Raw genomic sequence first — 55,780 nt, forward strand, 5'->3', positions numbered from 1 at the left:
GGGCACGGGAGCGGGCAAGAGCGTGCTTGCCGAGCTGATCGCCGTCCAGGTACTCAACCGGGGCGGCCGAGTGGTCATCCTCGACCGCAAGGGGTCCCACCGTTGGGCCCTCGGGTTGGCGGGGGTGGACTACTGCACCAAACCGGCGCAGATGCACGACGCCCTGGTGCGCCTCGCTGCCCTGGCGGATGAGCGCAACCAGCTTGCCCTACATGAGGCCGAGGATTGGGACCCCGGTCCCCGGGTGCTGGTCATCGCCGAGGAGTTGAACGCGACCATCGGGCAGCTTGTCAACTTCTGGGCCGAGGTTCGGAGCAAGGGGGACCAGAAGCGGTCCCCTGCCGTGGCAGCCCTGGCTGATCTGCTGTTCATGGGCCGCAGTGCCAAGGTCAACGTGTTGGCTATCGCGCAGATGCTCACCGCACGGGCCATCGGTGGCCCGGAGGCGCGGGAGAACTTCGGGGTTCGGTGCCTCGCCAGGTACACGGCGAACAACTGGAAGATGCTGGTTCCTGAGGCTGCCATGCCCCGGGCGTCTCGGACGCTCGGACGGTGGCAGATCGTTGTTGGTGGTCAGACCACGGAGACGCAGGTGGCCTACCTGACCGATGCGGAGGCTCGGGAGCTTGCATGTCCCCGGCCCTCGGGGACTTCGCAGGTCAACGGCCTATCAAGCCCTGCCGGGGACTTCCTGACGCTGCGGCAGGCAGCCGAGGGGGGAGTCATCCCGTGGAAGCTGGACGCAGCCAAGAAGCGACTACAGAGGGGAGTCGGCGAAGTACCCACTCCAAGGGGCAAGGACGGGAATGCGGATCTTTACTCGAAAGACGATCTTCTACGGTGGGCGGGCGGTGGCCCGTGAGAGTCAAGTCGTAGCAGACCCAAGCGCCGGACTGGGTGGATCATCCGCCCCGTTCAAACCCACCCTGTCCAGGTCCCACCGCCCGAACCGCACTGCCTGCGAGACTTGCTGTCCTGTAGCCACCGTCACCGTGACCCTCAGGACAAGTTCCCTGCCGTCTTCCTTGAACGGCAGATGCCGACGCATAGAGGCTATAGAGCGGTCAACGTTGGGCATGGTGTATTCAACAGCTTCACCCGGTTCAAGCCAGCGGGGGAGGCGTGGCTCTTGGTGGAACCCGGTGCCCTGCGACCGTTGCTCCTTCGGAGGCAGCAGGGACGACGGCACGTCGTACCAAAGAGTGAGCTTCATCAGTTGAACCCTGCTCCGGCCGTGGTTCGTGATCTGACCACTGACTTGAAGGCTCCTTGTCCCCGTATCTCCGTTCATGTGGTGGCCGGGCACTGCCTCCACCTTCAGGACTGGCAGCGCCTCCCTCCGGTATACGACGAACTGCCAAGCAGCCACGCCACTTGCCATCAAGGCACCGTAGATCGCTACTCCATCAGAGACGTTCACGAGCAAAATTATGGCTGCTCCATGCAACCAGCGTCTGCACCGAAGCCGAGTGACCGGTGCCTCTGCGTTCCAGGGCTCAGGACTGAGCCCGCCTGCGGGCCGTCGGGAGTTGCGTCTTCACAGTGTGCGGGCTGATGCCGATGGCCTCGGCGAGGATCTGCACCGGGTTGGCTGCGCCGATCTCTGCAAGCCGATCCATCGCATCAAGCAGACCCATGCAGTACGCCGCCCCATCCACCCGGGGACTCGTCGGTGGCAGATCGTGATCGGCGGACAGGCGACCGAGGTACAGGTTGCCTACCTGTCGACGAGCGAGGCTCGGCAGGTGTCGCATGTCCCCGGTCCCCGGAGACATCCCAGGTCAGCAGCCCATCAATCCTTACCGGGACTTCCTGACGCTGCGGCAGGCGGTAGACGCCGGAGTGCTGCCCTGGTCGCACGACGCAGCTAAAAAGCGGCTACAGCGACGAGTGGGCCATGCACCTCAGGCAAAGTGCAAGCAGGGGAATGCTGACCTATACACGCGACACGATCTTGTTCGCTGGGCAGGTAGGTGAGGTATCCAGGGCCGGCGGTAGTGTGCGAGAAGGGCCCGACCGAAGCCGGGCCCTTCGCTGCACCGTTAGTTCTTGAGGAAGACAGCGACCAGGCTTCCCACGGAACCCAACAGTCCCGCTGCGGCTTGCAGGATAGGCAGCATCGCGCGCATGAACTCAAGCCGCCGCCTGTGTCGCTGATCATGCTCTTCCGCGTGACCCTCGTCATGCTCGGGGGATTTTTCGTCTCTGGTGTCCCCGCTTGCGTTGACGTTGTTCTTAGTTTTGGGTAGATTCAAGTCTGCTCCTATTTATTGCGTCGCATCCGAAAAAGACGACGGAGCTGCTGCAACGCCTGGGATTCCGCCCCAGGCGTTGCCTTTTGTAGGCCGAGTGCGCCTTACGTCGTCGATTCCAATGGTGGTCCATTGGTCGACCTTGAGTCAACTGGGCGTGCGGGGGGCATGCGGGGTGTGCGGCCCTATCGCTAGCGGCCCTGATTGACTCGCAGATTTTTCTCTTTGCCTCAGACATCGCAGGCCCATCGAAAAAAAAGAAAACCCGCCAGTGGACCTCAGGGACGCCGTCCCGCCCGCGTTTTGAGGGACGGTCGGACATCAGCCAGAGACACGACCCACCGCTTTGGGCGTTTTTCATATCTTGAAAAATAGGAACAACCTGGCCAGGTACTGTCCCATGGTGCAAAGTCTTGCCGAGTTGCCTGCTGCCATGCGTTCCATGCCGGGAACAAGGTCCACCGGGACAGGGCGAGGGGCTCTAACGCGGCTGAAGAAGTCCCAGAGGTCTCCTCAGCATCACACTGAGTCCCGGACGACAGCCAGTCCGCAGGTAGCCAGCACGCCCAAGGCGACGAGCCCGATACGGAGCCACGGCACATCCTCAGTCCGCTTGATGCCGACGGACAGAGAGACGCCCACGCAGCCGGCGACGACCAGACAGATGAACACCGACAGCACCCGGTACGCCGCGCCGTTCTCAGACCACCAAGCCCAGGTGCCGAACACCGCCGGCACGAACATCAGCAGGCTGAGGGCGAGCAGCGGAAAGGCGATCCTCCACCGCTTCCAAACGCTCATCGTGGTCGGCCCTCCTGAGGGTGGTTCGGGTCAGTCGTGCCGTCTGAGCCTGGAAACGCCAAGTCGCCAGCATCATGCAGCAGTCGAGCCTGCCGCTCGAACTCGGCTCGATCCTCAGGCGACATCGCATCACGACGGGCCATCGCCTCAGCGAACGCGGCATGCAAAGCCGTGCCGTGCCACGACATCGACGCAGTAGTACGGAGGTCCGCCTCACCGCTGAGGACGGTATGGGCCAACGAACCGAGAGGATCGTTCGGGCCCCGGGTGCGGGCCAGCTTGGCGAGCACCGCACGGGCGAGCGATAGAGCCGGCGATGCCCTTGAAGGTTGCTTCGGCGTTGCCGTAGAAGGTCGAAATCTCGTTGTACAAGTCGTACGCCTGCCAGGCGTAGTACGCAGCGACCCCATAGCCGAGCACGGGGCCAACCCCGGTCTCAATGGTGGCCGTACCCACCGCCGAGGCGGCGTTGACGATGATCAGCACATCGATCAGCTTGCTGATCAGACCCGTAACCACCGAGTAGAGCTGCTTCGCGGCCTCGGCTGCGCGGGTGTAAAGGTCGGCGTACTGGTCACAGACAGGATGCAGGGCCTGCGCGGCGACGCCGAGAGACAGTTGGTACTCCTGTTCGGCCTCCGCCGCGTTGCCGCGCCACACGGCGGGCACGTCAGCGGCACCACTGATCAGGTTGCGGCCGAGGTCGTCCATCGCGTCACCGATGATCCGCCACGCGGCGGCACACCGTACGTAGGCGTCCCAGTCACCGCTGAACGCCTGGCCCCACCCTTCGAACGGGTCTTCCCCGAACAGCCAGACGCTGACCTGTCTCAGCCACGCCGCCGGGCTGATCAGGTCTGCCAGCGGGTTGATCTGAAACATTTCAATGCCGGTGGCGTAGTTCGGGGCCACCAACCGCGCCGCTGGCTCGGCGACATCAGCGAACGACATGCGGGGGCTCGTCGGCCACAGATCCGGCCGGACGGGGCCGGCAAGGGTGCCGCGCAGCCGTGCAGGGTCACGGGCACCGGGATAGCCCTGGTCCAACCTGGCTGCCGCAGACGCATCGGAGGTGGCGTACTCCCGTTGCGCCAGGTTGACCTGAGTTGCTGCGCCAGCGGTCAGGGTCTTGAGCCGTTCTAAGCCCTCCGTCATGCGCCGATAGGCGGTGCGGTGCGGGCCTGCGAGCATCAGCAGCAAGCCCCGCTGATCGAACGTCAGATCACAGTGACGTGTCGTGTAGCCGTGGGCGTCCACAGCGTCCTCAGACGCCCGATGGAGCAGGTTGTACAACCCGTTGATACCAGGCGGGTCTACGTAGAAGTCGCCGCTCATGCAACCAGCCTGAACTGCACGCTTAGCCCTGGTGACTTCATGTGGCCTCCCCGCCATCAACCGCCAACATCACCGAAGGTCATCGAGCCGTCGCAGCTTACGGCAGGCCGTCAGCGTTCGCTGCCCCAAGGCCGGTGGGGTGTAGGCCAAGAGAATGCCCGTCGAATCGTGTGGCCTTCCAGCATGCGCGAGGGGCATGCTGGAAGGCCCCCACTAACGATGCTGGGCTGCGAGATCATGGGGCCATGGACGGGGCAGACGCAGTACGGGCGCAGCAGGTCCTACGCGACTTGGTCGAGAAGATCGACCAAGGGGAGCTGGAAGCACCACCGCTCTTGCTGGCCCGCCTTGCTGGGGCCCTGGACGCCCTCGATGCGCTTGACTGCACGACAGACCGACAAGGAGAGACACCGGATGATGAGCATCCCTCAGGCGGATAGAGATCACTTCCGCACCCTCGGCCGAAAGCATGGTGAGGAAGAGTTGCGAGCCGACCCGGAGGGAGTAGCTGAACGAAACCGAGCCGTGCGGCTCATCGTGACGCAGGCCCGAGAGGTGAGGGCGGCCAGCCGGGGCTGACTGAGGTATCAACCGACAGCCTCGCCATACACCAAACGGACGTTTGCTGTATGGTCAACGCATGGCCCGAGCGAAGAACGCCCCCGCAAACACCGTTGTTGCCTACGTCCGAGTCTCGACCGGGGAGCAGGTGGAGTCCGGGGCCGGACTTGCTGCGCAGCGGGCCGCCATCGAAGCGGAGGCGGACCGGCGGGGCTGGACCATCGTGGCCTGGAAAGAAGACAAAGCCGCTTCCGGGAAGTCGCTTGAGGGTCGCCCTGGCCTGGCTGAGGCGTTGGAGCTGATCGAGTCTCAGCAGGCTGCAACGCTGGTGGTCGCCAAGCTGGACCGACTGTCCCGGTCCCTGATCGACTTCGCCGCTCTGATGGAGCGGGCCCGCTCCAAGCGTTGGAACCTGATTGCGCTTGACCTCGGCATCGACCTTGCGACCCCTGCCGGTGAATTTCTCGCCTCGGTCATGGCCTCTGCCGCTCAGTGGGAGCGACGCATAATCGGTCAGCGGACCCGGGAAGGACTGGCGGCCAAGAAAGCCGCTGGTGTGCGCCTTGGCCGTCCAGCTTCCCTGCCGGTAGACATCCGTACTCGTATCGTTTCCGAGGCCCGCGATGGTGCGAGCCTCGCGGCTATCGCCCGTAGCCTGAACGCCGATGACGTCCCGACTGCTCAGGGTGGAAAGAAGTGGTACCCCTCCACCGTGAGGGCTGTGCTCGCATCGCAGGAGGCATCGCAATTCGCATGATGTCAGAAATCAATTCTGCAGCTAATTCTGCCCCGCGCCTATGGTGTGACGGTGCTCCGTCGCACTCCCCTATCTGCGTTGATCTGGTTAGCCAGCGCCTCCATCTGTGGATGCTTGTACAGCAAATCTAGTGCATGCTCAAGAAGCTTGACCCCATCAAGTACATCGCGCACAGTCAGCGTCGCCTCGTGAACACCTTGGTTTCCAAGCCACTTCACGGCTTGCAGTGTTATCGCCACGTCGGGCTTCGTTGCTTTGAGCTCGGAGATTCGCCGAGCCAGGGGACGCCTCGAAGTGTCACCCAATTCGGTCAAGAGTTGTTCGACTGCGAAGCGCAAGCGGCCTGCAGTTGCACCCGGGTCGGCCCACAGCAGGGCCGCCGCCTTGTCAACATGCTGCTGGATCGACTCCGGGCAATTGTCATGAAATTCAATCAGAGGCAAAGGTGGCTGCGCGAATCGAAGTAGATACGCCGAGTCGTAATCGATATTGCGCTGATGGTCGGCAACTTCGATTACTCGCATTTCACCCGTCACAAGGACATCTTCACCGCATCGCTTTGCATTGCAGTGCAAAACTCCGCGGAACTTGCCACTGATCCAATGTGGCTCCCACGATTCATGCGTCTGCTGAAGCACCGTTGATTCGGCTGTTGGGAGGTCTTCGATTGCCTGTAACGAGAGGGTTACACTCCGACAAAAAGGGCAGATAGTGTCAGGCCAGTCGTCGTCGACGATCCAGTCCCCTAGCTTAGCTAGATGCTGATTCACCACCGGAGGATAGCCCATAGCTTAGCCAGGTAATGGCCTGTAAATTGCCCGAATTCCCACCAACTTAGGGCAATACCGGAGGCGTGCATGCGCCTAAAGGCATGGGTCCGGGAGGTGGATCGGCCAAAGTTTCGACCCCCCCTCCGCCCTTAGAACTAGGCATCCGCTGCCACCGTCATGCACCCGCGATGCCACAGCCGGTACCTCGGCTGCCCATGCTGGTAGTCCACCATCACAGTGTCGTCTGCGAGAGTGGGTGCCCCTGCGAGACGGGGTGCCTGAGAGGGCTTGGTGCCGACAACCACGTACTCATCGCACCCGCCGCACACCCAGAAAAGCGTTCGCCCGCGTTCGTCAGTAACCGCCATGCCGGGCAACGTACCCGTCTGCCCCCGCAAGCAGGCCCGGACACGCTGGCGTGCCTACGTAGTTCTGAAAGGGCCGGTGCCCGGTTTTTCCCCGGCCGTAATTGCAGGGCCCGCAGGCGGGCCGCAGGTTCGCCAAGTCGTTAATGCCGCCCTTGCTGAGCGGCACAATGTGATCCGCCGTAGTTCCCGGTCTGCGGCGACGTAGAGAGCGCGCAGGGCCGACGGCTAGGATCAGGGCTCGGTCACTCGGCCCGACGACGGGCCGTGGCCCTCAGTTACCCCCGACTTACCGGCGGGGCCATTAGTGGCCCCTAGCTGGCTTACAGGGCCCTGCCGGGCCCGTGCCGTTGCGGTTGTTGCTAGCCTTCCCGACGCCAACGGAGGGGAGGATTAGCGGTTGGCTCGGTTGATCCTCGCCACGGCAAACAGAAAGGGCGGCCCCGCCAAGGGCCGCCCTTAGTCACTGTCGAGCGGGCCCCTCAAGGGCCCGGTAGCTGTCCCATCAGTAGCCGTTCGTCCCCATGTCTCGTTCCTCGCCACGGGACCTCACTGAGATAGAGAGGGAAACGGACATTGAGCGTGGATTGCTGGCCGATACTGTTGACAGGTGTCAACCAGGCTGGTTGACATGCTGCACCACCAGCGGTTTTGCGCTACGTCCTGACGACCTGGTGCACCCGGCAGAACCTCGTCCCACGGCCCTGCTGCTGATGGTCCGCGTATGGCATCACCAGACACAACGGGCCGGACGACGTGTCCACCAGCCCTTTGTCTACGGCCTGACGAATGGCGCGGCTCACAGCCGCTACGGTTGCACGGCAATGCCGATCCTGGTAGCCCAGGATTCCGGCTAGCTGCCCTTTGCTCATCTCAGCGTGCCCGATGCGGTTAGACCACCCCTCCGCCGCATACCGCACCCGCAACCACAGCGGAAACCCAGGATCACGCGCACGCTGCTTGCTCTGCTCGTGAGGGCTGGCCCACCATGAAGCACTGCCGCCGAAGTCGATTCGATTCGTCGGCTCACGGTCAACACCCCGAACGTAGCCCACCTCATCCGGAGTGAGCGTTCCCGACTCGTCGGGACTATCGAAATCCAGAAAAGCAGGCAGGGACACTCGACCCCCATTCTTTTTTGGGCAGGGGTTCACCCTTGCCCGTGTAAACGGTCTGCGGTTCGCCAAGATTGGCGGCGGCAATCACTAGGCACTCAAGGGGCGTGATCATTTCTTGCATCACGGTGCAGCCTCCGCCCTATTCTTACTGGGTGTTCCCGAACAGCCCTCTAAGTCGCGCCCACTGCTCCGGCGAAAAGGGCGGGGCCCCATCAACAATTCGCCGAATACACGCTTCCAACTCGGCATTTTTGGACATTCCTGATCTGCCGCGATTTGATGCGCGGCCCCTAGAAATGGACAGACTTACCCCCAGTCGAAAGAGAAGGTGTGTAAACGGCTTGCGACCGTAGAGACAAAGAACGGGTCCAATCGTTGGACCCGTTTAACGTGGCTGGTTCCCGTTTCCGGGGCTACTTGAGTAGCTTATCGGGCCCCAACAGGGCCGGTGCACGTCGGGCAGTCCCGGGCGGCCACGTTCCCCGCCCTACCGCCGGGGGTACAGCATCTCATGGCCGAACACCACGACTCAGCGACCAGCGCGGGGCCAACCCGTTTCAGGACTGCCACCACCCAAACACGAGGCACCACCTGTAGGCAGACAGGGAGAAAGCGGGGTTGCTGGAACGATCCGGCAACCCGCCTCCCGGCGTTTCCCGGGCTGGTCGACCTTGCAACAGTGGCCAAATACGGCACGCTCACCAGCAACGTAGCCCCCGGCCAAGGGGTCGGTACGGCGATCTCGACGACTCTGGAACCGTGGCAAGATCTCGACTGCTAAGACAAGGCGGTGCGGAAGTTCGGGCTCAAAGGGTCACACCCCCAGGGGCCGACTCACTCTTGCCGCCCACCTGCCGGATCGTCGGGCGACGCATCACCACGCCGCTTCCGGCCAGCATTTGCGATGTTCACGTGTAGCAGGGGCACCTCAAGCGAGCCATGCTCTTTGAGGAACCTCTTGATAAACAAGTCGACCGACTCTGAACTGAACTCTTGACGCACGCCAAGTTGCACTGCGTTTAGTTCATCCGCAGCGTGATCAAGCGCACTAGAAGTAGAGTGGGCCTTGCGCTCAAGGCTTCTGAGCCGCTCGCTATCTACCGTGGTTGCCGCCCTGGTTGATTCGAGTTCGGCTCGTAGTTCCGCATTCTCGCGCTTCGCCTCGGTCAACTCCTCCTGCACCCGAACGAGCTGATCGTTCAGACCCTCCGTCAGGGCGGTAGCCATCTGCACGAACTTCTCAGCGACATTGACTTTTCGCTCACGTCTGGAAAGCAAATGGCCGACAAGAACTGTTAGGGCACTTCCAACCCCAAGCGCAGCGATGACGGCGATGGCGGCGTTGATCTTCTCGGCGGTGGTCACTCTATCTGCCTCGGATCGATAGTGGGCTCAATAGCGGCAGGTTACCAAATCGGCCACAGTGGACGGGACGATCGGATCGAGAAGAGTCGCGCCCCACCCCTATCCACGCCCCTGACGGTGCTCGTCCTCTCCGTGCTGATCAACCATGTCCGCCCACACGTCCTCATCTACGGGTGGTGGGGTCGGAACAGGGTCATGCAGGTCGACGAGCGTTCGTCCTGCTGGCTGCCTCCTCCTGTACCTGATGATCTCTGCCCGGCTCACACGAACTTTGAGCTGCACACTCCCCACGGCGTCGCTTGCTCCGGCAAGGCTGGTACTGAACTCGCGCAGCCTTCGGCGGACATCGTCGCGTTGACGGACCTCCTGACCAACAGCGACGGCTTTCGCAAGCTCCACCCTCAGCTCATCGCTTTCTTGCCGGACGGTGGCAAGGGCTTGTTGAGCGCGCGTCAGCTCCGCTTCCATCCTCGTCATCAGGGTCTCAGCTATCTGCACCGACTTGTCAGCGATGTTGATCTTTCTCTCTCGCCGATGGAGGAGGTGCGTAACCCAGGCTTGCAGCAGGGCACCAACACCCAGTGCGGCGAGGAGGGCGATGCCAGCGGTGATCTTCTCGGCGGTGGTCACTCTGCCTACCTGGGGAGGGTGGACGTTTATCCGGGCGGCCAGGCTATCAACGCTTTTGACCGACAACGGACAGCGAGTGCGACCCACCGGCGGTAGCTTGCTCCGAATGCAGCCCGATCCGGAGACTGACGAGATCATCACCGCGTACGCCGCAGGGCAGGACGTTGACGCCATCGCGAAGCGGTACAGCCTGACACGCGAAGAAGTCTGGCATTTGGCCGAAGGTGGCGACCAGGTGCAGCCGGCGCGGCAGTCGTGGCGAGACAGCAAGGGCAACCGGGCGCTACTCGGTGTCGCCCTTGGCTGGGTCGCATGGTTCTTCGCTGACCTGCTCGGCGCAGAGACGGTGCCGAGCGTCGTCCTGCTGGCTGTCGTGGCCTCCCTCGTCTACGCCATCGCGGCACCCCGGCTGTAGCGCCACTCACCCCACATCCATCTACATGGTCAGCGTGTCCGGGGTTCTCCGACCAACCCGCGCTCTGCCCACGTCCGCGAGTCGCCACGCCACCGGGAGTTGCCGAGCCGGGCAGGATCAAGCGAGCGCGCTCCCCGGTATGTCTTGCCCACGCGCAACTCAAGCAGAAGCGACACCACCTGCCGTTGCTGGCCGACGGTCAGCCGTCCCCATCGCTGTTCTACGTCCGGGCCGACCAGGTCCCGAACCAGCGGAGGCACGTCGACATGCTGTGCCCTCTGGTCGGCATCCTCGATCTCGGCGAGCAACGTCCGCTCGATGACTGCGAGTCCGCCCGGGGTGATCTCGTTCCGTGCCGCTGCGGCGTACCACTCATCGAGCCGTGCCCGCTTCTCTGCGGCTTCCTGCTGGGCCTTCTCCACCTCGCCCAAGTCTTCCGGCGGGGCGAGCAGGTCGAGGGCATCCGGTCGGGACAGCCGAGCCATGAGCACGGCAACCACGAACCGATCAAGTACCTCGATCTTGACCGACACGCAGAACCCGACCATGCATATGTAGGCGTGGTGCGTCCTGTTCTTCTGGACCCTCGTACGCCCGCCGCACACATCGCAGACGGCGACGCCGGTCAGCAGGTGCCGCACCGCTGTATCCCGCTGGGTCCGCCGCTTCGGACTGGTCAGGATCGACTGACACAGCGCATACGTCTCGTCATCGATGATCGCCGGCCAGTCAGCATCACCAACGATCTTCCCGAGGTAGACCCGCTTCCCGATGTAACCAGGGTTGCGCAGCATGCGGCCGATCTGGCTCAGGCTCCACCCGTTGCTACCTCCCCGGGGAGTCGGGATACCTCGGGCGTTGAAGTCCTGGGCGATCGAGTAGCAGGTTTCGCCGCTGGCGACCCGGCGAGCGGCTTCCCGGATCACTGCGGCGTGCCCCTCGTGCGGCACCTGGGCGACGTACTGCCCGCCGTCCCCGTATTCCCGGCGGTAGCCGTAGAGCAGGCGGCCATGCGGCTTCCCAGCGGCAGCGTTGGCACGCACAGCCCGTAGCACCCGATCCCGGGTCAGATCAGCTTCCCGCTCGGCGAGCAGGGCATCAAGTCCGGTGGTGAAACGGTCATCCGTGCGGGTCAGGTCATACAGCCTGCCCGAGTAGCTGTAGCCGATGCCCTCCCGGGCGCACAGGTTGCGCAGTGAGAGGTACGCCTCAAGGTCTCGCTGTGCCCGGCTGCCCTCCCACATCACCAGCACGTCAGCCTTTCCGGCCTCAAGGTAGGCGCGCAGCGCCTTGTACTGCGGGCGCTCCTTCTTCGCGTAGCGGCTGGCTGAGCGGTCGTTGTCGCTGAACACCCGTACGACCTGCCAGCCTTCCCGCTGGCAGACTGCCCGACAGTCGGCTTCCTGTTCTTCGACGGACCGCCCGAGGTTGTTCGGGTCGGATGAGACCCGCGTGTAGATGACCGCTCGCATGGCCTGGTAACCTACCACTCTCCTAAAGAAACGTTCGCACCGGACACCGCGTTGAGGTGGGTCATCCCGGTGGCGCGGAAGTCCTCCTCCACGGTGGCCGGCAACCGGCTGGTGTCCCCGACGACCAGGCCGGGCAGCAGACCACCCTGGTCGGGCGGGAGTGGGGCGCAGGCGCGGTGCAGACCGGCCCGCAGGGTGCCGGCGGCACGCTGGAGCCACGGCGGTGGCCCGTGCCGCACCGGTGGACCGGGCACGCTCAGCACGGCAGCGGTGAGGTCACCGCCCCGGGGTGCGGCCAGCCGCCCCTGGGCGGTCAGTCGCTGTCCGGGCAGCAGACCACGCCAGGTCGGGTCGGTGGCGAGCACGAGCACGCGTACCGGGGCCCGCAGGCGGTGCCCCTCGGGGTCGGTGAGCGTGGCCAGGTCCGCCGTGACGAGCAGGGTCGCCGGGCGGCCGGGTGCGCCGCGTACCGGGCGGGGATCGTCGCGGAGCACCAGGTCGGCGGTGACCCGGGCCCGGTCGTCGACCAGGGCACGCACCGGGGCGGCGTCCCGCACGTGCAGGCGGGCTCCGGTGGCGGTGCTGCCACAGACCACGCCGAGCAACACGGCGACGGCGATCCAGCCGTACCGGCGGACCGGGGTGGCCGGGGTGCCCAGCACGCCGTGCAGATGCCCGGCGAGCAGCGCGGCGAGGACGGCGGCGGATGCGGCGAGCAGGACCGCCGTGCGGGTGGTGAGGTGCAGGCAGCTCAGCGCCGCCAGCCAGGCCGCCACCGCCAGCCCCGCCAGTCGCAGGTCGGGGGTCCGGTCGGAGGCAGGACCGCCGGGGTCGGTGAGCGGCGTCCCGGCCGGGGTCCGGTAGGGGGCAGGACCGCCGGGGTCGGTGGCCGGTGTGCAGCCGTCGGCAGCCGGTCCGCCCGGCCCTGGCCACCGACCGGCGGTGACGCCCCACCGATCCGGGAGCGGCCCGGGACCGCCGGTCGCACCGTCATCCCACCCGGGACCGCCGGTCACACCGTCACCAGGTCCTTGAGCTGCTCGTACCGGGCGTCGCCGATGCCGTCGACCTGACGCAGGTCGCCCACGCTGCGGAAGCCGCCCTGCTGGTCGCGGTGGGTGAGGATGCGTTGGGCGAGCACCGGACCGACCCCGGGCAACGCGTCGAGCTGCGCCAACGTGGCGGTGTTCAGGTTGACCCGGCCACCCGGCACACCCCCGCCCGGCGCGGCTGGGCCGGCCGCAGCGGCGTCCGGCCCGGTCGCGCCGGGCGGGGCGGTCACGCCGACCAGGATCAGCTCGCCGTCGGCCACCTTCCGCGCCGGATTGAGCAACGCCACGTCGATGCCGGGCAGGACACCGCCGGCCGCCTCGACCGCGTCGGCGACCCGCGCCCCGGCCGGCACCCGGACGAGCCCGGGGCGGCGTACCTTGCCGGCCACCGCCACCACCAGCTCACCTGTCGGCTTCGGGGCCGGGCCCGACGCGGACCCGGCGGAGGACTCCGGCCCGGCCACCGCCGTCGCCGTCGGGACCGGTTCCGCCTCGGGGCGCGACCGCCAGGCCCAGAACCCGGCACCGAGCACCACGACCACCGCCACGGCAGCCAACGCCCGGACACCGCGCCGGCCAGGGTCGAAGGCACCGGGGCCGGGCAGCCGACCGACCGACGCCGGGTCGTCACCGTCGGCGCGGGGCAGCCGGTCGGGGTCGAGTGCCTCGCGGCGGGGCAGCCGGTCGGGGTCGAGTGCGTTGCGGCGGGACGCCTCACCACCCGGGACCGGATCGTCCAGGTCTGCCTGACGCGACCGGTCGACAGCGGGAGGGTCGACGACGCGCGCGCCCACCCCGGGTGAACCGCCGACGGGGAGACCACCGACCTCCGGTGAGGCGGCCCGGCGGGAGCTGGAGCCGCCGGCCGGGCCGGGCCGTCCGGCCGGCACCCCACCTACGCCGTCGCCGGACGGTACGCGAAGCCCGACCGCCGGCCGGTACGGGCGGGGTGGCGGCTCCGGCGGCCCTGCCGCCCGCACCGTCGACACCCCGTCGGTCAGCCGGTACAGCCGTCGCCGCACCATGGTTTCCTCATCCTCCGACACGGCGCGAGGTTAGGCCGACGGACGGCACCCGCTCAGCCCGACGGAGGTCGGCTGTGGACGACGACGAGGGCTGTGGACAACCACCTGACCATGGCCGGGATCTGCTATGGCACGGGCAGGCAGGACGTGTCGGCCCGTACGTACACCGGCCCTCATCCTCGGGCCCGCGCCCAGGCGACGAAGCGGTCCGCCAGGTCCGCGTGCCAGTCGGGGTTGAGCTGGGTGAGTTGGCTCCCCGCCTCCTGCATCAGGGTGCCGAGGTAGACGAGCGGGGCGGTCCGGTTTCCCCGGTACTCGACGAGGAGCGCGAGCTTGGCCGGCTGGCACGGCCACTCCCTGCCGCAGTTGCGGCAGCGGCACAGCGGGCGCATGGCGACGTGCGGTACGGGCGGACGGCCTGCTCAGTCGGATACGGGACGCCCTGATCAGGGAGAGCCTGATGCCGTGGTTCCGCGAGTGGGTCACGATCGAGCGGCAGGAGATCCTTGAGCGGGACAGTCCGCCACTGTTCGTGGCGGTGTTCGACTACACCGCCCTGGAGCGCCCGATCGGTGGCCAGAAGGTGATGCACGAGCAGTTGCTCCACCTCCGGGAAGTGGCGCAGCGGCCACGAGTCCACATTCGCCTGGTCCCGAAGGGCACGGGGGCGTACCACGGGCTGAACGGCGCCTTCGTGATCGCCACCCCGGCGGAGGGTGACGACGTCGCCTACCTGGACAACCAGCTACAGGGATCGATCGTCGAGCGGGCGGCGGACGTACACTCTCTGCGGCAGGCCTGGGAGTCTGTGCGCGCAGCGGCTATGCCCAAAGGGCCACCCTCAAGTTGATCTCGGAGGTGGCAGAGTCGTGGAGCTGACCGGCGCGATCTGGCACAAGAGCACGCGGAGCAGTGGCAACTCCGGCGACTGCGTCGAGGTGGCGGACAACCTGCCCGGTGTCGTGGCCGTGCGCGACAGCAAGGACCCGTCCGGCCCGGTGCTGGCCTTCGATCCGACGACCTGGCGGTCGTTCGTCGGGTTCGCCAAGCGCGCCTGACCCCGGCACGAAACGACCCGCTCCGCGCGCGGTACGGGCGGGAGCCGGCCATCGGTGCCGCTCACCCACCCCGCGTCAGGCCGGCCGGCGGTGGACCACGACGCTGGCCAGTCCCGGTCCGGCGTGGGCGGCGACCACCGCACCCGCCTCGGAGGCGTAGGTGTCGTGCAGGCGGTCGCCGAGCCGGGCGGTGAGCGCCTCGACCAACTGCTGGGCGCGTTGCGGGGCGGCGAGGTGGTGCACCCCGAGGTCCACGTCGGCGTCGCCGGCTGCCTCGACGGCCAGGTCGATCAGGCGGGCCACCCCCCGGCTGGCGGTACGCACCTTGTCGCGCACCACGATCGCGCCGTCCGGCATGTGCATGATCGGTTTGACTGACAGGGCGGTGCCGAGCAGTGCCTCGGCCGCGTTGATCCGGCCGCCCCGGCGCAGGAACTCCAGCGTGTCGACATAGAAGAAGATGGTCGTCCGGTCGACGGCGGCCAGCGCTGCGGCGCGTACCCCGGCCAGGTCGGCACCGGTCTCGGCGGCCGAGGCGGCGGCGAGCACCGGGAAGCCGAGCCCCATCCCGGCGGACCGGCTGTCGACGACCTCGACGCGGCCACCGACCTCGGCGGCGGCGAGCCGGGCCGCCGCCACCGTGCCGGACAGCTCCGCCGACAGGTGCACCGACACCACCCCGTCCGCACCGTCGGCCAGCAACCGCCGGTACGTCGTGACGAACTGGGCCGGCGACGGTCGGGACGTGCTCACCGAGACCCGCCGGCCGCCGAGTGCCCGGGTGGCGTCGGCGGGGAAGGTCTCCACCCCCTCCAGCCCTTCCGCTCCGTTGAGCACGACGGTCAACGGCACCACGGTCAACCGGTGCGCCCGCACCGGCTCGGGGGGCAGGTAGGCGGTGGAGTCGGTGACGACCGCGACGGACATGACCGGCACGCTAGCCGATGCCGGGGCGGGTCGCCCGCGCCGGCCGGCTCAGACCGGCTCGGACGACGCCGGCCGGGCCGGCGGGCCGACGTTGTGGGCGCGCAGGTGCCAGCCCCGGACGTCGTTGCGACGCAGCTCGGTCCAGTGGCAGTTGGCCAGTGCGCCGACGCTGCGCAGCACGTCATGGTCCCAGCCGAGCAGGTGACCGACGCCCTGCCGGGCCGCGCCGCCGTGGGTGGCGACCACGACCGTGCCGCCGTCGGCCAGCTCGACGGCGGCCAGCAGCGCCGTACCGACGCGCTTACCGAGGTCGTCGAGGGGTTCGATGCCCGCGCCCGGGTCCGGGTCGCCGGCCCGCCAGCGGGCGTACTCGGTGGGGAACCGTTCGGCCGCGTCGGTCAGGGCGAGGCCCTGCCAGTGGCCGAAGTGGCGTTCCCGCAGCCTCGCGTCGGGGCGGACCGGATGGCCGGTGAGCTGGGCGAGCGCGGCGGCGGTGTCGGCGGCGCGGCACAGGTCGGAGGCGACGACGACGTCCGGGCGCAGCGCCGCGAGCAGCGGCGCGGCGCTACGGGCCTGCTCCCGGCCGAGGTCGTTGAGGGGTACGTCGGTCTGCCCCTGGACCCGGCCGGCAGCATTCCAGTCGGTGTTGCCGTGCCGCCAGATGATCAGGCGGGTCATTCGGCGGCGGCACCCGTGGCGTCGGCGTCGACCAGGTCGCGGTCGACGAACGGGAGCTGCGGGCAGTCCTTCCAGAGCCGGTCGAGGGCGTAGAACTCGCGCTCCTCGGTGTGCTGGACGTGGACCACCATGTCGACGTAGTCGAGCAGCACCCAGCGGCCACCGCGCTCGCCCTCGCGGCGGAGCGGCTTGGCCTTCTCGGGCAGCTCCAGCAACCGCTCCTCGATGGCGTCGACGATGGCCATCACCTGGCGCTCGTTGGGCGCCGAGGCCACCAGGAACGCGTCGGTGATGGCGAGCTGGTCACCCACGTCGATGATGACGATGTCCTGCGCCTTTTTGTCAGCCGCAGCCTGGGCGGCGGCCATCGCCAGCTCGTGAGCGCGTTCGGAAACTGTCACCGTTCTCCTTCGATCAACCGTGCGACCCGTCAAGCGTCTCACACCCGACGCGGAGACGACTTGTCAGTTCTGGCCGGTTACCGGGACGAACTGGCGGTTACCGGACGGAATCACTGCTGGTAGAGCCGTCGTTTCGCGATGTACTGCACCACACCGTCGGGCACCAGATACCAGACCGGTTCCCCCCGACCGACCCGGTCGCGGCAGTCGGTCGACGAGATCGCCATCGCGGGCACCTGCACCAGGCTGACCGTGTCGGCGGGCAGGTGCTCGTCGGTCAACGCGAACCCGGGCCGGGTGACCCCGATGAAGTGGGCCAACGCGAAGATCTCGTCCAGGTCTTTCCAGGACAGGATCCGCTCCAGCGCGTCCGCGCCGGTGATGAAGTGCAGCTGCGCCTTCGGGCCGTACTCGTGGTGCAGGTCACGCAGGGTGTCGACGGTGTAGGTGGGGCCACCACGGTCGATGTCGACCCGACTGACCTGGAAACGCGGGTTGGAGGCGGTGGCGATGACCGTCATCAGGTAACGGTCCTCGGCCGGGCTGACCGGGGTGTCCGCCTTCTGCCACGGCTGGCCGGTCGGCACGAAGACCACCTCGTCCAGGCCGAACCGGTCCGCCACCTCGCTGGCCGCCACGAGGTGGCCGTGATGGATCGGGTCGAAGGTGCCGCCCATGATGCCGATCCGCCGGATGTCTTCCTCCACCCGATGATCGTAGGCCCGGCCCACCCCGCCTGAGCGGCCGGTGGGGATGCCGGGCATCCCCACCGGCCCCGTCAGGCGGCGGCAGCGGCGACCGCCGTCCGGGCGACCAGCGCCCGGCGCAGGTCGTCGGCGGCGTCGACGACGCTGCGCCGCAGCCCGGGGGTGAGGTCGTCCCGGCTGAGCAGGGCCGCGGCCGAGTCCAGGGTGGGCTGGGCCACGGCGTACCGGGGGAAGGCCAGCCGGGCGACCCGTTCGGCCACCCACGCGGTACGCCGTCGCGCCGCCGCCGGCATCTCGGTGAAGTACCGGTCGACGTACGTGCCGGTCAGCTCAGCCTGATCGGGTTGCCAGAACCCTTCGGCCGCCGCCTCGACGAGCCGGTTGGAGCAGCTGGTGTCCCGGGTGATGATCTCCCAGGCGGCGTCCTTCGCGGCCACCTCGGGCCGGGCCGCCCGGCACCGGGCGGCCCGCTCGGCACCGGTGGCGCTGCGGTCGGCCGACGCCTCGGCGGCGATCTCGGGCTCGCCGGCCGCTCCCAGCACCACCAGCCGGTGCAGCAGCGCCCAGCGCAGCTCGGCGTCGACGGCCAGCCCGGCCGGCACCTCCCGGCCCGCGAGCCACCCGGCCAGCAGGTCGGCGTCGGCGGTGGCGGAGAGCAGCCCCCGGGCAGCGGCCAGTTGCAGCGAACCGCCGGCCGGGGCGGCGGCGAGCAACGTGGCGCACGCTTCGGCCGTCCGCAGCAGGGCGGCGTCGCGGGCGAGCGGGTCGAGGTAGCGGTCGACCAGGTTGCGACTGCGGGCGAGCACGCTCTCGGCGACGGCCACCTCGGTCTCGGCGGGCAGGGCCACCGTCAGCAACGACACCACCGCCGACACCGGCCGCTCGCCGTCGGTCGCCGCGTCCAACGACTCCTCCCAGAGCAGGGCGCGGGCCAGCGGGTCGGTGAGCGTGGGCAGCACGGTGCCGACCGCGTCCGCCGACGCCGGGTCGAGCCGGATCTTGGCGAAGGTGAGGTCACCGTCGTTGGGCAGGAGCAGGCCCTCGGCGACCCGACCGGTCAGCTCGGGCAGCTCGGTACGCCCCCGGTCGGCGGCCGGGTCGAGGTCGACCTCGATCCGTTCGGCCGCGCCGTCGGGGGTGTACCGGCCGACGGCGATCCGGTGCGGGCGCAGCACCGGGTACTCCTGCGACGCGGTCTGCACCACGGCCACCGAGGACCACCGGCCGTCGGCGTCCACCGAGGTCTCCGTCCGCAGCGTGTTGACCTGCGGTTGACGCAGCCACCGGGCGGCCCAGTCGGTGAGGTCCCGCCCGCTGGCGGCGCTGAGGTTGGCGAGCAGGTCGGCCAGGGTGGCGTTGCCGAAGCGGTGGGCGGCGAAGTGCCGGTTGAGCCCGGCCAGGAAGGCGTCGTCGCCGAGCCAGGCGACGAGCTGGCGGAGCACGCTGGCGCCCTTGGCGTACGAGATGCCGTCGAAGTTGAGCAGGCCCTGGGCGGCGTCGGCGACCTCGTCCGGAGCGACCGGATGGGTGGACGGGCGCTGGTCGGCGGCGTACCCCCAGGCTTTGCGGCGGATCGCGAAGGTCGTCCAGGCCCGGTCGAACCGGGTCGCCTCGGCGGTGACCCGGTTGCCCAGGTACTCGGCGAAGGACTCGTTGAGCCACAGGTCGTCCCACCAGCGCATGGTGACCAGGTCACCGAACCACATGTGGGCCATCTCGTGGGCGATGGTGGTGGCCCGCTGCTCCCGCTCGCTGTCGGTGACCGCCGAGCGGAAGATGTCGTCGTCGCGGATGGTGACCAGGCCCGGGTTCTCCATCGCCCCGGCGTTGAACTCCGGCACGAACGCCTGGTCGTACTTGACGAACGGGTAGGGCTCGGCGAAGAGCTGGTGGAAGCGGTCCAGGCACTGCTTGGTGACGGTGAGGATCTCGTCGAGGTCGGCATCGAGGTGGGTGGCCAACGACTGCCGGCAGTAGACGCCGAGCGGGATGCCGTCGTGGTCGTCCCGCCGGACGTGCCAGGGGCCTGCGATCAGCGTGACGAAGTAGCTGGCCAGCGGCGCGGTGGGGGCGAACTCCCAGCGGCCCGGGGCCGGGTTGGCGGTGAGCGGGCCGTTGGCGGCCACCGTCCACTCTGGCGGGGCGGTCACCGCGAGGGTCACCGGGGCCTTGAGGTCGGGCTGGTCGAAGGCGGCGAAGATGCGCGGCGCCTCGTCCAGGAACGACATCGCATAGAGGTACGTCGCCCCGTCGGCCGGGTCGACGAACCGGTGCATCCCCTCACCGGTGTTGGAGTAGGCCATCTCGGCGGTGACCGTGAGGGTGTTCTCCGCCGCCAGCCCGGTGAGGGGGAACCGGCCGTCGGTGAGCGCTCCCGGGTCCAGCTCCCGGTCGTTGAGCCGGACCGTCTCCAGGGTCGCGGGCTTGACCTCGACGAAGGTCTCGGCACCGGCGGTGGCCCGGAACCGGATGGTGGTCGTCGACCGGAAGCGCTCCTCGCTACCGGTCAGATCGAGGTCCACCTGATAGGACTCGACATCGATCAGTGCGCGACGCGCGGTCGCCTCTACACGGGTCAGGCTCGGCATCCGCTTATCCTGCCCGACGGGGAGCCGGCCGGGCTTCCCGATACGCGCGGCAATGGAGGATCAACAATGGGTCAGCACCCCAAGGGCGACTTCGACCTGTCCCGGGCGGTCTGGCAGCGAGCCGAGGGAGACACCTCCGACAGCGCGGTCGAGGTGGCCTTCGTGGACGACCTGATCGGGATGCGCAACTCGGCCGAGCCGGACGGCCCGGTCCTGGTCTTCACCCAGGCCGAGTGGGACGCGTTCGTCGCAGGCGCGCAGGACGGCGAGTTCGACCTCGACTGAGTGCCGGACGCCGACCCCCGGGCGGTAGGTGGCGAGACACCCTACCCCCGGGGGCACCGGCCCGGTGGGCGTCCGGCTGGCCATCGGGCGGCCGGCCGGTCGACCGGTGTCGGGCCCCCGGCTCACCCGTCCCCCTCGCCCCAGCCGAGCCCGCCCGGCCCGGGTGCGTAATGGAACCCCGGGTGGCCGGCGACGTCGACGCAGCGCTCGCCGTCCGGGCCGACGACGTGACAGAAGAGCCGCTGCGCGGCCCGCCAGGAGCCGGCCGGTGACAGGGCGGCCGAGGCCAGCACCAGCTCCGGGCGGAGCAGGCTCAGTGCCTGCGCGTACGCCACCGCCAACTCCCGGGCCTGCTCCGGCCCGTCGGCGGCGAAACCCAGGTGCACGGTGAAGTGTCGGGGTGGCCGACGGGGACGCCGGATCAGCGGCTGATCCGGCGGGCGGACCCCACCCGGCCCACCGGGCAGGTCGACCAGCCGCCGCTCCCGCCAGTACGGCGGTGTGTTCTCCCGCATCGGGCCTCCCCCGTCGTCGAACCGGCCCCCGTGGTGGCCGTACCGCTGAGCCAAGCAGGTTTCCGGCGTCGCGGGAGGGGCCAGCGGTCGCCCGGCTGCTGGCCCACAGCCGACCCGGCCCGCCGCGGTGGCGGGGGCCGGCCGGGGGATTCAATGCCCCAAACCCGGGTAGAACACCCAAGGCCGACCAGCCGGGTCCGCCCACCGTCACCGCGTCAGGAGAGCCCGATGGCCACCACCCCGGCCGACCGCAGCCCGGAGAGCACCCTGGCGTTCTTCCGCGAGGGCTACCGGTTCATCAGCACCCGGTGCGAGCGCTACGACACCGACATCTTCACCGCGCGGCTGCTGCTGGAACCGACGATCTTCCTACGCGGGCGGGACGCGGCGGAGCTGTTCTACGACACCGAGCGGTTCCGGCGGGCCGGGGCGGCACCCAAGCGGGGCCAGCGGACGCTGACCGGGCAGGGCGGGGTGCAGGGCCTCGACGGCGCGGCCCACACCGAACGCAAGGCCATGTTCATGTCGATCATGACCCCGTCGGGCGTCGCGCGGCTCGGCCAACTCTTCGCCGACCAGTGGCGCACCCGACTGGCGAGCTGGGGTGGACCCGGCCCGGTGGTGCTGCGCGACGAGGTCGGCCCACTGCTCCTGCGGGCCGTCTGCGCCTGGGCGGGCGTACCGCTGCCGGAGAGCGAGGTCGTCCGGCGCAACGCCCAGATGCAGGCCATGATCGACGGGCCGGCCGCACTGGGTCTTCGGCACTGGCGTGGTCTGCGCGGACGCCTGCGCGCCGAACGCTGGATCACCGACGTGGTGGAGCGGGTACGGATCGGCACCCTGGCCGCGCCGCCGGGAAGCGCGCTGGCGGTCATCGCCGAACACCGCGACGCCCAGGGGCGGCTGCTGCCCCGCCGGGTCGCCGCGGTGGAACTGATCAACGTGCTGCGCCCCACCGTGGCCGTCGACCGGTACGTGGTCTTCGCCGCCCTGGCCCTGCACGACCACCCGGCCTGGCGGGACCGGGTCCGCACCGGCGACGAGCCGACCGAGTGGTTCGTCCAGGAGGTACGCCGCTACTACCCCTTCTTCCCGGTCGCCTTCGCCCGGGTGCGGCACTCCTTCGAGTGGCAGGGACACCACTTTCCCAAGGACCGCCGGGTGCTGCTCGACCTGTACGGCACCAACCACCACCCCCGGCTCTGGCCCGAACCGGAGCAGTTCCGCCCGGAGCGGTTCGCCGGCTGGCGCGACGACCCGTACGGTTTCGTGCCGCAGGGCGGAGGCAGCCACCTGGGCGGCCACCGCTGCGCCGGGGAGTGGATCACCATCGAGCTGATGAAACAGGCGGTCGGTCTGCTGGCCGGGGCGATGGACTACCAGGTGCCACCACAGGACCTGGCCCTGGACCTGTCGCGGGTCCCGACCCTGCCCCCCAGCGGCTTCGTGCTCACCGGCGTCCAGCGCGCCGACTGAGCCGCCGGGCCGACTGACCAGTCCCGCCACCCGAACCCGACCGGGGAGCCGACCCGGGAGCCGGAAACCAGAAGCCTGACGTCGGGCGCCGGGCGCCGGGCGCCGGGCACCGGGCACCGGGCGTCGGGCATCGGGCATCGGGGACTGGAAGCCGGTAGCCGGGCGCGGGGTTGCCGGACACCGGCGGGTGAACCGAGGCGTACCGGGGAGCCACGCGGTTTGTCACGGCGCGGGTGGGGGATGCCCGGGGACCGCCGTCACCGGGAGGACCCTTGCCCGCCACCGTCACCCGCCGGGCCCGCCGCACCGGCCGGCACCGCCGTACCGGCACCTTCCAGGGCCACTGGTCGGCGGGCGGATGAGCGCCCCCGCCGCGCGGCCGGTCCCGGTCGGGTCCCGCCCGACCGCCACGCCGGGCGGCCCACCCCGGCTCCCCGTCGAGTACGTCCTACCGCTGTGCCACGGTGACGACGACAGCCCGGACGAGCTGACCGGCTACCTGCGCACGCTGGGCCGGCTGGTCGACGTGACCGTGGTCGACAGCTCACCGCCGGAGGTCTTCGCCCGGCACGCCGCCCGCTGGCACGGCCTGCTGCGCCACCTGCCACCCGATCCGACGGTGCACGGCGTCAACGCCACGGTGCGCGCGGTGCTGACCGGGGTGGCGGCGGCGCGGCACGAACACGTGGTGATCGCCGACGACGACGTCCGGTACGACGAGGCGGGGCTGCGGGCGGTGCACCGGTTGCTGGACGCCGCCGACCTGGTCCGCCCGCAGCACTACTTCCACCCGCTGCCCTGGCACGCCTGGTGGGACACCGGTCGGACCCTGCTCAACCGGGCGTTCGGCGCGGACCGGCCGGGCACCCTGGCGGTGCGGCGCAGCACCTTCCGGGCGATGGGCGGCTACGACCCGGACGTGCTCTTCGAGAACCTGGAACTGGTCCGCACCGTCCGGGCGTACGGCGGGACCGAGGCCAGCCCCGCCTGGCTCTACGTACGACGGTTGCCGCCCGGTGTGGCGCACTTCCGCAGGCAGCGGGTCCGCCAGGCGTACGACGACCTGGCCCGGCCGGCACGGCTGCTGGTCGCGCTGGCGGTGCTGCCCGGGGCGCTGACCGCGGTGCTGGCCCGCCGGCCGGGTCTGCTGGCCGGCGCGGCGGCCACTGCGGTGGCGGTGGCGGAGGTCGGCCGACGGCGGGCCGGCGGATCGGCGGTGTTCCCCCCGACCACCGCGCTGGCCGCGCCGTTCTGGCTGCTCGAACGCGGGGTCTGCGGCTGGCTCGCGCTGGCCCGTCGGGTGGGTCGCGGCGGGGTCCGCCACGCCGGTCGACGGGTCCGGCTGCCGGCCCACTCGGTACGGGCGCTGCGTCGCCAACTGACCCCGGTGGAGCCCAGCGACCTGACCCGGTGGATCCGCGCCGATCCCGCCACCCGGGGCCGCTGACCGGGCCTGACCCACCGCCCGGGCCGCTGACCGGGACTCACCCGACCACCCCGGGCCGCTGACCGGGACTCACCGACCACCCGGGCCGCTGACCGGGCCCGACCGGCCGGCCGGTCATGGGGTCCGGCCGCCGGAACCGGCCGTTGCCGGCCGGCCGCCACCGCGCGGGTGCCGCAGCAGGTGGTCGGGGTCCTTTCGTCGTTTCCCCCGCCCAGGGCCGCCACACCGCCCAGAATATGGAGATCGTCCGACCGTCGGCCCCTGGAGGTGACAGCGATGGCCCACGCCACGCGACGGCCCGCCCCGGCCGCCCCGAAGCCCCGGGTCCAGATGGTCGCCACCATCGTCGCGGCCGTCTTCCTGCTGCTCGGCATCCTCGGCTTCGTCCCCGGCGTCACCACCGGCTACGGGGAGCTGGCCTTCGCCGGCCACCACTCCGGCGCGGAACTGTTCGGGGTGTTCCAGGTGTCGGTGCTGCACAACCTGCTGCACCTCGTCTTCGGCCTGGTCGGCCTGGTGCTGGCCCGCCGGCTCGGCGGGGCCCGGCTCTACCTCACCGTAGGCGGGGTGCTCTACCTGGCGCTCTGGCTCTACGGTTTCGCCGTCACCCGGGACACCCCGGCCAACATCGTGCCGTTCAACGACGCGGACAGCTGGCTGCACCTCATGCTCGGCCTCGGCATGCTCGCCGTCGGCCTGCTGCTGTCCAACGACGCCGGCACGGGCGGTCGGCTGGACGTCCCACCCGACCGGGGCTGACCCTCGCGTTCAGGCCGCCACGGGCAGCCGCTTGGCGAAGCACACGCTGTACGGGTTGTCGACGTACTCGCCGTAGACCGGGATCGGCCGGTAGCCGCAGGAGGTGTAGAGGCCGATCGCAGCCGGCAGGTAACTGCCCGTCTCCAGGCAGAGCACCGAGTGGCCCTGCTGGAACGCCAACTCCTCCAGCGCGCTGAGCAACTGCCGGGCGATCCCCCGCCCCCGGTAACCCGGGCGGACGTACATCCGCTTCAACTCGCCGGTGTCGGCGTCGAGGGACTGGACACCACCACAGGCCACCACCCGGCCGCCGTCCACCACCACCAGGTAGCGGATGCCGTCGTGCACCACCGTGGCCTGCCCGTCCAGCCCGCCGTCGGCCTCGCGCAGCTCCCGCTGCTGGGCGGCGACCAGCGCGTCGACCTCCGGGTCGGTGGCGGGACGGGACTCGATCAGCATCACCCCACGCTAGGCCGGGTCCGTTTCGCGGAGGTTTCCGGAAAACGACCCGGGCCCGACCGGTACGGGGCTACTCCTCGTCCTCGTCGTCATCCTCGTCGTCGTCCGGCAGGTCATGCGGGGCCGAGGCCAGCTCGTCCTCGGGGCGCTGCCGGCGGGCCTTGCGGGCGGCCAGCCGCTCGGCCGCCGCGGGGCGCGACGACTTCTCCTCCAGCCGCACGTCGGTGCCCCGGTTGCCGGGGACGAAGTCGACGCCGGCATACAGGGTCGGCTGCCAGTCGAACTCCCGCTCGCCGATCCGGACCAGGTCACCGGGGCTCGCGCCGGCCTTGGCCAGCTTCTCCTCCACCCCCAGCCGGGCCAGCCGGTCGGCGAGGAAACCGACCGCCTCGTCGTTGTCGAAGTTCGTCTGGCGTACCCAGCGCTCGGGTCGGACCCCCCGGACGGTGAACGAGCCGTCGGCCGCCGCCTCGATGGTGAAGCCGGCGTCGTCGACCGCCGTGGGGCGGATCACGACCCGGGTCGGCTCGGCCGGCGGCGCGGCACGGCGGGCCTGGTCGACCAGCTCCGCCATCGCGTACGTCAGCTCCTTGAGCCCCTCCCGGGTGGCCGCGGAGACGTCGAACACCCGGAACCCACGCGCCTCGAGGTCGGGGCGGACGATGTCGGCGAGGTCCTGCCCGTCGGGCACGTCGACCTTGTTGAGCGCCACCAGCCGGGGCCGGTCGGCCAGCCCGCCGTACTCGGCCAGCTCCGCCTCGATGGTGTCGATGTCGGCCAACGGGTCCCGGCCCGGCTCCAGGGTCGCCGTGTCGACCACGTGCACCAGCACGGCGCACCGCTCGACGTGACGCAGGAACTCCAGGCCCAGCCCCTTGCCGGTGGCCGCACCCGGGATCAGACCCGGCACGTCGGCGACGGTGAAGGTGTGGTTGTCCACCCGGACCACGCCCAGGTTGGGCACCAGGGTGGTGAACGGGTAGTCGGCGATCTTCGGCTTGGCGGCGGAGATCACCGAGATCAGCGACGACTTGCCCGCCGACGGGAAACCGACCAGGCCGACGTCGGCGACGCTCTTGAGTTCGAGCACCACGTCGAGCCGGTCACCGGGCTCGCCCAGTTCGGCGAAGCCGGGCGCCTTGCGTCGGGCGTTGGCCAGCGAGGCGTTGCCCCGCCCGCCGCGCCCACCCCGCGCCGCCTCGAAGGTGGTGCCCACACCGACCAGGTCGGCCAGCACCGTACCGTCGAGGGTCTGCACGACCGTGCCGTTCGGCACCTTGATCAGCAGGTCGTGGCCCTTGGCGCCGTCCCGGTTCGAACCCGCGCCGCCCTTGCCGTTCTCGGCCTTCATGTGCGGGCGGAAGTGGAAGTCCAGCAGCGTGGTCACCTGCGGGTCGACCACCAGCGAGACACTGCCGCCGTGTCCGCCGTCGCCCCCGTCCGGGCCGCCGAAGGGCTTGAACTTCTCCCGGTGGATGGAGACACAGCCGTGCCCGCCGTCGCCGGCCTGCATGTGCAGGACGACCCGGTCAACGAACGTCGTCACGACGCCAATCCTTCCAGCGGGGTCCGGCCCCGCACCTGAAAACACCCCCCGGGCCCCGGCGCGACGGCGACGGGCACCCGGCGGTGGGAGCATCCCCCACCTGAAACGGCGAAGCGGGCCGGGACCCGAGGTCCGCGGCCCGCTTCGCCTTCGAGCTACTGCGGCACGATGCTGACGGTCTTGCGACCCCGCTTGGTGCCGAACAGGACCGAGCCGGCGGCCAGCGCGAACAGCGTGTCGTCGCCACCACGGCCGACCAGGTCACCGGGGTGGAACTTGGTGCCACGCTGACGGATGAGGATCTCACCCGCGCTGACGACCTGACCACCGAAGCGCTTCACGCCGAGTCGCTGGGCCGCGGAGTCACGACCGTTACGCGAGCTGGACGCACCCTTTTTGTGAGCCATTGTCCGACGACCTACTTCCCGCTGGAGATGCCGGTCACCTTGACCTGGGTCAACGGCTGGCGGTGACCCTGGCGCTTGTGGTAGCCGGTCTTGTTCTTGAACTTGTGGATCCGGATCTTCGGGCCCTTGGTGTGCGCGGCGATCTCGCCGGACACCGCGACCTTGGCAAGCTTCGCCGCGTCGGTCACCAGGTCGTCACCGTCGACGAGGAGCACCGCGGTGAGCTTCACCGCGTCACCGGGGGCACCGGTGAGCTTCTCGACCTCGATCACGTCGCCCTCGGCGACCTTGTACTGCTTGCCGCCGGTCTTGACGATCGCGTACATCGGAGGCGGACTCCCTGTCGTTGAGGCTGCTGGCGGTCGTTCCCATGGCAACTCGCCGGGTAGCTGTGACACCGGCAGCGCGGGCACGCGGGAACTCGGCACACCAAAGTGCGCCGCAGGAAAGAGTACGCCATCATCCACCCGCGCCCCAAACCGACCCCCCCTGTCGAGCGGCCCTCCCGGCGGCCGGGCGGGTCGACCGACCACACCGCCACCGACCGCCGTCAGCGGGAGCAGAGCTGGTCCAGCCGCTGCTGGAGCCGGTCCAGCTCGGTCTCGTCGATCGAGTCGACGTCGGTGCCGAGCCGGCCGATCTCGGTGGCCAGGTCGGCGAGCAGGGCCTTCAACTGGGGGTCGGTGGCCCGGCCGGACTGCTGCCGCAACACGGTCCGCCACGTGGTCAGCGCCGTCTCCGCCCGCTTGCGGGCGGTGTCCGCCGCCGTGCTGTCGTTCGCGCCGACCGCCGCGATCATCTTGCCCAGTTCCTCGACGTAGGTGCGCACCGCCGTGGTCGACGCGGCCTCCGCGTCGGCGCACACCTGCGGCCCGTTGCCACCCGCCGGGGAACCGCTCACCACGGCGGACGGGACCACGGTGGCGGGGGTCACGGCACCGGACGGTTGGCCGGAGGTGGTCGGCGGGTCGGCCCGGTCGCCGGAGCACCCGACGCCGGTCAGCAGGACGGTGGCCACCACGATGGCGGCGGGCAGGCGGCGCATGTCATCTCCTAGCCGGGGTGCCCGATCGTATCGTCGGCCACCGGCACGGCAGGACCCCTCCCACCGGCGGTGTGCCGGGGAAGGGGTCCGGTGCTGCCAGGTGCGGGTCAGCCCGTCACGGCCGGGTACGGCGACGGGCACCGCCCCGGCGGGAACGACGCCGGCCCGTGCCGGCCTCCCCGCCGTCGTCGTCGCCGTCGGCCTCGCCGAGCGCGTCCGGGTCGTCCGCCCCCGCGAGCCGGGCCGACTCGCCCGTCTGGGCGTCGGCCACGGCCGGGGTCTGCGTCTCGTACCGGGACAGGTCGTAGCCCATGGTGTCGTCGTAGCCGGCGTCGACCGCCGGGGCGGCGACCTCGACGTCGGTGGCGTCGGTGGTCTCGACCACGGTCCGCTCCGCCGTGGCCGCCTTGCGGGCCCGCCGCCGCGACGACGCGCTGACCGGCGGCTCGGCCGCCGGGGCGGTGACCGCCGAGGCGACGGCCTTGACCCGGTCGCCCGCGCCGCCGTTGACGGCACGCGGCTTCTCCGGCACCGGCTCGGTGTGGATCACCAGGCCCCGGCCCTTGCAGCACTCGCAGGGCTCGCTGAACGCCTCCAGCAGGCCGGCGCCGATCCGCTTACGGGTCATCTGCACCAGGCCAAGCGAGGTGATCTCGGTCACCTGGTGCTTGGTGCGGTCCCGGCCCAGGCACTCGGTGAGCCGGCGCAGCACCAGCTCCCGGTTGGACTCCAACACCATGTCGATGAAGTCGATCACCACGATGCCGCCGATGTCGCGCAGCCGCAGCTGGCGGACGATCTCCTCGGCCGCCTCCAGGTTGTTGCGGGTGACCGTCTCCTCCAGGTTGCCCCCGGAGCCGGTGTACTTGCCGGTGTTGACGTCGATGACGGTCATCGCCTCGGTACGGTCGATCACCAGCGAACCACCGGAGGGCAGGAAGACCTTGCGGTCCAGCCCCTTGATGATCTGCTCGTCGATGCGGTACTCGGTGAACACGTCGGCGGTGCCGACGTACCGGCGCACCCGGTCGACCAGGTCCGGCGAGACGTGCGACAGGTACGACTCGACCATGCCGTACGACTGCTCACCCTCGATGACCAGCTCGCGGAAGTCCTCGTTGAACAGGTCCCGGACCACCCGGATGACCAGGTCGGGCTCCTCGTAGAGCAGCACCGGAGCGCCGCCACCGGTCGCCTTGGCCTGGATGTCCTCCCACTGGGCCTGCAACCGCTTGACGTCCCGGGCCAACTCGTCCTCGCTGGCCCCCTCGGCGGCGGTCCGGACGATCACGCCCGCGCCGTCGGGGACCAGCTTCTTGAGCACGTCGCGCAGCCGCTTGCGCTCGTTGTCGGGCAGCTTGCGGCTGATCCCGGAGGCGTTGCCGTTGGGCACGTAGACCAGGTGCCGGCCGGAGAGCGCGACGTGGCTGGTCAGCCGGGCACCCTTGTGGCCGATCGGGTCCTTGGTGACCTGGACCAGCACCGAGTCGCCGGAGCGCAGCGCCTGCTCGATCGAGCGCGAACGCCCCTCCAGGCCGCTGCTGTCCCAGTTGACCTCACCGGCGTACAGGACGGCGTTGCGGCCCCGCCCGACGTCGACGAAGGCCGCCTCCATGCTGGGCAGGACGTTCTGCACCTTGCCCAGGTAGACGTTGCCGGCCATGGTGCCCGACGAGTTGCGGGTGACGTAGTGCTCGACCAGGACGCCGTCCTCCAGGACCACGATCTGGGTCCGGTCGCCGCGCTGGCGGACCGCCATCACCCGGTCGACCGCCTCCCGGCGGGCCAGGAACTCCGACTCGCTCAGGATCGGCGGCCGGGTCCGGCGCTGCTCCCGGCCGTCCCGGCGACGCTGGCGCTTGGCCTCCAGCCGGGTCGAGCCGGAGACGCCCTGCACCTCGTCGACGGCCTTGCGGGGCTCCCGGATCTTGACCACCGTGGGTACGCCGTCGTCGGCGCCACCCTCGACGTCCCCGGCACCCCGACGGCGACGCCGACGCCGACGACGGGTCAGCCCGTCCCCGTCGCCCTCGTCCTCGGCGTCGTCCCCCTCGGCCTCGGCCTGGGCCGGCTCCTCGATGTCGTCCTCGTCGGCGTCGTCCGCGCCGCCCTTGCCCCGGCCCCGACCCCGCCGACCCCGGCGGCGTCGGCGGCGCGCGGCGGCCGACTCGTCGTCGTCCTCGTCGTCGCCGTCGTCCTCGGCGCCCTCCTCGGCCTCGCCGGTGGGCTCCTCCACGACGGGCTCGACCGGCTCGACGGCCTCGACCGGCTCGGTCTCCCGGCGGCCACGGCGACGCCGCCGCCCGGTCTCGACGGGCTCCTCGGCGGGCTCCTCGACCGGCGCCTCGGCGGCCGGGCCGGGCTCGACCACCCGGAAGGTGGGCAGCTCCTCCGGCTGCGGGGCCATGAACAGGACCGTCGGGGCGGCGATCGCGGCCCGTCGCCGACGGGTCCGCGGCTGCGGCTCGGCCGGCTCCACCGCCTCGTCGGCGGCCGGCACGGCGACCCCGGGCGGCACCTCCCGGTCCGGTTACCGGCCGCGGGCTCCTCCGCGACGGGCTCCCCGACCAGGGGCTCCTCGGCCTCGTCGGCGACGGTCGGCTCGGTCGGGGCAGCCGCCTCCACGGCGGGCTCCTCCGCCGCGACGGCCGGCTCCTGAGCTGCGGCAACCGGAGCCACCGCCGCCGGAGCAGCAGGGGCCTCGGCGGCCGGCAGCGGCGCGGCCGGGGTCTCGGCGGGTGGCTCGGTCGCCGCCGGGGCGACGGCCTTCTTCCGCCGGGTACGGGTCACCTTCACCGGCGGGACGAGTTCCGCGCTGCCCTCCTCCACCCCGTCGGCGACCACCGGCTCCTCGGCCGCCTTGGCCGGGGTGGCCTTGCGGCGACGTCGGGTGGTCTTCGGCGCGGAGTCCAACTCACCGGCGACCGGGACGATCACCTCGGCCTGCTGTGACTCGTCGGTGGCCGAGGTGGCGGTGGCGGACGCCTCGGCGGGCGCTCCCCCGGTCAACTCCGGCTGGCTCAGCGGCGCGACCCGCCGTCGGGTGGTCCGCCGCCGGGTCGGGGGGGCCGCCGCGCCGTCCGGCGACGCCGCAGCGCCCTCCGGTGGCGTGGCGGCGGCTCCCGTGCCGCCGTCGACGGTGCTGTCGGCGGTGTCGCCGGCCGGCTGGGAACCGGTCCGTTCGCCGCCCTCGGGCTCGTTCTCGAGCATGGACGTTCTCCAGTTCTGGCGGCCCCGGGCGCGGGTGAGCGCTGCCACGCAGGATCGCCGCAAAAGTGTTTCCGCCGGGCACGCGACGTGCGCGACCGCCGAAGTCTGCCTGCCAGAACGCTGACCGACGGTCAGTGTTCTCCGATGGCTGCCCCGTCGCGATCCGCGTCCAACGGATCCACGATCGCACCCTGCGCCGTCAACACGCCCTGCGCCAGCCGGATCACCCTCGGGGAGACCGGCGGCTCCAGGGCGGCCACCACGCGGAGGCCGGAAAGGACGTCATCGGGTCGTACGGACGGGGTGACCTGCCGTACGACCAGTTCGAGTATCGCACATGACGAGTCCGCTGCCCCGGAAGGCGTCTCCCCCGGCGGCAGCACATCGATGTGGGTCACCGCGCCACGGGCGTCGAACGTCCGTCGGCCCTGCTTGGTCATCCGCTCGACCTGCACCTCGTCGGCGGCCACGAAGGCGGCCACCGCCCGTCGTGCCACGTCCGGGTCGACATCGGGCAGCTCGATGCGCCAGTGCGACGCCTCGATCCGCTCGGCCAGGCTCCCCCCGGCGGCGACGACCACCTCCAGCACGTCGAGGCCCGGTGAGAGCGCCGCGTCGAGGGCCAGCCGCAGCTGCTCCGGGTCGACCGTCGCCTGGAGGCCGACCTCCAGGTACTCCGCCTCGCTGGCGACGCCGGTGGGGGCGGCGCTGGCGTAGGAGATCTTCGGATGCGGGGTGAAGCCCTGGGAGAAGGCCACCGGCACGGCGGCCCGGCGCAGGGCCCGCTCGAAGGCACGGGCGAAGTCCCGGTGGGAGGTGAACCGCAACGGCCCGCGCTTGGCGTACCGGATCCGGACACGCTGGACGACCGGCGCCTGCCCGCCCTCCGGCTGTGGTTTCCTGCTGATCGTCGTACTCCTCGGTCTGACGCCGGCCGGTGGTGCCGCGCCCCGGGTCGACCCGGGGCGCGAACTGCCGGTGACGATAGCTTCACGATCGTCGGAACGGGACGGGCGGCCCGCCACAGCGCGCCGGCCCCGCCCCGTCGGCGGTCACTGCTGGGCGCCGGTGGGCACCTTCAGCGCGGTGACCGGGGTGAGCGGCAGGAGCTTACGGCCGGTGGGCCCGATCTGGATCTCGGTGTCCATCGACGGGCAGACGCCGCAGTCGAAGCACGGGGTCCACCGGCAGTCGTCCTGCTCGTACTCGCCCAGCGAGTCCTGCCAGTCCTGCCACAGCCAGTCCTTGTCCAGGCCCGAGTCGAGGTGGTCCCAGGGCAGCACCTCCAGCTCGTCGCGCTGCCGGGTGGTGTACCAGTCCAGGTCCACGCCGAAGCCCGGGAGCACCGCGGCGGCGGCGTCCACCCAACGCCGGTACGAGAAGTGCTCGCTCCAGCCGTCGAACCGGCCACCGTTGCGCCACACCTCGTGGATCACCGCACCGACCCGGCGGTCACCCCGGCTGAGCAGCCCCTCGATCAGCGACGGCTCGCCGTCGTGGTAGCGGAAACCGATGGCCCGGCCGAGCGACCGGTCCGCGTTGATGGCCTGCTTGAGCAGCTTGAGCCGGCCGTCGATGACCTCGGGCCGCTCCATCGACGCCCACTGGAACGGGGTGTGCGGCTTGGGCACGAACCCGCCGATCGAGACGGTGCAGCGGATGTCCTTGGAGCCGGTGGCCGCCCGCCCGGCCCGGATCACCTCGTGCGCCATGTCGGCGATCTCGAGGACGTCGGCGTCGGTCTCGGTGGGCAGGCCGCACATGAAGTAGAGCTTCACCTGCCGCCAACCGTTGGTGTACGCGGTGACCACCGTGCGGATCAGGTCGTCCTTCGACACCATCTTGTTGATGACCTTGCGGATCCGCTCCGACCCGCCCTCCGGGGCGAAGGTCAGCCCGGTCCGCCGTCCGTTGCGGGACAGCTCCTGCGCCAGGTCGATGTTGAACGCGTCCACCCGGGTCGACGGCAGGGACAGCGACACGTTGGTGCCGGCGTACTGCTCGGCCAGGCCGGAGCACATGTCGCCGATCTCGGAGTGGTCGGCCGACGACAGCGACAGCAGCCCCACCTCGTGGAAGCCGGAGAACTCCAGCCCCTGCTGGACCATCTGCCCCACGGTGGTGATCGACCGCTCCCGCACCGGGCGGGTGATCATGCCGGCCTGGCAGAACCGGCAACCCCGGGTGCAGCCCCGGAAGATCTCCACCGCGTACCGCTCGTGCACCGTCTCGGCCAGCGGCACGAGCGGCTTCTTCGGGTACGGCCAGGCATCCAGGTCCATCGTCGTGCGCTTGTGCACCCGGAACGGCACGTCCGGGCGGTTGGGCACCACCCGCTGGATCCGACCGTCGGGCAGGTAGTCGACGTCGTAGAAGCGCGGCACGTAGACGCTCTCGGTGCGGGCCAGCCGCAGCAGCAGCTCGTCGCGGCCACCCGGGGAACCCTCCGCCTTCCACTCCCGGACGATCGTGGTGATCTCCAGGACCGCCTCCTCGCCGTCGCCGAGCACGGCGGCGTCGATGAAGTCGGCGATCGGCTCCGGGTTGAACGCGGCGTGCCCACCGGCCACGATCACCGGGTCGGCCTCGGTGCGGTCGGCCGCCAGCATCGGGATGCCGGCCAGGTCGATCGCGGTGAGCAGGTTGGTGTAGCCCAGCTCGGTGGAGAACGAGACCCCGAACACGTCGAAGCGGCGCACCGAGCGGTGCGCGTCGACGGTGAACTGCGGCACGCCGTGGGTGCGCATCAGCGCCTCCAGGTCGGGCCACACCGCGTACGTCCGCTCGGCCAGCACGTCGGGCAGCTCGTTGAGCACCTCGTAGAGGATCTGCACACCCTGGTTGGGCAGGCCCACCTCGTACGCGTCGGGATACATCAGCGCCCATCGGACGGTCGCCGCGTCCCAGTCCTTGACCACCGCGCCCAGCTCGCCACCGACGTACTGGATGGGCTTGGTCACCTGGGGCAGCAGCGCCTCCAGCCGGGGCCACACCGACAGCGTGGTGTCGTGGTGCGGCGACGCGACCGCCGCGTCGTCGGGCGTGGCCGCGGCGGGGCGCGGGGTCGTGGACGGAGCACTCATGGAGCCCAAGGGTACGCGTCCACCCACGGACGGCACGCCGCACCGCCGGTCTCCCCCACCGCCCCGACGGCCCGCTGGTGTCCGGTGCCCGGCGGGCGGGCGGACGGCCGGTGGCGGGGCCGGGGATTCCCGGACGCGGGGCGGGCGGTCGCGGTACCGCCGATTGGTCGAGGTGGCGCCCCGGTACTAACCTCGCAACCGGTGCGAGAGGAGATTGCCGCGATGCCGCAGCCGCAGCCGGGAACAGACCGGCTGGCCGAGGGGGGCGACCCGGTCCCGGGTCGGCAGCAGGATCCGGTGGTCTCCGCCGGGCCAGCCGACCTCCCCGTACCGCCTGACAGCGACCCTGCCGACACCGCAGCGCCGGCCGAGGAGCCCGCTGAGGTCACGCAGGGCGACCCCACGCACCCGGCCGGCGAGTCTTCCCCGCCCGCCGACTCCACCCCGCCGGAGCCGACCACCCCGACGGAGCCGACCACCCAGACGGAGCCAGCCAGCCTGGCCGACCCGCCCGCGCCGACAGGCCCAGACGAGCCGGCCACTCCGCCGAAACCGGCCGACCCGGACGAGCCGGCCACCGCGCCGGACCCGACCGACGCGGCCACCCCGCCAGAGCCGACCAACCAGGCCACCCCGCCGAAACCGGCCGAGCCGGACGAGCCGGCCACCGGGCCGGACCCGACCGCCCAGGCCAGCCCGCCGGAGCCGACAGGCCCGGCCGGACAGTTCAGCCCGCCGGTGCCCGGCACGGCGGCGGAACCGGCAAGCCCGGCACGGGGGTCGCACCCGGCCCCACCACCCCGGCGCGCGGGTCGGCCACCGTTCCGGCCCGGAGCACGGCACCCGAGCCGCCGACACCCGAGCCGCCGCCCGGTCGACCCGACCCGACCCGGGTGGAGCAGCACCCCGGCACCCCCCGCCCCGACGCCGTTCGCCCCGACGCCACCCGGGTGGAGCACCGGCCCGACGCCACCCGGCTCGAACAGCGCCCCGACGCCACCCGGCTGGAGCAGCGGCCCGACCCGACGCTGGAGCAGCCCGCGGCCCCCCGCTGGAGTGGTTCCGCCGCCGTGCCCGCGCCGCCGCCCCGCCGCCGCAGCTGGGGTGAGTCGGTGGAGTTCGCCCCGGTGCCGCCGCCTCCGCCGCCCCTTCCGCCGGAGCTGCCCGAACACCGCGCCCCGGTGGACCCGTGGGCGGGCGTGGACACCGGCGGCTGGGACCTGCACCACCCGGAGCTGGCCGCGCTGCCCTACCCCCCGTCTCCGCCGACCCGCCCCTACCCACCGGCCGCCGACCCGGCCCCACCCCACCAGCACCCCCCGACCCCGACCCCGCCCCACCAGCACACGCCCACCCCGACCCCGCCCCAGCCGAACTCCCCGGCGCCGGCGTACCCGTCGGTGTCGTCGGCTGGCCCCGCCGCACCCTCACCGACCCGGCCGTACCCGGTCGCGCCGGTGCCGGTCGCGCGGCCGGCGTCCCCGCCGCCGGCCCGCCCGGCGCTGCCACCTGCGCCGCCGCCCGCGCCACCCCGGCCGCCGAAGCAGCGGCGGGTCCGCCCGGAACCGGCCGCCCCACCGCCGAACCCGGGCCGACCTCCCAAGGGGTACGTCCGCCGCAAGCGTCGGCGCTGGCCCTGGGTGCTGCTGCTCAGCCTGGCCTGCTGCTGTGGCTGCCCCGCCTGGTTCGGTAGGCCGGCCTGGCAGCAGTACCCGGCCGATGCCGCCCTGCCGACCCAGGTGGCCGACCTGACCCTGCGCGAGGATTCGGGCAGCGAGGTCGAGAAGCTCAAGACCGAGGTACGCAAGGCGAACCTGCTGGCCGAGGACGTCTACGCCGGGGTGTACAGCACCTCCGACGGCAAGCGGGTGACCGTCTTCGGCGACACCGGTTTCCGGTTCCGGCCGGAGTCCGAGGCGGACGACACGATGGTGCGGCTGACCGACACGTTCACGCTGGGCACGCCCCAACCGGTGGACAGCGGCGTCCGTGGCCGGTACGAGCGCTGCGCGACCGGTTCCTCCAGCGGCACCGCCGTGGTGGTCTGCACGTCGGTGGACTACGGCAGCAGCGCCACCGGGGTCTTCACCCGGCTCTCGGTGGACGACAGCGCCCGGCTGCTCGCCACCATGCGTGCCCAGATCGTCACCCCCAAGCAGGGCTGAGCACGCGCCGGCCCGGCGAGGTCAGCTCGGGTCGGGTGCGCAGAACCCCGCAGACCGGGGGTGGTCAGGCCGGGGTCTCGCCCGGGGTGGGCTCGGCCCGGCGGGGGGCGTAGCGGGGGACGTACTCCTGACCGGTGAGTTTCTGGATCTCGGCCATCAGCTCGTCGGTCATCTCCCGCAGTGAGGTGCGGTCGTCGGCGCGGCCGGTGAAGTCCAGCGGCTTGCCGAACCGGATGACGATCTTCGCCTTGCCGGGGCGGGGGATGCGGGTGCCGATCGGCTGGACCTTGTCGGTGCCGGTCACCCCGACCGGGATCACCGGCACCCCGGCCGCCACGGCCAGCCGGGCGGTGCCGGTCCGTCCCCGGTAGAGCCGGCCGTCGGGCGACCGGGTCCCCTCGGGATAGACGGCGACCAGGTCACCGGAGCGCAGCGCGGGGATGGCCGCGTCGAACGCGGACAGCGCGGCCCGGCCACCGGCCCGCTCGACCGGGATGGCCCCCAGGCCGGTGAGCACGAACTTGGACAGCGCGCCCTTCGGGCCGGTCCCGGTGAAGTACTCCGACTTGGCCCAGAAGGCGAGGTGCCGGGGGACTACGGTGCCGAGCAGCAGCTCGTCGGCGACGGAGAGGTGGTTGCCCGCGAAGATCGCGCCACCGCTCGCCGGAATGTGCTCCAGTCCCTCGACGGCCGGGCGGAAGGCCAGCCGCATCGCGGGTCCCACGGTGAGCTTGCCGATGGTGTAGAGCAGCGGCACGGGTCCTCCGGCGGTCGTACGGTGAACAGGCGGTGTCACGGTAGCGGACGGACGCCCCCGCGACCCAACGGGTGCACGCGCGTCCGCCTGCTGGATGGCGCGGGTGGTCGGTGGGGTCCCGACCCGTCGGGCCGGGACCCCACCGACGACCTCACACCGGGCGGACGGTCACCGTCACCCGCTCGCCGTCGCCGACCTCACCGGTGAAACCGGCCAGGCCGTCGGCGAAGTCCACCGTGTCGGCGAGCACCTCCCGGGCCACGAACCCGGTGTACGCCGACACCGCCGCCCGCACCTGCTCGGAGGCCGACACCGACACCACGATCCGGTCGGAGATGTCCAGGTCGGCGTCCCGGCGGGCCTGCTGCACGACCCGGACCACGTCCCGGGCCAGCCCCTCGGCGGCCAACTCCGGGGTGACCTCGGTGTCGAGCACCACCACGCCCTCACCACCGGGCAGCGGCGCGGAGTGCTCGGCGTCGGCGGCGACCAGGCGCAGCTCGTACTCACCCTCGGCGAGGGTGACCCCGGCGGCGACGGGGGCGCCGTCGTGCAGCTCCCACTCCCCCGCCTTGACCGCCCTGATCACCTGCTGCACCTGCTTGCCGACGCGGGGGCCGAGCGCCCGGGGCACCACCGTCAGCACCTGCTGGCAGTAGCTGGCGACCTCCGCCGAGAACTCCACCTCCTTGACGTTGACCTCGTCGGCGACCAGGTCGGCGAACGGCCGCAACTGGTCGGCGGCCGGGGAGGCCACGGTCAGCTTCGGCAGCGGCAGCCGGACCCGCAGCCCCTTGGCCTTGCGCAGCGACAGCGCCGCCGAGCAGACGTCCCGGGTGGCGTCCATCGCCGCGACCAGGTCGTGGTCGGCGGGCAGGTCCTGCGCCGACGGCCAGTCGGTCAGGTGCACCGACCGCTCGCCGGTCAGCCCGCGCCAGATCTCCTCGGCGGTCAGCGGGGCCAGCGGCGCCACCACGCGGCAGAGCGTCTCCAGCACGGTCCACAGGGTGTCGAACGCGTCGGCGTCGCCGGACCAGAACCGGTCCCGGGATCGCCGCACGTACCAGTTGGTCAGCGCGTCGAGGTAGGACCGGACGGTGCCGCACGCCCCGGAGATGTCGTACGCGTCCATCTGCGCGCCGGTCGTCTCGACCAGTTCCCGGGTCTTGGCCAGCACGTACCGGTCGAGCAGGTGCGTGCTGGCCACCCGCCGCCGGGCGGTGTGACCGGCGGCGTTGGCGTAGAGCGAGAAGAAGTACCAGACGTTCCACAGCGGCAGCAGCACCTGCCGGACGGCGTCGCGGATCGCCGGTTCGGTGACCGCCATGTCGCCGCCCCGCAGCACCGGCGAGGACATCAGCATCCAGCGCATCGCGTCCGAGCCGTACGCGTCGAAGACGTGGTAGACGTCCGGGTAGTTGCGCAGGCTCTTGGACATCTTGCGCCCGTCGGAGCCGAGCAGGATGCCGTGGCTGAGGCAGTTGCGGAACGCCGGCCTGTCGAACAGCGCGGTGGCCAGCACGTGCATGGTGTAGAACCAGCCCCGGGTCTGCCCGATGTACTCGACGATGAAGTCGCCCGGGTAGTGGTGCTCGAACCAGTCCGCGTTCTCGAACGGGTAGTGCACCTGGGCGAACGGCATCGACCCGGACTCGAACCAGCAGTCCAGCACCTCCGGCACCCGGCGCATCGTCGACCGGCCGGTCGGGTCGTCCGGGTTGGGCCGGGTCAGGTCGTCCACCGCCGGCCGGTGCAGGTCGGTCAGGCGTACCCCGAAGTCCCGTTCGATGTCGGCCAGCGAACCGTAGACGTCGACCCGGGGGTAGGTCGGGTCGTCGGACTTCCACACCGGGATCGGCGAGCCCCAGAACCGGTTGCGGCTGATCGACCAGTCCCGGGCGTTGGCCAGCCACTTGCCGAACGAGCCGTCCTTGATGTGGCCGGGCGTCCAGTTGATCTGCTGGTTCAGCTCGACCATCCGGTCCCGGAACTGCGTCACCGCGACGAACCACGACGACACCGCCTTGTAGACCAGCGGGGTGTCGCAGCGCCAGCAGTGCGGGTACGAGTGGGTGTAGGTGTCCTGCCGCAGCACCACCCCCCGCTCCTTCAGCTCCCGGATCACCGGCTTGTTGACGTCGAAGACCTGCTCGCCCTCATACGGCGGGACCAGCGCGGTGAACCGGGTGTGGTCGTCGACGGTGACGACGGTGGGGATGCCGGCGGCGTTGCAGACGTTCTGGTCGTCCTCGCCGAACGCGGGGGCGAGGTGGACGATCCCGGTGCCGTCCTCGGTGGTGACGAACTCCGCGCCGAGCACCTGGTAGGCGTGCTCGCCGGCCTGCTCGACGAGGAAGTCGTAGAGCGGGGTGTAGCGGCGTCCGACCAGGTCCCGGCCGTACACGGTGCCGACCTGCTGGTAGCCCTCCAGCTCCTTGGCGTACGCGCCGAGCCGGGCGGCGCCGACGACGAACCGTTCCCCGTCGCGGTCGAGCACCGCGTACTCGATGTCGGGGCCGACGGCGAGCGCGAGGTTGGACGGCAGGGTCCACGGGGTGGTGGTCCAGACGCCCAGCCTGACCGGCCCGCGCAGCAGCTCCGGGGCGGACTCGTCGGCGGTCAGCCCGAACCACACGGTCAGCGTCGGGTCGTGCCGGTCGCGGTAGACGTCGTCCATCCGGGTCTCGGTGTTCGACAGCGGCGTCTCGCACCGCCAGCAGTACGCCAGCACCCGGAAGCCCTCGTAGATCAGGCCCTTGTCGTGCAGGGTCCGGAAGGCCCACATGACGCTTTCCATGTAGTCCAGGTCGAGGGTCTTGTAGTCGTTGGTGAAGTCGACCCAGCGGGCCTGCCGGTTGATGTACCGCTCCCAGTCCTGGGTGAACTCCAGCACCGAGGATCGGCACGCGTCGTTGAACCGGGCCACCCCGAGGTCGAGGATCTCCGCCTTGCTGGTGATACCGAGCTGCTTCTCGGCCACCACCTCGGCGGGCAGGCCGTGACAGTCCCAGCCGAAGCGCCGCTCGACGTGCCGGCCGCGCATCGTCTGGTAACGCGGCACCACGTCCTTGACGTACCCGGTGAACAGGTGGCCGTAGTGCGGCAGGCCGTTGGCGAACGGCGGGCCGTCGTAGAAGACGTACTCGTTCTTGCCGTCGTCGCCGGCCGGCCGGGCCGTCACCGACGCCTCGAAGGTCCGGTCGGCGGTCCAGTGCTCCAGGACGCGGCGTTCGACCGCGGGCAGGTCCGGGCTCGCCGGGACGCCGGCGGCGGTCGGGTCGTGCAACGGATAGCCCATCGGGGGTCGCTCTCCTCTGGCAGCTCACTCAGTCGTGGTCTGCGAGGACGAGCCTGCTCCGGTACGCCGTGGTCGACGCCCCGGGCCGGGCCCGCGGTACCACCCCGCTTGACGGTCAGGATCGACCGCCCGCTCGTTGGCCGGCTGTGACGGGCCGCCCCGTCCGGTTCTAGTCGGGCCCGTCGGGCCCTTTCTTCCGGAGGCTCACCGGTGATGGCCGGGTCGTCGCCTGTGCCGGTAAGGATACTCGACCTGTCCGGGTCGCCGCCGCCGAGTAATGGGTGTGCGGGTCACCGGCCCGACCCATAGATTCGCGGCCATGGGTGAGCACGCGATCGAGGCGGTGGGGCTGCACCGCAGCTACCGCAGCCGGACCGGATGGCTACGACCGCAGCGTCGGGAGGTGCACGCCGTCGCCGGGGTCGACCTCACGGTGGGCCACGGTGAACTGTTCGGCCTGCTCGGCCCGAACGGCGCCGGCAAGACCACCACCATCAAGCTGCTCAACACCCTGCTCATCCCGACCGGGGGCGAGGCCCGGATCTGCGGCTTCGACGTGGTCCGGCAGACCCGGGAGGTGCGCCGCCGCATCGGGTACGTCTTCGGCGGCGACCGGGGCCTCTACGACCGGCTCTCCGCCCGGGACAACCTGCGCTACTTCGCCGAGCTGTACGGCGTACCGGGCCGGGAGCAGAAGCGTCGGATCGCCGAGCTGTTCGAGCTGGTCCGGTTGACCGGCCGGGAGGACGACCGGGTCGAGGGCTACTCCCGGGGGATGCGCCAGCGGCTGCACATCGCCCGGGGGCTGCTGCACCGGCCCCGGGTGCTGTTCCTCGACGAGCCGTCGATCGGGGTCGACCCGGTGGCCGCCCGGGAACTGCGGCAGACCGTCGCCGACCTGGCCGCCACCGGCACCACCGTGCTGCTGACCACGCACTACATGGCCGAGGCCGACGAGTTGTGCGGTCGGATCGCGGTGATCGCGGGCGGTCGGATCCAGGCCCTGGGCACCCCCGCCGAGCTGCGCCACCACGCCGACGGCCGGCGGGTGCTGGAGGTGCAGGCGTACGGGGTGACCGACGGGCAGCTGGCCGCCATCCGGGCCCGGCCCGGCGTACGCGAGGTCAGCCTGGCGGTGCACGGGGCGGCGCAGGTCCTCGGGGTGCAGTCCGACGCGGGGGTGGACGTGCAGGCCGACGTGCTGCGGGAGCTGGACGGGGTACGGCTGGGCCGGGTGACCGCCCGGCAGCCCACCCTGGAGGACGCGTACGTGGCGATCGTCAACCGGGCGGCGGAGCCGACGCCGGTGGCCGGGCCGGTGCCGGCGTGAGCACCCTGCGGATGATCGCGGTCGGTGCGCTGCTGCACGTCAAGCAGCTCAGCCGCTCCCCGTTCGAGATCGCCATCGCGTTGTTCGTCCCGGTGGTGCAGGCGACCCTGGCGGTCTATCTGTTCCGGGCCGGCGGTGAGCCGGACCGGCTGCTGGAGGCGGCGGTCGGCGCGGGGCTGATGGGGGTCTGGTCGACGGTGCTGTTCGGCTCCGGCGGGGCGATCCAGAACCAGCGTTGGCAGGGCACCCTGGAAATGATCATGCTGGCGCCCCGGTCGCCCGCGCTGGTGCTGCTGCCGGTCACCCTGGCCACCGGCATCACCGGCACGTACGCGATGCTCGCCACGCTGGCCTGGGGCCGGTTGCTCTACGGCATCCCGCTCGACTTCGCCCACCCGGTGGCCTTCCCGGTGGCGGTGGCCGGTTGCATCGCCGGGCTGGGCATGTTCGGGCTGCTGCTGGCGTCCAGCTTCGTGCTGCTGCGGCACGCCAACGCGCTGGCCAACATGCTGGAGTACCCGATCTGGCTGGTCTCCGGGATGCTCGTGCCGGTCACCGCGCTGCCCGGCTGGACCGGGCCGGTCGCCGCGGTGCTCCCGACCACCTGGGGCGCCCGCGCCGTGCACGAGGCCGCGTCCGGCGGGCCGGTCTGGCCGGCGCTGGCCGTCTGCCTGGCGATCAGCCTGGCCTGCCTGGCCGCCGGCTGGGTGTTGATGACGTACGTCGAGCGCCGGGCCCGGGTCACCGCGACCCTGGCCCTGTCCTGAGGAGGCACCGGTGCCAGTCCCGTCCCGACCGGCCGACGGAGGTCCCCGGTGAGCGCGCTGTTCCGGCTCGTCGGCGTCGGTGGGGTGATCGCCTACCGGGCCCTGTTCAACTGGACCACCCCGTCGATCTTCGTGGGCACCCTGCTGGTAGGCCCGCTGTTCCAGCTCTTCTTCTTCGCCTACCTGGGGCGCGAGTTCGGGGTCGCCGACGACCGGTTCTACATCGTCGGCAACGCGGTGCTCACCGCCGCACTGGCCTGTGTCTTCGGCGGCACCATGGCGGTGGCCAACGAGCGGCGCTTCGGCACCCTCGGGCACGTGCTGCTCTCCCCGCGCAGCCGCACCGCCATCTTCCTCGGCCGGGTGCTGCCGTACGCCGGCAACGGCCTGCTGATCGCGGCGAGCACGCTCACCGTGGCCGCGCTCCTGCTCGGCCTGCGGATCCCGCCCACCGCCCTGCCCGGCCTGCTGCTGGCCCTGGCGACGGCCTCGCTGGCCTGTGGTTTCTTCGGGCTGACCCTGGGGGCGTTGGGGTTGCGGTTCCGGGACGTCTTCCTGATCTCCAACGTGGCGGTGGCGTTGCTGCTGCTGTTCACCGGGGTGAACGTGCCGGCCGACGCCCTGCCGGCGGGCATCCGCGCGGTCGGCGCGGTGCTGCCGATCACCCATGCCGCCGACGCGGCCCGACGGCTGGCCGGCGGCGTCCCGCTGGTCGACGTCCTGCCGGCGATCGGTGCGGAGCTGGCCGTCGGGGTCGGCTACGCCGTGCTGGCGGCCGGGCTGCTGCGGGTGTTCGAGGCGGAGTCCCGTCGTCGCGCCTCGCTCGACACCCTCTGAGCCCCGGGCCGGCCGCCCACCGGGCCGGCCCCACCGCGCGGGCGGTCGGCGGGGCGGGCGGGCGCGACCGCCACCCCCGCCGGCCCGGGCCGGGCCGCGGCTCAGCCGGTGACCTCCAGGTAGCGGTCGAGCATCGCGTCGACCTGGGCCGGCACCTGGAGCTGGACGAAGTGTCCGGAGCCCACCGTCTGCCCGATGAACGCCTGCGGCGCGAGCTGGGCCAGCCGGGCGTAGTCGGCGAACGGGGCGTTGCTGCCCACGAAGAGCAGCGGGCGGTCCCACCGGTGCAGGGCGGCCACGTCCCCGTCGGTGGCGATCCAGTCGGCCAGTCCGGCGATCGGCGCGTACGCGACCTCGGTCGAGGGTCGGGCCATGGCCGCCACCACCCGCTCCACCAGACGCGGGTCGGAATACGCCGGGAAGTACGACCTGACGATCGACTCCCGGACCGCGCCGGAGGTGTCGTCCCGCAGCGAGGCCGCCACCTGGGCGATCGCGGCGGCGGCCCCGGGTGGCCCGGCCACCGCCGAGTCGAGCAGCCCCAGCCCGGTGAACCGGTCCCGGTCACCGGCGGCGGCCACCAGTGACCAGACGCCGCCCAGGCTGTGCCCGATCACGAAGACCCGGCGCAGGTCAAGGGCGTGGGCGAAGGCCCGCAGGTGGCCGGCCAGCTCGGGGACACCGTAACCGTCGGTCGGGGGTGGACTGGCCCCGTGGCCGGGCATGTCGACGGCGATCACCCGGGCCTGCCGGTCGGCCAGGTGCCGGGCCAGGGGCGCCATGAAGTCGTGGTCGCAGCACCAGCCGTGCACCAGCAGGAAGGTGCCGCGCCCGCCGTGCCCGTACGTCCGGTACCGCATCCCGGCGGCCGTCTGCCTGTCCGTCATCGAGTCCTCCCCGGAGTTTGCGCAGCGTAGTGGCGTTCTTCCACTTAAGCGCGCCCGGCCGCGTCCGGCGCGGCGTATTGTTCCTTTTGGCACACCTGGACCTTTTCGCCGGTGTGCCGGCGTGGGACGGGAGCGGGCGGTGGACGGGCGGATCGAGGAGTTCTTCGCCGACCTGGCCGCGAACGGCCGGGGACGGTTGCCCGCCGCCCCCACCGGGCTGCTCCGCTTCGAGATCGTCGCCGAGGACGGCGGGACCGCCGCCTGGTTCGTCCGGCTCGACGACGGGCACACCCGGGTGACCCGGCACGGGGACGACCCCGACTGCACGGTGGAGGTCCGGCCGGAGGCGTTCACCCGGTTGCTGGCCGGCCGGGACAACCTGGTGGCGATGCTGCTGCGCGGTGACGTCTCGGTCGCCGGCGACCTGGCGCTGCTGTTCACCTTCCGGCGGCTGCTGCCGGTCGACGCCGACAGCACCGGCACGGGGCCGGCCGCCGAACTGGTCCGGCACACCACCCCCAGCCTCATCGGGCTGCACGAGGTCAGCAGCGTCTTCGCCGGAAACATCTTCATGATCAGCGCCCGGAACGGTGACGTGCTCAGCGCCCCGAACACCCCGCTCGGGTTGTTCTCCTTCGACACCCGGTTCCTGTCGACCTGGCGGCTGACGGTCAACGCGGAGACCCTCTCGGTGCTCTCCGTCGACGACGTCGCCACCTACGAGGCCAAGTTCGGGCTGGTCCCCGGGGAACCCACCCACTACGTCAACGCCACCACCTCCGTGCTGCGCCACCGCTGGGTGGGCCCGGAGTTCGAAGAGGAGATCGTGCTGTTCAACTACGCACCGGAACCGGTGCGGTACGTCGTCCGGCTCGACGCGGGCGCGGACTTCACCGAGGTGCTGGAGGTCCGCGACGGCTTCCGCCGGGCCCGGCCGGTGACCGCGACCATCGCCGACGACGCGCTGCGGCTGCACCACCGGCGGGGCAGCCTGCACCGGGAGACCGTGATCACCTCCAGCACGCCGGCCGAGCTCGACGACCACGGCCTGACCTGGACGATCACCGTCGCGCCGCACGGCACCTGGTCCACCCGGCTACGGGTGCTGGCCCTCCTGCGCGACCTGCACCGCCGCGACCTGCGGGAACGACTGACCAGCTCGGTGGGGCGCAGCGAACACCAGCGGGGCCGGGACATCGCCGCCCGCACCGCCGGGGTGCCCCGGCTGCGCGCCGACCACAAACCGTTGCAGCAGGCGTACGAGTACGGCATCCGGGACCTCGCCGCGCTGCACTACCCGGGGCTGAACTTCCAGACCGCGCTGCCCGCCACCGGGCTGCCATGGTCGATGGCGCTACTCGGCCGGGAGAGCCTGATCAGCAGCTTCCAGGCGCTGCCCTTCATGCCCGAACGGGCCGTCAACACGCTGCGCATCCTGGCGCTGAGCCAGGGTGTGCGGCAGGACCCGTTCCGGGGCGAGCAACCCGGCAAGATCGTCCAGGAGAGCCGGTACGGCGACTCCGGCGCGTTCAACGACACCCCGGAGGCCGCCAGCTTCAGCGCGGTCGACACCACCGCCGCCTTCGTCATCCTGCTCGACGAGTACGAACGCTGGACCGGCGACGCGGAACTGGTCCGCCGGTTCGAGTTCGAGGCCCGGGCCGCCATCGGCTGGCTCGACTCCGACGCGGACCCGCCCGGCAGCGGCTACGTCTGGTCCACCCGACGCCCGACCCGTACCGGTCCGCAGAACGAGAGCTGGCGCAACTCCGCCGACGCGATCTGCTTCCACGACGGCCGCCCACCCACCTACCCCCTGGCGATCTGCGAGATCCAGGGGTACGCCTACGAGGCCCGCCGCCGGGCCGCCCGGATGGCCCGCCGCTTCTGGGGCGACCCGGGCTGGGCCGACCAGCGGGAACGCGACGCCGCCCGGCTGCGGGAGCGGTTCGACCGGGACTTCTGGTTACCCGAGCGTGGCCACTACGCGGTGGCGGTGCAACTCGACGGCACCCCGCTGGACTCGCTCACCTCCAACATGGGGCAGCTGCTCTGCACCGGCATCGTCGCGGCCCACCGAGCCGAGCAGGTGGTGGCGCACCTGTTCTCCCCGGCGCTCTACTCCGGTTGGGGCATCCGCACCCTGGCCAGCACGGCAGCCGACTACAACCCGCTCGGCCACCACACCGGCGCGGTCTGGCCCTGGGAGAACTCGCTGATCGCCTGGGGGCTGCGCCGGGCCGGGTTCCGGGCCGAGGCCGCCCGGATCGCCACCGGGCTGCTCGACGCCGCCCGGCACTTCCAGGGTCGACTGCCGGCCTACCTCACCGGCTACGACCGGGCCACCACCCACGTTCCCGTCCCGCACGGCTTCACCGACAGCCCGTACGCCCCCTCGGCCGGGGCGCCCCTGTTGCTGCTGCGCACGCTGCTCGGGCTCGAACCGTACGAGGACCATCTCGCCGTCGACGCCGCGATGCCGGAGGAGCTGGGCCAGATCGAACTGCTCGACATCAGGGGCCGCTGGGGCTACGCCGACGCCCTCGGCCGGGGCCGCCCGTTCCGTGACCGCCCCACGCCCTAGCGGGGTGTGGGGCGGTGGGCCCGCCCGGAGCTGCCGTCCCCGGCCCACGGCCCGTTCTGCCGGCCGGGGGTGGCCGGGCAACCCTACGGGTGACCCGCCGTCAGCGCAGGATCAGCCGAGGGTGGGGAACCACAGGGCGATCTCGCGCTTGGCGCTGTCGGTGGAGTCCGAGGCGTGCACGAGGTTCTCCCGGTTGGACAGCGACAGGTCACCCCGGATCGTGCCGGCGGCGGCCTTGCGACCGTCGGTGCTGCCGATCATCGCGCGGACCACCTCGATCACCTGGTCACCGGAGAGCACCAGCGACACCAGCGGACCGCTGGTCATGAACGTCTTCAGCGGCGGATAGAACGGCTTGTCCACGTGCTCGGCGTAGTGCTGGTCGGCGAATCCGCCGTCCAGGGTCCGGGTCTCCAGCGCGTCGATCCGCAGGCCCTTGCGCTCGAAGCGGGAGATGATCTCGCCGACCAGGCCACGGCGCACCGCGTCGGGCTTGATCAGTACGAGGGTGCGCTCATCCGCGCTGCTGCTGGACACGCTGGGTTCCTCCTGTGCGCACAAGGCGGTTCGGCTGGGTACGGTCAGCCTAGCGACCCGGTTGCGGTACCGGCGCGGCGGCTGCTCTTTCCCTCGGTCGCCGTCGGGCCTAGCCTGGCTCTGACCCCTGGGAGGTCCACTGTGGCGAATGGCGGGAACCGCACCATCGCGCCGGTACGCAAGCTGATCGCCGCGGTGCTCGGCACCGTGGCCACCTTCGTCGTCCTGTTCGGGCTGGGCATGACCAGCTGGGCCATCGTCGCGCTGGGCGTGGCCCTGGTGGTGCTCGCCGTGGCCCTGGGCACCGTGCGCGGGGGCGGACGCACCTGGGTGGTCGGCGTCGGCCACGTGCACAGCGCCTCCGAACCACCGACCCAGTACGCCTTCGGCCGGTGCGAACTCCAGCTGGTGATCGACGCCCCGGGTATGCCGCCCCGGTCCAAGAAGATCATCGAGCCCCGGGTGCCGGTGGCGAAGTGGCCGTCGTTGGGGCAGACCCTGCCGATCCGGGTGGCCCTGGACGACCAGCGGCACATCCGGGTCCTCTGGGACGAGGTGCCGACCCACACCGAGTCGACCATGACCATGGCCGACCTCCCCCCGGAGTACGCCGGGGCCGAGCCGATCGACGACCTGCTGATCCAGCAGGAGGCCCCACCGTGGGCCGGCCGCACGGCCGACGACGACTTCCGCGACGAGTTCCGTGACGACCTGCGCGACCCCCCGTCCGTCGGCCCCCTGCCCGACGACGCGTCGCCGGACGACCCGCCGAGGTCGACGTCGCCCCACCAGGAGCCGGCCCGGGCCGAGCCGCTGCGCGACGACGTCGAGGTGCTCACCGACGAGCGGGAGCCGGTGGTGGTGCACCAGCGGCCCGGCCGCCCGGTGGTGCTGGAGGGCACCGTGGTCGAACAGTCGACGACGGGCCCACTGCCCCGGCGGGCCACGGCGACGGCCGCCCCCGCCCCCCGCCCGCCCGCCGAGGAGCGGTTCGACGAGCCGATCCTCGACCCGGTCGACGTGCCGCTGGGCGCCCCCGCCGCCACCGAGGGGCGGCTCGACCCGGAACTCGACGAGGCGATCTTCGGATACGACCCGACGGCCGCGCCCGCCGAGCCGGAGGAACTGGCCGCCCCGATCAGCGGCGTCGGGCTGACCCTGCTGGTCACCGACCTGTCCCGGTCGTTGGAGTTCTACCGTGACGTGCTCGGCTTCGAGGAGTTCGACCGGGGCTCCGGCAACGCGGTGCTCGCCTCCGGGGCGACCCGCCTGGTGCTGCGCGAGGTGACCGGGGCGGCCCCGATGAGCCGCCGGCTGGTCCACGTCAACCTGGAGGTCGACGACATCGAGGCGGCCTACCGGCGGCTCAAGGACTCCGGCCTGCGGTTCACCTACGCCCCCCGGGTGGTCAACCGTGGCTCCCGGGTGGAGGTGTGGGCCGCGGCGTTCCGCGACCCGGACGGGCACGGCATCGCGCTGACCCAGTGGCGGGAACGCGCCGACGCCTGACCCCGCTCAGCCGAGGATGACCCGGCGCACGTGCAACGCGTACGCCCACACCAGGGCGAAGATGACCCCGAGACCGAACAGCGACCAGTGCAGCAGGCCGGCGAGCAGCAGCAGCCCCTGGAGCACGGTGCCCGCCGACCAGGCCCACCGGCGGCGCATCAGGCCGGCCAGCAGCACCGCCGCCACGGCCAGCGCCACGGTGGCCGCGATCGCCGCCCCACCGAAGTGCCCGCCGACCACCCGGATCGGCTGGATCGCCAGCAGCAGGACCAGCGCCTCCAGGCCGAGCGTCCCGGCCCCGAGGCCCCGTACCGCCGCCTCGGGGTTGCGCAGCCCGGAACGCCGCCCGGTCGCCACCGCCGATCCGGCCTCCTGCGCTGGCCCGGCGCTCCCGGTCGGTCCGGCGTCCTTCGACGGTCCGGCGCCCCCGGACGGGGCGGCGTGGGTCGGGTCCGGGCGGTCGGCGGGGCTGACCGGGCCCGGGCCCTCCGGGGTCGGCCCGGTCATCGCTTGAGCAGCCGTCGGGCGTCGGCCACCGTCACCACCGAACCGGTGACCAGCACCCCCACCCCGGACAACTCGCCGGGGACGTCGTACTCGGCCTCGGCGACGGCCGCCTCGATGGCGTCCGGCATCTCGTCGGCCACCTGCACCCGGTCCGGGCCGAAGACCTCCGTGGCCAGCTCGGCCAGCTCCTCGGCCGGCATCGCCCGGGGCGAGCTGTTGCGGGTGACGACGAGCGAGTCGAGCACCGGCTCCAGCAGCTCCAGCAGGCCGGCGGCGTCCTTGTCGCCGAGCACGGCGAGCACCCCGACCAGCTTGCTGAACGCGAACTCCTCCTGCAGCGCGGTGACCGTGGCGGCCATCCCGTGCGGGTTGTGCGCCCCGTCCAGCAGCACCGTCGGGGCGTTGCGCACCTTCTCCAGCCGGCCCGGGGAGCTGGTGGCGGCGAAACCCTCCCGGACGGCCTCGATGTCCAGCTGCCGCTTCGCCCCGGCCCCGAGGAACGCCTCGACGGCGGCCAGCGCCACCGCCGCGTTCTGCGCCTGGTGCGCCCCGTGCAGCGGGAGGAACACCTCGTCGTACACCCCGCCGAGGCCCTGGATGGTCAGCACCTGGCCGCCGACGGCGACCGCCCGGCGCAGCACCCCGAACTCCGCGCCCTCCCGGGCGACCGTGGCACCGACCTCGGCGCACCGTTCCAGGATGGGCCGGGCCGCCTCCTCCTCCTGCGCGGCGGCGACGACCGTCGCGCCGGAGTGGATGATGCCGGCCTTGTGCAGGGCGATGTCCTCCATCGTGTCGCCCAGCCACTCGGTGTGGTCGAGCCCGATCGGGGTGAGCACCGCCACCCCGGCCTGGAGCACGTTGGTGGCGTCCTCGGCGCCGCCCAGCCCCACCTCCACCACCGCCACGTCGACCGGCGCGTCGGCGAACGTGGCGAAGGCCAACGCGGTGGTCAGGTCGAAGTAGGTGAGCGGCTCGGCCGACCGCTGGTCGACCAGGTCGGCCAGCGGCTTCACCTCGCGGTACGTGGCGACGAAGCGCTCCTCGTCGACCGGCTCCCCGTCCAGGCTGATCCGTTCCCGGACGGTCTCCAGGTGCGGGCTGGTGTAGCGGCCGGTGTGCAGGCCGAAGGCCCGCAGCAACGAGTCGATCATCCGGGCCGTGGACGTCTTGCCGTTGGTCCCGGTGAGGTGGATCGACGGGTACGCCCGCTGCGGGCTGCCCAGCAGGTCGAGCAGCATCTCGATGCGGTCCAGCTCGAAATGCATCCGGGTGAACCCGCGCGCGGCCAGCTCGGCGTCGACGGCGGCGAACTCGCCGCGCCCGGCCCCGGGCCGGCTGGTCTGATCGGTGCGGTCGGTCACGAGGAAAGCGCCTCCAGAGCGGCGTCGATGCGGATCAGGTCGGCCTCGGCCACCGCCAGCCGGTCGCGGATCTTCGCGACCACCGGCTCGGGGGCCTTCCCGACGAACGCCGGGTTGTCGAGCTTCGCGCGGGCCTGCGCGACCTCCTTCTCGGCCGCCGCACGGTCCTTGGTGAGCCGGGCCCGCTCGGCGGCCACGTCGATCGACCCCCGGGTGTCCAGCGCCACGCTGACCTCACCGGGCATGGCGAGGGTGGCGCTGGCCTGGAAGTCGTCGGCCGGGGCGTCCAGCCGGGCCAGCGAACGGATCAGCGGCTCGTGCGCGGCGATCCCCGCCCCGCCGAGCCCGTCCAGCCGGGCGGCCACCCGCTGGGTCGGCCGCAGCCCTTGGTCGGACCGGAACCGCCGGATCTCGGTCACCACCCGCTGGACGGTGCCGACCTCGCGCTCCGCGGCGTCGTCCATCAGCGTACGGTCGGCGGTCGGCCAGGCCGCCGTCATGACCGTCTCGCCCCCGGTCAGCGCCGTCCACAACTCCTCGGTGACGAACGGGATCACCGGGTGCAGCAGCCGCAGCAGCTGGTCCAGCACGTGCCCGAGCACCCGGCGGGTGGTGTCGGCGGCCGGCCCACCCTCGGCGAGCACCGGCTTGCCCAACTCCACGTACCAGTCGCAGACGTCGTCCCAGGCGAAGTGGTACAGCAGGTCGCACACCTTCGCGAACTCGTACGCCTCGAACTGCTCGTCGACCTCGGCGGTGACGTGCGCCAGCCGGGACAGGATCCACCGGTCGACGGTGGAGAGCTGGTCGACGGCCGGCAGCGCACCGGTGGTGTGCGCCCCGTTGAGCAGCGCGAACCGGGTGGCGTTCCACAGCTTGTTGCAGAAGTTGCGGGAGCCCTGGCACCACTCCTCGCTGACCGGCACGTCCCCGCCGGGGTTCGCCCCCCGGGCCAGGGTGAAGCGGGTCGCGTCGGCGCCGTACCGGTCGACCCAGTCCAGCGGGTCGACCACGTTGCCGAACGACTTCGACATCTTCTTGCCGTGCTGGTCGCGGACCATGCCGTGCAGGGCGACCGTGTCGAACGGCTGCCGGCCGTCCATCGCGTACAGGCCGAACATCATCATCCGGGCGACCCAGAAGAAGAGGATGTCGTAGCCGGTGACCAGCACGTTCGTCGGGTAGAACTTCGCCAGGTCCGGGGTGCGCTCCGGCCAGCCGAGGGTGGAGAACGGCCACAGGCCGCTGGAGAACCAGGTGTCCAGGACGTCCTCGTCCTGCCGCCAGCCCTCGCCGGTGGGGGGCGTGTCGTCGGGGCCGACGCAGACGATCTCGCCGGCCGGGCCGTACCAGACCGGGATGCGGTGGCCCCACCAGAGCTGCCGGGAGATGCACCAGTCGTGCATGTTGTCGACCCAGGCGAAGTAGCGCTTGGCCAGCTCGGCCGGCTCGATCTTCACCCGCCCGTCGCGTACCGCGTCGCCGGCCGCCTTGGCCAGCGGGGCGGTGTTGACGAACCACTGCAACGACAGCCTCGGCTCGACGGTGGTACGACACCGGGAGCAGTGTCCCACCGCGTGCACGTACGGCCGCTTCTCGGCCACGACCCGGCCCTGCTCGCGCAGCGCGGCGACGATCGCCGGGCGGGCCTCGTACCGGTCCAGGCCCTGGAACGGGCCGGGGGCGGTGATGACGCCCCGCTCGCCCATGATCGTCAGGGCGGGCAGGTCGTGCCGCTGGCCGATCTCGAAGTCGTTGGGGTCGTGCGCCGGGGTCACCTTGACCATGCCGGTGCCGAACGCCGGGTCGACGTGCTCGTCGGCGACGATCGGGATGTGCCGGCCGGTCAACGGCACCTCCACCGTGGTGCCGATCAGGTGCCGGTAGCGCTCGTCGTCGGGGTGCACGGCCACGGCGGTGTCGCCGAGCATCGTCTCGGCCCGGGTGGTGGCGACCACCACCTCGTCGCTGTACCGGATCGAGACCAGCTCACCCTCGTCGTCGGTGTGCTCCACCTCGATGTCGGACAGCGCGGTCAGGCAGCGCGGGCACCAGTTGATGATCCGGTTGGCCCGGTAGATCAGCCCGTCGTCGTAGAGCTTCTTGAACATGGTCTGCACGGCCCGGGACAGGCCCTCGTCCATGGTGAAACGCTCCCGGTCCCAGTCGACCGAGTCGCCGAGCCGGCGCATCTGGCCGAGGATCGCACCCCCGGACTCGGCCTTCCACTGCCAGACCCGCTCGACGAACTGTTCCCGGCCCAGGTCGTGCCGGGACAGCCCCTGGCCGGCGAGTTGCCGCTCCACCACGTTCTGGGTGGCGATGCCGGCGTGGTCCATGCCGGGCAGCCAGAGCGCCTCGTACCCCTGCATCCGCTTGCGACGCACCAGGGAATCCTGGACGGTGTGGTCCAGGGCGTGGCCCATGTGCAGCACACCGGTGACGTTCGGTGGCGGGATGACGATGGTGAAGGGGGGCTTGTCGCTCTGCGCCGACGCCCGGAAGTGGCCGGCGGCTACCCACTGCTCGTACCGTCGCTGCTCTACCTCGCCGGGCTGGTACTGGCCGGCAAGGGTCGGGGCGTCGGGGCGTCGGGCATCCAGTCTCTCGGTCACCTGCGAAAGTCTACGGAGCGCTTCGGCGGACCCGACGTGCGCCACCGGTCATTCGCGTACGGTGGCGAACATGTCCGACGCACATCTCACCGAGCGTCAGCTCATCGAGGGTCCCGAACCGGTCGAGCTGACCGACGAGCCGATCCGGTTGAGCAACGACGACCCGGAGCGGAGCCCCCGGGCGCTGGGCCGGGTGTCCCGCCGCCGGCGGATCGCGCTGACCGTCGCCCTGGTCGTCGGCCTGGCCGGTGCCGCCGCGTTGGGCACCGCCGGCTGGCGGATCGCCCGGGAGAAGGATGCCCGTCTCGGCACCCCCGACCAGGTGGCGGGTCTGACCCGCGACGACTCGGAACGGGCCCGCAGCACCGCCGACTACCTGCGCAGCGGATTCGCCGCCGACATCGACCTGGACCGCAGCATCGGTACGGTCTACCGCGACCCGGCCGACGAGAAGCGGGCGGTGCTGTTCTTCGGCGGCACCACCCTGCTCTGGCAGCCGGAACGTGACCTGGACAGCCTCTTCCGGCTGATGGCCGACGAGACCGGCCGGGTCACCGACGTCCGTGAGGTGCCCGCTGGAAAGTACGGCGGCGTGATGAAGTGCGGTCGCACCAGTGGCGACGGTGGGGACTTCGCGATCTGCGGGTGGGCGGACCACGGCAGTGTGGCGATGGGCATGTTCGCCAATCGCCCGGTCGACGAGTCGGCCGGCCTGTTCCGCCAGCTCCGCGACGCCATCCAGACCCGAGGCTGACACAGGTAGTGGTATCCGGCCGGTTGGGATACCGCAATGTCAGCCCCCGAGTAAACGGCGACACCCAACGCCCGGCACCTCATACCTGAGGCCCGCTGTTTGACGGTGTGGCTTGGCGTGTTCGGGGCGTGAAAACAGTTGAGGCCGACCCCGAAGGGTCGGCCTCAACCAAAGATTGTCCGGCGGTGTCCTACTCTCCCACACCCTCCCGAGTGCAGTACCATCGGCGCTGGAGGGCTTAGCTTCCGGGTTCGGAATGTAACCGGGCGTTTCCCCTCCGCCATGACCGCCGTAACACTATGAACATATCAAACAACACACACGCCCACACACAGTGGGGGGTTGTTTGGTGTTTGTTCAGAGTTGCACAGTGGACGCGTAGCAGCCTTGTTATCAAGTCCTCGGCCTATTAGTACCGGTCAACTGAACCCGTTACCGGGCTTACATTTCCGGCCTATCAACCCAGTCGTCTAGCTGGGGGCCTTACCCCCACAAAGTGGGGTGGGATACCTCATCTTGAAGCAGGCTTCCCGCTTAGATGCTTTCAGCGGTTATCCCTTCCGAACGTAGCTAACCAGCCGTGCCCCTGGCGGGACAACTGGCACACCAGAGGTTCGTCCGTCCCGGTCCTCTCGTACTAGGGACAGCCCTTCTCAAGTATCCTACGCGCACGGCGGATAGGGACCGAACTGTCTCACGACGTTCTAAACCCAGCTCGCGTACCGCTTTAATGGGCGAACAGCCCAACCCTTGGGACCTGCTACAGCCCCAGGATGCGACGAGCCGACATCGAGGTGCCAAACCATCCCGTCGATATGGACTCTTGGGGAAGATCAGCCTGTTATCCCCGGGGTACCTTTTATCCGTTGAGCGACACCGCTTCCACTCGCAAGTGCCGGATCACTAGTCCCGACTTTCGTCCCTGCTCGACCTGTCAGTCTCACAGTCAAGCTCCCTTGTGTACTTGCACTCAACACCTGATTGCCAACCAGGCTGAGGGAACCTTTGGGCGCCTCCGTTACCCTTTAGGAGGCAACCGCCCCAGTTAAACTACCCACCAGACACTGTCCCTGAACCGGATAACGGTCCGAAGTTAGATACCCAAATCAACCAGAGTGGTATTTCAAGATTGCCTCCACCCATACTGGCGTACAGGTTTCACCGGCTCCCACCTATCCTACACAAGCCCATTCAGATACCAATGTCAAGCTATAGTAAAGGTCCCGGGGTCTTTCCGTCCTGCCGCGCGTAACGAGCATCTTTACTCGTAATGCAATTTCGCCGGGCCTGTGGTTGAGACAGTGGGGAAGTCGTTACGCCATTCGTGCAGGTCGGAACTTACCCGACAAGGAATTTCGCT

At 71.0% G+C, this 55,780-nt stretch carries 47 protein-coding genes, 2 rRNA genes and 2 pseudogenes (2 of these 51 only partly in view); 16 read left to right on the forward strand and 35 right to left on the reverse strand.

Annotated features, from left to right (window positions below; all coding sequences use genetic code 11):
* A protein-coding gene (locus tag ACQP2H_RS24130) for a helicase HerA domain-containing protein (RefSeq protein WP_433228984.1) crosses the window boundary here: on the forward strand, positions 1–862 show its end. The gene continues 881 nt to the left of window position 1, outside the view; the window shows 862 of its 1,743 coding nt (coding positions 882–1,743); its start codon lies off the left edge, out of view; it ends in the stop codon at positions 860–862.
* A 3-nt stretch (positions 863–865) separates the two neighbouring features.
* Here the strand turns inward: ACQP2H_RS24130 and ACQP2H_RS24135 are convergent, their stop codons facing one another.
* The 4 genes from ACQP2H_RS24135 to ACQP2H_RS24150 form a co-directional block, all read right to left on the reverse strand.
* Entirely contained in the window at positions 866–1,420 is a 555-nt protein-coding gene (locus tag ACQP2H_RS24135; RefSeq protein WP_433228986.1) for a hypothetical protein, read from the reverse strand.
* Positions 1,421–1,496: 76 nt separating this feature from the next.
* The gene (locus ACQP2H_RS24140) at positions 1,497–1,754 is read right to left on the reverse strand and encodes a hypothetical protein (protein WP_433228988.1); all 258 of its coding nucleotides are present in this window, start codon (positions 1,752–1,754) and stop codon (positions 1,497–1,499) included.
* 1,017 nt (positions 1,755–2,771) lie between these two features.
* Complete coding sequence (locus tag ACQP2H_RS24145; protein WP_433228990.1) at positions 2,772–3,053, reverse strand: hypothetical protein; 282 nt, start codon at positions 3,051–3,053, stop codon at positions 2,772–2,774.
* Between the two features lie 213 nt (positions 3,054–3,266).
* Entirely contained in the window at positions 3,267–4,388 is a 1,122-nt protein-coding gene (locus ACQP2H_RS24150; RefSeq protein ID WP_433228992.1) for a hypothetical protein, read from the reverse strand.
* A 640-nt stretch (positions 4,389–5,028) separates the two neighbouring features.
* Between ACQP2H_RS24150 and ACQP2H_RS24155 the strand changes: the two genes are divergently transcribed.
* Complete coding sequence (locus ACQP2H_RS24155) at positions 5,029–5,706, forward strand: recombinase family protein (RefSeq protein WP_433228994.1); 678 nt, start codon at positions 5,029–5,031, stop codon at positions 5,704–5,706.
* A gap of 38 nt (positions 5,707–5,744) precedes the next feature.
* Here the strand turns inward: ACQP2H_RS24155 and ACQP2H_RS24160 are convergent, their stop codons facing one another.
* The 4 genes from ACQP2H_RS24160 to ACQP2H_RS24175 form a co-directional block, all read right to left on the reverse strand.
* A complete protein-coding gene (locus tag ACQP2H_RS24160) occupies positions 5,745–6,476 on the reverse strand; it encodes a DUF4145 domain-containing protein (RefSeq protein ID WP_433228996.1) in 732 nt (243 codons plus the stop codon).
* Between the two features lie 354 nt (positions 6,477–6,830).
* A complete protein-coding gene (locus tag ACQP2H_RS24165) occupies positions 6,831–7,010 on the reverse strand; it encodes a hypothetical protein (RefSeq protein ID WP_433228998.1) in 180 nt (59 codons plus the stop codon).
* A 1,783-nt stretch (positions 7,011–8,793) separates the two neighbouring features.
* Positions 8,794–9,324 (reverse strand): hypothetical protein, encoded by a 531-nt coding sequence (locus ACQP2H_RS24170; RefSeq protein WP_433229000.1) that lies wholly within the window; start codon positions 9,322–9,324, stop codon positions 8,794–8,796.
* Positions 9,325–9,423: 99 nt separating this feature from the next.
* Positions 9,424–9,954, reverse strand: coding sequence for a hypothetical protein (locus ACQP2H_RS24175; RefSeq protein ID WP_433229002.1), 531 nt, complete (start codon positions 9,952–9,954; stop codon positions 9,424–9,426).
* A gap of 106 nt (positions 9,955–10,060) precedes the next feature.
* Here ACQP2H_RS24175 and ACQP2H_RS24180 point away from each other — a divergent pair, with 106 nt between their 5' ends.
* Entirely contained in the window at positions 10,061–10,369 is a 309-nt protein-coding gene (locus tag ACQP2H_RS24180; RefSeq protein WP_433229004.1) for a hypothetical protein, read from the forward strand.
* A 29-nt stretch (positions 10,370–10,398) separates the two neighbouring features.
* Here the strand turns inward: ACQP2H_RS24180 and ACQP2H_RS24185 are convergent, their stop codons facing one another.
* The 4 genes and pseudogenes from ACQP2H_RS24185 to ACQP2H_RS24200 all read right to left on the reverse strand — a co-directional run bounded on the left by ACQP2H_RS24185 (position 10,399) and on the right by ACQP2H_RS24200 (position 14,310).
* Positions 10,399–11,841 carry a recombinase family protein gene (locus ACQP2H_RS24185; protein WP_433229006.1) on the reverse strand — a complete coding sequence of 481 codons (1,443 nt, stop codon included), beginning with the start codon at positions 11,839–11,841 and terminating at the stop codon, positions 10,399–10,401.
* A 23-nt stretch (positions 11,842–11,864) separates the two neighbouring features.
* A pseudogene (locus ACQP2H_RS24190) lies at positions 11,865–12,638 on the reverse strand (ComEC/Rec2 family competence protein); the annotation flags it as partial.
* 215 nt (positions 12,639–12,853) lie between these two features.
* Entirely contained in the window at positions 12,854–13,687 is an 834-nt protein-coding gene (locus tag ACQP2H_RS24195; protein WP_433233660.1) for a helix-hairpin-helix domain-containing protein, read from the reverse strand.
* Positions 13,688–14,091: 404 nt separating this feature from the next.
* Positions 14,092–14,310, reverse strand: coding sequence for a flavin reductase (locus ACQP2H_RS24200; RefSeq protein ID WP_357535712.1), 219 nt, complete (start codon positions 14,308–14,310; stop codon positions 14,092–14,094).
* 68 nt (positions 14,311–14,378) lie between these two features.
* Between ACQP2H_RS24200 and ACQP2H_RS24205 the strand changes: the two genes are divergently transcribed.
* Both ACQP2H_RS24205 and ACQP2H_RS24210 read left to right on the forward strand, forming a co-directional pair.
* On the forward strand, positions 14,379–14,768 hold the full coding sequence (locus ACQP2H_RS24205) for a DUF5753 domain-containing protein (RefSeq protein ID WP_255597701.1): 390 nt from the start codon (positions 14,379–14,381) through the stop codon (positions 14,766–14,768).
* 19 nt (positions 14,769–14,787) lie between these two features.
* Positions 14,788–14,976, forward strand: coding sequence for a DUF397 domain-containing protein (locus ACQP2H_RS24210; RefSeq protein ID WP_219464291.1), 189 nt, complete (start codon positions 14,788–14,790; stop codon positions 14,974–14,976).
* Between the two features lie 75 nt (positions 14,977–15,051).
* On the opposite strand, the gene ACQP2H_RS24215 is transcribed toward ACQP2H_RS24210, so the two are convergent.
* The 5 genes from ACQP2H_RS24215 to pepN all read right to left on the reverse strand — a co-directional run bounded on the left by ACQP2H_RS24215 (position 15,052) and on the right by pepN (position 20,277).
* Positions 15,052–15,903: a DegV family protein gene (locus ACQP2H_RS24215; RefSeq protein ID WP_219464293.1), complete on the reverse strand. Its 852-nt coding sequence runs from the start codon at positions 15,901–15,903 to the stop codon at positions 15,052–15,054.
* A 48-nt stretch (positions 15,904–15,951) separates the two neighbouring features.
* Positions 15,952–16,581 (reverse strand): histidine phosphatase family protein, encoded by a 630-nt coding sequence (locus tag ACQP2H_RS24220; protein ID WP_208570130.1) that lies wholly within the window; start codon positions 16,579–16,581, stop codon positions 15,952–15,954.
* The gene (gene rsfS / locus ACQP2H_RS24225) at positions 16,578–16,982 is read right to left on the reverse strand and encodes a ribosome silencing factor (RefSeq protein WP_208570131.1); all 405 of its coding nucleotides are present in this window, start codon (positions 16,980–16,982) and stop codon (positions 16,578–16,580) included. The genes ACQP2H_RS24220 and rsfS overlap by 4 nt, the downstream gene beginning before the upstream one ends.
* Positions 16,983–17,092: 110 nt before the next feature.
* Positions 17,093–17,689, reverse strand: a complete 597-nt coding sequence (gene nadD / locus ACQP2H_RS24230) for a nicotinate-nucleotide adenylyltransferase (protein ID WP_219464295.1) — start codon at positions 17,687–17,689, stop codon at positions 17,093–17,095.
* Between the two features lie 71 nt (positions 17,690–17,760).
* On the reverse strand, positions 17,761–20,277 hold the full coding sequence (pepN, locus tag ACQP2H_RS24235) for an aminopeptidase N (protein ID WP_357535715.1): 2,517 nt from the start codon (positions 20,275–20,277) through the stop codon (positions 17,761–17,763).
* A 66-nt stretch (positions 20,278–20,343) separates the two neighbouring features.
* Here pepN and ACQP2H_RS24240 point away from each other — a divergent pair, with 66 nt between their 5' ends.
* Positions 20,344–20,562 carry a DUF397 domain-containing protein gene (locus ACQP2H_RS24240; RefSeq protein WP_067312494.1) on the forward strand — a complete coding sequence of 73 codons (219 nt, stop codon included), beginning with the start codon at positions 20,344–20,346 and terminating at the stop codon, positions 20,560–20,562.
* A 122-nt stretch (positions 20,563–20,684) separates the two neighbouring features.
* On the opposite strand, the gene ACQP2H_RS24245 is transcribed toward ACQP2H_RS24240, so the two are convergent.
* On the reverse strand, positions 20,685–21,077 hold the full coding sequence (locus tag ACQP2H_RS24245; RefSeq protein ID WP_363823330.1) for a hypothetical protein: 393 nt from the start codon (positions 21,075–21,077) through the stop codon (positions 20,685–20,687).
* A gap of 228 nt (positions 21,078–21,305) precedes the next feature.
* Between ACQP2H_RS24245 and ACQP2H_RS24250 the strand changes: the two genes are divergently transcribed.
* The 3 genes from ACQP2H_RS24250 to ACQP2H_RS24260 all read left to right on the forward strand — a co-directional run bounded on the left by ACQP2H_RS24250 (position 21,306) and on the right by ACQP2H_RS24260 (position 24,759).
* On the forward strand, positions 21,306–22,553 hold the full coding sequence (locus ACQP2H_RS24250; protein ID WP_363823327.1) for a cytochrome P450: 1,248 nt from the start codon (positions 21,306–21,308) through the stop codon (positions 22,551–22,553).
* 358 nt (positions 22,554–22,911) lie between these two features.
* The gene (locus ACQP2H_RS24255) at positions 22,912–24,000 is read left to right on the forward strand and encodes a glycosyltransferase (protein ID WP_363823324.1); all 1,089 of its coding nucleotides are present in this window, start codon (positions 22,912–22,914) and stop codon (positions 23,998–24,000) included.
* 330 nt (positions 24,001–24,330) lie between these two features.
* Positions 24,331–24,759, forward strand: coding sequence for a DUF4383 domain-containing protein (locus tag ACQP2H_RS24260; protein WP_374197577.1), 429 nt, complete (start codon positions 24,331–24,333; stop codon positions 24,757–24,759).
* Positions 24,760–24,768: 9 nt separating this feature from the next.
* On the opposite strand, the gene ACQP2H_RS24265 is transcribed toward ACQP2H_RS24260, so the two are convergent.
* From ACQP2H_RS24265 to ACQP2H_RS24300, 8 genes and pseudogenes are all read right to left on the reverse strand, one after another.
* Complete coding sequence (locus ACQP2H_RS24265; RefSeq protein WP_219464303.1) at positions 24,769–25,218, reverse strand: GNAT family N-acetyltransferase; 450 nt, start codon at positions 25,216–25,218, stop codon at positions 24,769–24,771.
* 70 nt (positions 25,219–25,288) lie between these two features.
* Positions 25,289–26,764, reverse strand: a complete 1,476-nt coding sequence (obgE, locus tag ACQP2H_RS24270) for a GTPase ObgE (protein ID WP_357535720.1) — start codon at positions 26,762–26,764, stop codon at positions 25,289–25,291.
* A 155-nt stretch (positions 26,765–26,919) separates the two neighbouring features.
* Positions 26,920–27,171 (reverse strand): 50S ribosomal protein L27, encoded by a 252-nt coding sequence (gene rpmA, locus ACQP2H_RS24275; protein ID WP_088647594.1) that lies wholly within the window; start codon positions 27,169–27,171, stop codon positions 26,920–26,922.
* Positions 27,172–27,182: 11 nt separating this feature from the next.
* Positions 27,183–27,497: a 50S ribosomal protein L21 gene (gene rplU, locus ACQP2H_RS24280; RefSeq protein ID WP_067312477.1), complete on the reverse strand. Its 315-nt coding sequence runs from the start codon at positions 27,495–27,497 to the stop codon at positions 27,183–27,185.
* A gap of 224 nt (positions 27,498–27,721) precedes the next feature.
* Positions 27,722–28,216: a hypothetical protein gene (locus ACQP2H_RS24285; RefSeq protein WP_219464311.1), complete on the reverse strand. Its 495-nt coding sequence runs from the start codon at positions 28,214–28,216 to the stop codon at positions 27,722–27,724.
* A 115-nt stretch (positions 28,217–28,331) separates the two neighbouring features.
* Positions 28,332–31,426 (reverse strand): annotated as a pseudogene (locus tag ACQP2H_RS24290) (Rne/Rng family ribonuclease).
* 131 nt (positions 31,427–31,557) lie between these two features.
* Positions 31,558–32,253, reverse strand: coding sequence for a TIGR03936 family radical SAM-associated protein (locus ACQP2H_RS24295; RefSeq protein ID WP_433229013.1), 696 nt, complete (start codon positions 32,251–32,253; stop codon positions 31,558–31,560).
* Between the two features lie 225 nt (positions 32,254–32,478).
* Positions 32,479–34,509, reverse strand: coding sequence for a TIGR03960 family B12-binding radical SAM protein (locus ACQP2H_RS24300; protein WP_219464312.1), 2,031 nt, complete (start codon positions 34,507–34,509; stop codon positions 32,479–32,481).
* Positions 34,510–35,402: 893 nt separating this feature from the next.
* Here ACQP2H_RS24300 and ACQP2H_RS24305 point away from each other — a divergent pair.
* Positions 35,403–36,674: a hypothetical protein gene (locus ACQP2H_RS24305; RefSeq protein ID WP_433229016.1), complete on the forward strand. Its 1,272-nt coding sequence runs from the start codon at positions 35,403–35,405 to the stop codon at positions 36,672–36,674.
* Between the two features lie 64 nt (positions 36,675–36,738).
* Here ACQP2H_RS24305 and ACQP2H_RS24310 read toward each other — a convergent pair whose 3' ends face one another.
* Both ACQP2H_RS24310 and ileS read right to left on the reverse strand, forming a co-directional pair.
* Positions 36,739–37,431 carry a lysophospholipid acyltransferase family protein gene (locus tag ACQP2H_RS24310; protein ID WP_357535729.1) on the reverse strand — a complete coding sequence of 231 codons (693 nt, stop codon included), beginning with the start codon at positions 37,429–37,431 and terminating at the stop codon, positions 36,739–36,741.
* Positions 37,432–37,582: 151 nt separating this feature from the next.
* The gene (gene ileS, locus ACQP2H_RS24315) at positions 37,583–40,729 is read right to left on the reverse strand and encodes an isoleucine--tRNA ligase (RefSeq protein ID WP_433229018.1); all 3,147 of its coding nucleotides are present in this window, start codon (positions 40,727–40,729) and stop codon (positions 37,583–37,585) included.
* Between the two features lie 319 nt (positions 40,730–41,048).
* Here ileS and ACQP2H_RS24320 point away from each other — a divergent pair, with 319 nt between their 5' ends.
* Genes ACQP2H_RS24320 through ACQP2H_RS24330 form a run of 3 tightly spaced genes read left to right on the forward strand, consistent with a single transcriptional unit; the run spans position 41,049 to position 43,663 of the window.
* Positions 41,049–42,059, forward strand: coding sequence for an ABC transporter ATP-binding protein (locus ACQP2H_RS24320; RefSeq protein ID WP_208570941.1), 1,011 nt, complete (start codon positions 41,049–41,051; stop codon positions 42,057–42,059).
* Positions 42,056–42,826, forward strand: a complete 771-nt coding sequence (locus ACQP2H_RS24325) for an ABC transporter permease (protein ID WP_308290885.1) — start codon at positions 42,056–42,058, stop codon at positions 42,824–42,826. Before ACQP2H_RS24320 ends, ACQP2H_RS24325 begins: the two co-directional genes overlap by 4 nt.
* Positions 42,827–42,874: 48 nt before the next feature.
* Positions 42,875–43,663: an ABC transporter permease gene (locus ACQP2H_RS24330; RefSeq protein WP_219464321.1), complete on the forward strand. Its 789-nt coding sequence runs from the start codon at positions 42,875–42,877 to the stop codon at positions 43,661–43,663.
* Between the two features lie 101 nt (positions 43,664–43,764).
* Here the strand turns inward: ACQP2H_RS24330 and ACQP2H_RS24335 are convergent, their stop codons facing one another.
* Positions 43,765–44,550 carry an alpha/beta fold hydrolase gene (locus ACQP2H_RS24335; protein ID WP_363823310.1) on the reverse strand — a complete coding sequence of 262 codons (786 nt, stop codon included), beginning with the start codon at positions 44,548–44,550 and terminating at the stop codon, positions 43,765–43,767.
* Between the two features lie 121 nt (positions 44,551–44,671).
* On the opposite strand from ACQP2H_RS24335, the gene ACQP2H_RS24340 reads away from it, so the two are divergent.
* Complete coding sequence (locus tag ACQP2H_RS24340; RefSeq protein ID WP_433229021.1) at positions 44,672–47,134, forward strand: glycogen debranching N-terminal domain-containing protein; 2,463 nt, start codon at positions 44,672–44,674, stop codon at positions 47,132–47,134.
* 111 nt (positions 47,135–47,245) lie between these two features.
* Here ACQP2H_RS24340 and ndk read toward each other — a convergent pair whose 3' ends face one another.
* Positions 47,246–47,671 carry a nucleoside-diphosphate kinase gene (gene ndk, locus ACQP2H_RS24345; protein ID WP_208570945.1) on the reverse strand — a complete coding sequence of 142 codons (426 nt, stop codon included), beginning with the start codon at positions 47,669–47,671 and terminating at the stop codon, positions 47,246–47,248.
* A 141-nt stretch (positions 47,672–47,812) separates the two neighbouring features.
* On the opposite strand from ndk, the gene ACQP2H_RS24350 reads away from it, so the two are divergent.
* On the forward strand, positions 47,813–49,180 hold the full coding sequence (locus ACQP2H_RS24350; protein WP_433229024.1) for a VOC family protein: 1,368 nt from the start codon (positions 47,813–47,815) through the stop codon (positions 49,178–49,180).
* A 6-nt stretch (positions 49,181–49,186) separates the two neighbouring features.
* Here ACQP2H_RS24350 and ACQP2H_RS24355 read toward each other — a convergent pair whose 3' ends face one another.
* From ACQP2H_RS24355 to ACQP2H_RS24365, 3 genes are all read right to left on the reverse strand, one after another.
* Entirely contained in the window at positions 49,187–49,687 is a 501-nt protein-coding gene (locus ACQP2H_RS24355) for a DUF4233 domain-containing protein (protein WP_219464325.1), read from the reverse strand.
* Complete coding sequence (locus tag ACQP2H_RS24360) at positions 49,684–50,955, reverse strand: bifunctional folylpolyglutamate synthase/dihydrofolate synthase (RefSeq protein WP_433233662.1); 1,272 nt, start codon at positions 50,953–50,955, stop codon at positions 49,684–49,686. The genes ACQP2H_RS24355 and ACQP2H_RS24360 overlap by 4 nt, the downstream gene beginning before the upstream one ends.
* Before the next feature lie 92 nt (positions 50,956–51,047).
* Positions 51,048–53,666 carry a valine--tRNA ligase gene (locus tag ACQP2H_RS24365; protein ID WP_357535738.1) on the reverse strand — a complete coding sequence of 873 codons (2,619 nt, stop codon included), beginning with the start codon at positions 53,664–53,666 and terminating at the stop codon, positions 51,048–51,050.
* Positions 53,667–53,736: 70 nt separating this feature from the next.
* On the opposite strand from ACQP2H_RS24365, the gene ACQP2H_RS24370 reads away from it, so the two are divergent.
* Entirely contained in the window at positions 53,737–54,420 is a 684-nt protein-coding gene (locus ACQP2H_RS24370) for a hypothetical protein (RefSeq protein ID WP_219464328.1), read from the forward strand.
* A 177-nt stretch (positions 54,421–54,597) separates the two neighbouring features.
* Here ACQP2H_RS24370 and rrf read toward each other — a convergent pair.
* Positions 54,598–54,714 (reverse strand): 5S ribosomal RNA (gene rrf, locus ACQP2H_RS24375).
* A 95-nt stretch (positions 54,715–54,809) separates the two neighbouring features.
* Positions 54,810–55,780: ribosomal RNA gene (locus ACQP2H_RS24380) — 23S ribosomal RNA — on the reverse strand (it continues 2,139 nt past the right edge of the window).

Origin of the sequence: Micromonospora sp. CA-248260 (assembly GCF_050942205.1) — a bacterium.
In the GTDB taxonomy this organism is placed as follows: Bacteria; Actinomycetota; Actinomycetes; order Mycobacteriales; family Micromonosporaceae; genus Micromonospora; species Micromonospora antibiotica.

Coding starts and splice junctions, on each gene's coding strand:
- ACQP2H_RS24140 (WP_433228988.1), bottom strand. CDS start 1,754: ATGCGACACCTGCCGAGCCTCGCTCGTCGACAGGTAGGCAACCTGTAC.
- ACQP2H_RS24145 (WP_433228990.1), bottom strand. CDS start 3,053: ATGAGCGTTTGGAAGCGGTGGAGGATCGCCTTTCCGCTGCTCGCCCTC.
- ACQP2H_RS24150 (WP_433228992.1), bottom strand. CDS start 4,388: ATGAGCGGCGACTTCTACGTAGACCCGCCTGGTATCAACGGGTTGTAC.
- ACQP2H_RS24155 (WP_433228994.1), top strand. CDS start 5,029: ATGGCCCGAGCGAAGAACGCCCCCGCAAACACCGTTGTTGCCTACGTC.
- ACQP2H_RS24180 (WP_433229004.1), top strand. CDS start 10,061: ATGCAGCCCGATCCGGAGACTGACGAGATCATCACCGCGTACGCCGCA.
- ACQP2H_RS24185 (WP_433229006.1), bottom strand. CDS start 11,841: ATGCGAGCGGTCATCTACACGCGGGTCTCATCCGACCCGAACAACCTC.
- ACQP2H_RS24200 (WP_357535712.1), bottom strand. CDS start 14,310: ATGCGCCCGCTGTGCCGCTGCCGCAACTGCGGCAGGGAGTGGCCGTGC.
- ACQP2H_RS24205 (WP_255597701.1), top strand. CDS start 14,379: ATGCCGTGGTTCCGCGAGTGGGTCACGATCGAGCGGCAGGAGATCCTT.
- ACQP2H_RS24215 (WP_219464293.1), bottom strand. CDS start 15,903: ATGTCCGTCGCGGTCGTCACCGACTCCACCGCCTACCTGCCCCCCGAG.
- ACQP2H_RS24220 (WP_208570130.1), bottom strand. CDS start 16,581: ATGACCCGCCTGATCATCTGGCGGCACGGCAACACCGACTGGAATGCT.
- pepN (WP_357535715.1), bottom strand. CDS start 20,277: ATGCCGAGCCTGACCCGTGTAGAGGCGACCGCGCGTCGCGCACTGATC.
- ACQP2H_RS24240 (WP_067312494.1), top strand. CDS start 20,344: ATGGGTCAGCACCCCAAGGGCGACTTCGACCTGTCCCGGGCGGTCTGG.
- ACQP2H_RS24245 (WP_363823330.1), bottom strand. CDS start 21,077: ATGCGGGAGAACACACCGCCGTACTGGCGGGAGCGGCGGCTGGTCGAC.
- ACQP2H_RS24250 (WP_363823327.1), top strand. CDS start 21,306: ATGGCCACCACCCCGGCCGACCGCAGCCCGGAGAGCACCCTGGCGTTC.
- ACQP2H_RS24255 (WP_363823324.1), top strand. CDS start 22,912: ATGAGCGCCCCCGCCGCGCGGCCGGTCCCGGTCGGGTCCCGCCCGACC.
- ACQP2H_RS24260 (WP_374197577.1), top strand. CDS start 24,331: ATGGTCGCCACCATCGTCGCGGCCGTCTTCCTGCTGCTCGGCATCCTC.
- ACQP2H_RS24265 (WP_219464303.1), bottom strand. CDS start 25,218: ATGCTGATCGAGTCCCGTCCCGCCACCGACCCGGAGGTCGACGCGCTG.
- rpmA (WP_088647594.1), bottom strand. CDS start 27,171: ATGGCTCACAAAAAGGGTGCGTCCAGCTCGCGTAACGGTCGTGACTCC.
- rplU (WP_067312477.1), bottom strand. CDS start 27,497: ATGTACGCGATCGTCAAGACCGGCGGCAAGCAGTACAAGGTCGCCGAG.
- ACQP2H_RS24285 (WP_219464311.1), bottom strand. CDS start 28,216: ATGCGCCGCCTGCCCGCCGCCATCGTGGTGGCCACCGTCCTGCTGACC.
- ACQP2H_RS24300 (WP_219464312.1), bottom strand. CDS start 34,509: ATGAGTGCTCCGTCCACGACCCCGCGCCCCGCCGCGGCCACGCCCGAC.
- ileS (WP_433229018.1), bottom strand. CDS start 40,729: ATGGGCTATCCGTTGCACGACCCGACCGCCGCCGGCGTCCCGGCGAGC.
- ACQP2H_RS24320 (WP_208570941.1), top strand. CDS start 41,049: ATGGGTGAGCACGCGATCGAGGCGGTGGGGCTGCACCGCAGCTACCGC.
- ACQP2H_RS24335 (WP_363823310.1), bottom strand. CDS start 44,550: ATGACGGACAGGCAGACGGCCGCCGGGATGCGGTACCGGACGTACGGG.
- ACQP2H_RS24355 (WP_219464325.1), bottom strand. CDS start 49,687: ATGACCGGGCCGACCCCGGAGGGCCCGGGCCCGGTCAGCCCCGCCGAC.
- ACQP2H_RS24360 (WP_433233662.1), bottom strand. CDS start 50,955: ATGCATTTCGAGCTGGACCGCATCGAGATGCTGCTCGACCTGCTGGGC.
- ACQP2H_RS24370 (WP_219464328.1), top strand. CDS start 53,737: ATGTCCGACGCACATCTCACCGAGCGTCAGCTCATCGAGGGTCCCGAA.